We start from the raw sequence: 56231 nt of genomic DNA, 5'->3' as shown, positions 1-56231 counted from the left end.
GCCGCGAGAAGGGCATCATCTTCCACGTCGACGCCACCCAGGCGCCGGGCAAGGTCAAGATCGACCTGAACACCCTGAAAGTGGACCTGATGAGCCTGTCCGCGCACAAGGCCTACGGCCCGAAGGGCATCGGCGCGCTGTACGTGCGCCGCAAGCCGCGCGTGCGCCTTGAGGCGCAGATGCACGGCGGCGGCCACGAGCGCGGCTTCCGCTCCGGCACCCTGGCCACCCACCAGATCGTCGGCATGGGCGAAGCCTTCCGCATCGCCCGCGAGGAGATGGACAGCGAAAGCGAGCGCATCCGCATGCTGCGCGACCGCCTGTGGCACGGCATCCAGGACATGGAAGAGGTATACATCAACGGCGACGCCGACCAGCGCGTGCCGCACAACCTCAACGTCAGCTTCAATTTCGTCGAGGGCGAGAGCCTGATCATGGCCATCAAGGACCTGGCCGTGTCCAGCGGCTCCGCCTGCACCTCCGCCTCGCTGGAGCCGTCCTACGTGCTGCGCGCGCTGGGCCGCAACGACGAAATGGCCCACAGCTCGATCCGCTTCACGCTGGGCCGCTTCACCACCGAGGAAGAGATCGACTTCGCGATCGCCTTGCTGAAGTCCAAGATCGGCAAGCTGCGCGAGCTGTCCCCGCTGTGGGAGATGTACAAGGACGGCGTGGATCTGAACAGCGTTCAATGGGCGGCCCACTGAGCCGATAACAGATTACCGGCCGCGGAAACTTCTGAAGAAGCCGCGGCCCGCAGGAGAAAAGACATGGCATACAGCGAAAAAGTGTTGGACCACTACGAAAATCCGCGCAACGTCGGCTCGTTCGACAAGGGCGACGACAGCATCGGCACCGGCATGGTCGGCGCGCCTGCCTGTGGCGACGTGATGAAGCTGCAGATCAAGGTGGGCGCGGACGGCGTGATCGAAGACGCCAAGTTCAAGACCTACGGCTGCGGCTCCGCCATCGCCTCCTCGTCGCTGGTGACCGAGTGGGTGAAGGGCAAGTCGCTGGACGAGGCGCTGTCGATCAAGAACACCGCCATCGCCGAAGAACTGGCGCTGCCGCCGGTGAAAATCCACTGCTCCATCCTGGCCGAAGACGCGATCAAGGCCGCGGTGGAAGACTACAAGCAGAAACACGGCAAGTAAGCGGAGGCGACAGATGGCACTCACTCTTTCCGAACGCGCCGCCGAGCACGTCGGCGCCTTCCTCGCCAAGCGCGGCAAGGGCCTGGGCGTGCGTCTGGGCGTCAAGACCTCCGGCTGCTCCGGCATGGCCTACAAGCTGGAGTTCGTCGATGTCGAGAACGGCGAAGACGTCCGCTTCGAAAGCTACGGCGTGGCCATCTATACCGACGCCAAGAGCCTGGCCTACCTCGATGGCACCGAGCTGGACTATGTGAAGGAAGGTCTGAACGAGGGGTTCCGCTTCAACAACCCCAACGTCAAGAACGAGTGCGGCTGCGGCGAGAGCTTCAACGTCTGACCCGCCGCCGCCCCGGGGCGGAGCGTTGACGCGCAAGCGCTGATGCTCCGCCTTCGTTATTTCAGTCCCTATGCCTTGGTCCGGACGCATCGATGAACCACGATTTCAACCAGGATTTCTTCAGCCTGTTCGGCCTGCCGCGCCGCTTCGCGATTGATGCGGCCGGCCTGGACGCCGCCTGGCGCGCGGCCGCCGCCCAGGTCCATCCCGACCGCTACGCCGCCAGCTCCGACGCCGAAAAGCGCAGCGCGCTGATGCTGGCCACCCGGGTCAATGAAGCCTATCAGACGCTGAAGTCGCCGCTGAACCGCGCCCGCTACCTGCTGCAGCTGTCCGGCGTGGATACCCAGGAAGAGAACAATACCCGGATGCCGGGCGACTTCCTGATGGCGCAGATGGAATGGCGCGAGAGCATAGACGACGCCCGCGCCGACGTGGACGCGCTGGAGTCGCTGTCGCGCCGCCTGCGCGCCGAGGTCAAGGACCTGCAAGCCGAGCTGGAAGCCGCGCTCGACGCCCGCGCCGACTTGGACGCCGCCGCCGTCCTGGTGAGAAAATTGCGCTTCATGGAAAAGCTGGACCAGGAGATCGGCGACGCCATCGGAAACCTGCTGGACTGAGTCCCGCGCGCCGCCGCTCCCGAGCAACGACATAAAGATCAAGACATGGCTCTACTGCAAATCGCCGAACCCGGCCTTTCCGCCGCCCCCCACCAGCACCGCCTGGCCGTGGGCATAGACCTGGGCACCACCAACTCGCTGGTGGCCACCGTCAGGAGCGGCTCCGCCGCCGTGCTGCCGGACGAAACCGGCCGCAGCCTGCTGCCCTCGGTGGTGCGCTACGGCGACGAGGGCGTGCTGGCGGTCGGCTACGACGCGCAGAAGGAACAAAACCGCGATCCGCACAACACCATCGTCTCGGTGAAGCGTTTCATGGGCCGCGGCGTCAGCGACATCAAGGACGCCGGCAGCCTGCCCTACCGCTTCGTCGACGCGCCGGGCATGGTGCAGCTGGTCACCCGCGCCGGCGTCAAAAGCCCGGTCGAGGTGTCGTCCGACATCCTCCGCGCGCTGAAAGACCGCGCCGAAGAGAGCCTGGGCGGCGAGCTGACCGGCGCGGTGATCACCGTTCCCGCCTACTTCGACGACGCCCAGCGCCAGGCCACCAAGGACGCCGCGCGCCTGGCCGGCCTCAATGTGCTGCGCCTGCTGAACGAACCCACCGCCGCCGCCATCGCCTACGGCCTGGACAACGGCAGCGAAGGCACATACGTCGTATACGATCTAGGGGGCGGCACGCTGGACGTGTCCATCCTCAGGCTGACCCGCGGCGTGTTCGAAGTGCTGGCCACCAGCGGCGACTCCGCGCTGGGCGGCGACGACTTCGACCACCGCGTGTTCTGCTGGCTGCTGGAGCAGGCCGGCGTGACCGCTCCGTCCGCTCACGACATGCGCCTGCTGCACACCCGCGCCCGCGAAGCCAAGGAAGCGCTGACCGACCACGCCAGCACCCGCGTCACCGCGATCCTGTCCGACGGCCAGTCGCTGGATCTGGAGCTGGACCAGGCCACGCTGCACGCCATCACCAAGACGCTGGTCGACAAGACCCTCACCCCGGTGCGCAAGGCGCTGCGCGACGCCAGAATCGCGCCCGAGGACATCCAGGGCGTGGTGATGGTGGGCGGCGCCACCCGCATGCCGCACGTGCAAAAAACCGTGGCCGACCACTTCGGCCGCGCGCCGCTGACCAACCTCGATCCCGACAAGGTGGTGGCGCTGGGCGCCGCCATCCAGGCCAATGTGCTGGCCGGCAACAAGCAGGACGACGAGTGGCTGCTGCTCGACGTGCTGCCGCTGTCGCTGGGCATCGAGACCATGGGCGGCCTGACCGAGAAGATCATCCCGCGCAACAGCACCATTCCGGTGGCGCGCGCGCAGGACTTCACCACCTTCAAGGATGGCCAGACCGCGATGTCCATCCACGTGCTGCAGGGCGAGCGCGAGCTGGTCTCCGATTGCCGCAGCCTGGCCAAGTTCACGCTGACCGGCATCCCGCCGATGGTGGCGGGCGCCGCGCGCATCCGCATCACCTTCCAGGTGGACGCCGACGGCCTGCTGTCGGTCACCGCGCGCGAGCAGACCTCGGGCGTGGAGTCCAGCATCGAGGTCAAGCCGTCCTACGGCCTGTCCGACGACGAGATCAGCCGCATGCTGACCGACTCCATGGCCAACGTGCAGGAAGACATCGAGGCGCGCAAGCTGCGCGAGGCCATCGTCGACGCCGAAAGCCTGCGCGACGCCACCGTCAACGCGCTGGCGCTGGACGGCGACCTGCTGGACGACGCCGAGCGCGCCGAAGTGGAAGCCGCCGCCGCCGCGGTGGGCGCCGCCATCGCCGAGGGCGCCACCCGCCGCATCAACGAGGCCAGCGCCGCGCTGAACCACGCCACCGAAACCTTCGCCTCCCGCCGCATGGACCGCAATATCCAGCGCGCGCTGAAGGGCCACAAGATTACCGATCTGTAAGGATACGCCATGCCGCGCATCATCGTTTTGCCCCATCCGGACCTGTGTCCGGAAGGCGCCGTGATAGACAACGTAGAAACCGGCCAGAGCATCTGCGACGCCCTGCTCGCCCACGACATCGAAATCGAGCATGCCTGTGAGATGTCCTGCGCCTGCACCACCTGCCACTGCATCGTCCGCGAAGGCGGCAACTCGCTGAACGAGGCCGACGAACTGGAAGAAGACCTGCTGGACAAGGCCTGGGGCCTGGAGGCGCAATCGCGCCTGTCCTGCCAGGCCATCGTCGCCGACGAGGATCTGGTGATCGAAATCCCGAAGTACACGATCAACCACGCCCGCGAACACCATTAAGGAGCAGGCCCTGAAATCCCAGCGGCAGCGTTGCGCCGCCTTGCCGTACTATGTGTACTGTCTGCGGCGGCGCCCCTCCCCGCTGCCGCTGCGCTGGATTTCATGAGCTACTCCCGCTCAGGAGACATCTATGAAATGGACCGACGTTAACGACATCGCCATCGAACTGGCGGACGCCCATCCGGACGTGGACCCGAAGACCGTGCGCTTCGTCGACCTGCACAACTGGGTGGTGGGCCTGCCCGGCTTCGACGACGACCACGCCCGCGGCGGCGAGCGCGTGCTGGAAGCGATCCAGCAGGCGTGGATAGACGAAGCGGAGTGATCGCTTCACGACAAAGGCCCCGGAATACGGGGCCTTTTCCATGCCGCGCTGCCGGCGCGTGAAAATCGCGCCCGGCCGGTTTATCATCGATAGACGCGCGCCGGCCTTCGCCGGCGCCCCGCTACGGAGCCGCCATGTTCACCCTGATCATCGGCAACAAGAACTACTCCCCCTGGTCGCTGCGCCCCTGGCTGCTGCTCAAGATGCTGGACGAGCCGTTCAAGGAACAGCAGATCGACCTCTACCTGTCCGACAGCAAGGCCCGCATCCTGGCCGCCAATCCGGCCGGCAAGGTGCCGGTGCTGGTGGACGACAAGCTCAGGGTGTGGGATTCGCTGGCCATCAGCGAATACCTGGCCGAATGCTTCCCCGCCGCGGGGCTGTGGCCCACCGACGGCGCGCTGCGCGCCGTCGCCCGCTCCATCGTCGCCGAAGTCCACTCCGGCTTCGCCGCGCTCAGGGAAAACCTGCCGATGGACATCACGCTGCGCCAGGTGGATTACGAGAGCTCGCCGGCGGTGGAATCCGACATCGCCCGCGTGATTTCGCTGTGGGAAGAACAGCGCGAACGGCACGTCGCCGACGGCGAGTTCCTGTTCGGCGGATTCACCATCGCCGACGCCTGCTTCGCGCCGATCTGCACCTGCTTCCAGACCTACAACGTCAGGCTGCCGGAGCGCTCTCAAGCCTATGTCCGCCATATCCTGTCCCTGCCCGCCATGCAGGAATGGTATTCGGCGGCGGCGGCGGAAAGAAAACGCCCGTTCTGAGTCAGAGAATGTCGCAAAACGGGTGGATCAACGCGCCATAAGTCATTAGAATGGCGCGTTTTTTACATTTTCATTACGTCAAGGATTTCACATGAGCACCCCGTTCATCATTGGCGTTGCCGGCGGCAGCGGCAGCGGAAAAACCACGGTAACCAACAAGGTGCTGGAGACCATTGGTTCCGAGATGGCGGCAGTGATCATCCAGGACTACTACTATCGCGACCAGAGCCACCTGACTTTCGAACAGCGCCTGGGCACCAACTACGACCATCCGCAAGCGTTCGACTGGCCGCTGCTGATCTCCCACATCGACGATCTGCGCAACGGCCGCTCCATCGAGATGCCGGTGTACGATTTCTCCAATCACACCCGCTCCGACAAGACCGTCACCGTGCAGCCGGCGCCGGTGATCGTGATCGAAGGCCTGTTCCCGCTGTACGACGCCGCGCTGCGCGAGATGATGTCGCTGAAGATCTTCGTCGACACCGATTCCGACGTCCGCTTCATCCGCCGCCTCAAGCGCGACATCGCCGAGCGCGGCCGCACCATGGAAAACGTGATCGAGCAATACCTGTCCACCGTGCGCCCGATGCACAACCAGTTCATCGAGCCGACCAAGCGCTTCGCCGACGTGATCCTGCCGCACGGCGCCAACGATCCGGCGGTGGACATCATCACCACCAAGGTCGCCAGCCTGATGGTGTGACGGCGCAAGACGCCGAATACGCGAAAGCCGCCCCTGGGCGGCTTTTTGCTTGTCCGCTTGACGCCGCCGGCCGCGCGGACAGACAATCGCCGCTCGCGCCATCCCGGCGCGCGCAATCAAGGAAACACGATGCACACCATCAAACCGCGCAATCCGCTGGCTTGCGCAGCCATCCTGAAAAAGGGAGGCGCCCACGGCCGCAGCCGATCCGGCCTGCGCCAATCTCAGAAACACTCGCTCTGGGCGGAACTGGAAGACTGGCGCGAAGAGCGCGACCGGCAGCCGATGGCCGCCAACCGCGGCCAGGACGCCGACGAGGCGTTTTTCTCCGCCGAGCTTCCAAAAGCAACAGGCCATCATCCGATGGCCTGTTGCTTTTGGGCGCTTGTCCGCTAACAATTCCGCACACTCCGTTTACACAACGCCACAAGCCCTGCCCGTAAAATAACGGGCATCTCAATCGGGAATGTCGCCATGAAATGGATCGCCTCCGCCCTGCTGCTGCTGTCGCTCGCCGGCTGCGGCAGCATGGGCCTGAAGAAGCCTGAAGTCAGCCTCAGCAATATCGAGCCAGGCAGCAGCACGCTGTTCGAGCAGAACTTCGCGGTGACGCTGCGCGTCGCCAACCCCAACCCCATCCCGCTGAACGCCAGCGGCGTCGACTTCGAGCTGATGCTGGGCGGAGAAAAACTGGGCGGCGGCAGCAGCAGCCAGCCGCTGTCCATCCCCTCGCGCGGCGAAGGCACGGTCACGCTGCAAGTGCACACCTCGCTCGCCGCCTGGATACGGCAGCTGGCCAACTGGCAGCAACTGCCCGGCGGCAAGCTGAACTACGAGCTGCGCGGCCAGCTGCACGGTCTGGGCGGCTTCAAGGACCTGCCCTTCGACAACAAGGGCGAGTGGCAGCTGCCCAAGCGCTGATCACTGCTGCTCCACCGCCAGGCAATTGTTGCCGTCGAAGCTGACGCTCAGTACTTCCTTGGTCTTCTTGTCGACGACGAAATTGGTGGTGCACTCGCGATGGACGGTGCCGCCGCCGGTCACGCCGTTGCTGACCCAGCGTCCCGGGGTTTCCACCACCCGGGACTGCCCGTCCTTGTCGGTCATCGTCAGCTTGGTGCCCGGCTCGTAGCGGGTGTTCTCCTGCAACGGCTGCTGCTCGGTGCTTTCCTTAACATAGGTGTACAGGCTGTTGCCGTTGGGCATCTGCATGGTCTTGGTCGGCGCGCCCCACTGCGCCAGCAGCTCGTTGACGTCGCGGCCCTGCCAGCGGTACACCTTCTGCGCATAGCCCTGCTGGGTGGGGAACATCGAGCAGCCGGCCAAGCTCAGCGCCAGCAATGGCAAGCATAACTTCTTCATCATTAGTCTTTTCCGATTGATAACGTTGCGACATTCTCGCGTCTGGGCAATAAAAACGCCAGCCCGCGGGCTGGCGTCGGCGCCGGGAAACGGCCGCGGTTTACAATTTGAAGCGGCTGAACGCCTGCCGCATGCCGCGCGCCACCCCGTCCAGCGTGCTCAGCGTCCGCTGCGCGCTTTGCAGCGCGGCGTCGGAATCCAAGATCTTGTTGTTGATCGATTCGGTGCTCTGCGCCATCGCCGTGGTGGCATTGTGCTGCTCGCCGGTGGACAAGGCCACGTCGCCTATCTTCTCCACCACCAGCTTCATCGCGCGGGTGATGTCCACCAGCCGCTCGCGCGCCAGCTCGGTCTGCGCCGCGCTGCCGTCCACCGCGCCGATGGTGCTGTCCATATTGCCCACGGCCTTGCCGGTCTCCGCCAGGATGTTCTGCACCATGTCGCCGATCTCCACGGTGGCGCTGCCGGTGCGCTCGGCCAGCTTGCGAACTTCGTCGGCCACCACGGCGAAGCCGCGGCCCTGCTCCCCTGCGCGCGCCGCTTCGATCGCCGCGTTCAGCGCCAGCAGATTGGTCTGGTCGGCGATGTCGCGGATCACGCCGGTGATCTTGGAAATTTCCTGCGAGCGCTGCTGCAGCGAGGCCAGCAGCGCCGACAACTCGCCCACCGACTGGCTGGTGCGCGCCATTTCGCCGCTGATGCGCTGCAGCTCCTCGGCGCTGGCCTGGGCATTGGCGCCGGTGTCGCGCGCCAGCTCGTCGGTTTCGCGGGTGGCGTCGGCGATGTGGGAGATGCTCACCGTCACCTGCTCGATCGCCGCGGCGTTGGAGCTGGAGATGTCGGCCAGCATGTGGGAATCCTCGGCCAGCCGCGCCACGTCGGCGCCGACCGCGATCACGCCTTGCGCCAGCTGCTCGGCCTCGGATCGCAGCTCGCGGAACATGCCGTTCAGGCGGCCGACGAACTGGTTGAACGCCTCGGCCATCTGCGCCACCTCATCGCTGCCCTCGGCCTCAATGCGGCGGGTCAGATCGCCTTCGCCCTGCGAGATCTCGCGCAGCGCATCGCGCACCTGGAACAGGCCCTTGAGCAGGCGGCGCAGATAGGCGCCGGCCAGCAGTTGGGTGACGGCCAGCACCGCCAGCAGCGACAACGCCATCGACACCATCATCCGCCGCAGCGGCGCGTCCAGCAGCTCGCGGTCCACCACCACGCCCAGCACCCAGTCGCTGCCCTCCACCGAGCTCAGCCGCAGCATGCGGTTCGCGCCATCCAGCTCCACCGTCGCCAGCTCAGGCTTGTCCAGCAGACCGGCAATGCGGGCCGCGTCCATGCCCGGCATCAGCTCGGACAAGGGCTTGAGCGCGGTATCGGCCTTGGGATAGGCGATCAGCTTGCCGTCCTTGCCCATCAGGAACACAAAGCCGTTGCCCGGCAAGGATACCGATAGCACCGATTTCACCAGCTGGCCGATGGCGATGTCGCCGCCGACCACCTTGTTGCCGGCCGGCAGCGCCTGGGCCAGCGTGATCACCAGGTCCTTGATCGACGCGCTGGCCGGCTGGTACGGCGCGGTGACGATCACGCCGCCCTGGCCCTTGGCCGTCTTGAACCAGGCGCGGGAGGCCGGATCGTATTCAGGATTGGGCTTCTGCTTGCCCGGGATGGAATAGACCATGCCCTTGCTGTCGCCGTCGCCGACGAAGATCTGGGCATAGCCGCCGGCTTCGGCCAGCTGCTGCAGATACAGGGTGGGGTCGGCTTCGCCGCCGTGGCGGACGGCGCTGGCGATGATCTGCTTGCGCTGCTCCAGCCAGGATGAGACGAAACGCTGCTGGCCGGTGATGGCCAGGTCCAGCTGGGCGGACACGCCGGATGACAGGTTGTCGCGGAATTGAAAATAGGCGCTGACAGCGGTGCTCAGCGTGGCCACCAGCATGGCCAGCGCCAGCAGCAGGGCAATCTTGCTTCGTATGGATTTCATGGCAATCGACTTGTAGCTTCTCTCTCGTTGCCAATCCTCCGGACAGCAAAAAGGGCGTCGATGACGCCCTTTGTGTTCCGCCGACTCGCGTCGGCGCATGCCGTTCATCACGGCTTGTAAGGATTGGCGCGTATTCAGACCGGGTGGATTGTAAACAACGTTTACAAGCACGGGGATGAAGCGCCAATCGATTATGCAAATGGTTTTGATTTTGCTGAAAAAAACCATCCAAACCATGGCTTTTTCGCCACACCGGCAAGCCGGCGCGGCGAAAAGCTTACAGCTTGAAGCGGCCGAACGCGCCCTGCATATTGTGGGCCAGCTGCTTCAGCGACTCCAGTGTCTGCATCGCGCCCTGCAGCGCGGCGTCGGAGTCCAGGATCTGGTTGTTGATGGACTCGGTGCTCTGCGCCATCGCGGTGGTGGCGTTGTGCTGCTCGCTGGTGGACAGCGCCACGTCGCCGATCTTGTCGATCACCTGCTGCATCGCGTCGCTGATGGCTATCAATCGGCCGCGCGCCTGGCTGGTCAGCTCCACGCTGGTATCCACCGCGCCAACGGTGCGCTGCATATTGCCCACCGCCTTGCCGGTCTCGCTCAGGATGTTTTCCACCATCTCGCTGATTTCCACCGTCGCCTTACCGGTGCGCTCGGCCAGCTTGCGCACTTCGTCGGCCACCACGGCAAAGCCGCGGCCCTGCTCGCCGGCGCGAGCGGCTTCGATCGCCGCGTTCAGCGCCAACAGATTGGTCTGGTCGGCGATGTCGCTGATCACATTGGTGATCTTGGAGATTTCCTGCGAACGCTGCTCCAGCGAAGCCAGCAGCGCCGACAGCTCGCTCACCGACTGGCTGGTCTGCTCCATCTCGTTGCTGATGCGCTGCATGTCGCCGGCGCTCTCGCGGGAGTGCTCGCCGGTATTGCGCGCCAGCGAATCGGTTTCGCGGGTGGCGTCGGCGATGTGCGAGATGCTGACGGTCACTTCCTCGATCGCCGCGGCGTTGGAGCTGGAGATGTCCGCCAGGCGGTGTGAATCGGCAGCCACCTGCTTCACCGCGCCGCCCACCTCGATCACGCCGTGCGCCAATTCATCGGCCTCGCCGCGCAGCTCGCGGAACATGCCGTTCAGGCGGCCGACGAACTGGTTGAACGCCTCCGCGGTCTGCGCCACTTCGTCTTCGCCGTGGATCTCGATGCGGCGAGTCAGATCGCCCTCGCCTTGCGAGATTTCATGCATCGCGTCGCGCACCTGGATCAGGCCGCGCAGCAAACGGGTCAGATAGCCGGAGCTCAAGGCCACCAGCACCAGCAGCACGATCACCACGCCGCCGGAGATCAGCCAGATCAGCTGGGTCACCGGCGCCAGCACCGCTTCCTCGTCGGCGGCCACGCCCATCACCCAGTCGGTGTTCGCCACCGGCTTCAGCGTCACCAGGAAGGTGCGGCCGTCGATGTCCAGCGGGGCCACGTCGCCGCTGCCCACCAATTGCTGGAAGCGGCTGTCGTCCAGGCCCGGAATCAGCTCGTTGATCGGGCGCAGTTCCTGGCCCGGCTTGGGATAGGCGATCACTTTGCCCTGGCGGGTCAGCAGGAAGGCATGGCCGTCGCCGGCCAGCTTGATGTCCAGCACCGACTTCACCAGCTTGTCGATCAGGATGTCGCCGCCGACCACGACCTCCTGGCCCTGGGCCTTGTCGGCGATGGTAATCACCAGCTTGTCCTTGGTCTCAGGCTCGGAATCCTTGTACGGATCGGTGACGATGATGCCGCCCTGCGCCTTGGCCTGCTGATACCACGGACGCTGCGCCGGCTGGTAGTCGGCGCTCGGCTTGGGACGGCCCGGCACCGAGTAGAACATCTCGCCGCTGTCGCCATGGCCGGCATAAATGATATTGAAGCCGCCGCCCTTGGCGATCTGCTGCAGGTAGTAGCTGGCCTGCGGGTCGCCGGCGCGGGACAGGCTGGCGGTGATCAGGTTCTTGCGCACGGTCAGCCACTCCGATACCAGCCCGCCCTGCAGCTGCAGAACCTGGGTGACCTCGCGCTTGGCTTCGTCGTAGGCGTGATTGCGAATGTTCAGGCAGGCGATGACTGTCACGCTGATCGTGGCGACCAGAATGGACACCGCCGTCAACAAGATGAGCTTGTGTCGGATGGAGCGCATGAAATGATAAGCCGATGCTGATAAAAGCTTTATTATCCGTCATATCAGCTGGCACGCATTGTTAAAAATCACATACCATTTAAATACTTACAGCAAATTTAAATCAAACAACGCTTAATCCTGCCTCTTCCTGCCCGCCGCGCCATGCCGCCGTCTGCCGCAGCAACAGCGCGTGGATGAATTGCCGCAAGGGGTCGGCGTCGCAGCGCGGATGCCAGACATGCTCGACGGCGATCTCCAGCGCCGCGTCGGCCACCGGCCGCAGCGTCAGCCCGCCCGCCTCCGCCCGCAGCACCCGGCCGATCAATTCCGGCAGCACCGCCACCGCCGGCAAGCGCTCCAGCAACAAGGGAATCGCCAGCAGGCTGGCGGTGGAGGCGATCACCCGCCGCGCCTGGCCATGCGCGGCCAAGTAGTCATCGACCAGGCTGGCGCTGTTGCCGATATAGGATGTGTACAGGTGCGGCGGCTGCGCCAGCGCGGCCGCGTCCAGCGCGTCCGGCAATGCCAGCCTGCCGGCGTGGTAAGCGCAGACGAAGCGGCTGCGGAACAGGGCTTGCCGCGACAGCCGCGCGGCGCGCGCCGGGAAATGGCCGATGGCGCCGTCTATCCGCCGCGCTTCCAGCGCCGCCTCGGCCTCGCCGGCCGCCATCGCCGCCACCTCCAGCCGCAGGCCGGGCGCCTGGCTCTGCAAAGCCGCGATCAATTCCGGCAACAAAGCCGCCTCCAACAGATCGGGCATCGCCAACCGGTAAACGCCGTCCAGCGCGGCCGGATCGAAAGCCGGCGGCGCCAGCAGCCGCTGCGCCTCCGCCAGCCATGCCTCCAGCGCCGGCAGCAGCGCCTCGGCGTAAGGCGTGGCCGCCAGACCTCGGCCGTCGCGGCACAGCAAGGGGTCGCCGCACTGTTCGCGCAGCTTCTTCAGGATGTGGCTGACCGCCGGCTGGCCCAGGCACAGCAAGTCGGCGCTGCGGCTGACGCTGCGGGTGCTGAGCAGCGCGTGCAAGGCCACCAGGCTGTTCAGATCCAGCCGCCGCAGCTTCAGCGCGTCAATATCATTCACAGTAATATATCCAATGAAAAACATCGATTTTATTAAATCATAAGCGCTTTCTACACTGGCGGCATCCCCACCCTCGGATGCCGCGCATGCACGCTTTTTCCCATCAACCCCACTGGAGCCGGCTGGCGGCGATCGCGCTGATCGCCTGGCTGGAATTCCTGCAGAACGGTCTGCTCAATTTCGCCTCGTCGCAGGTGATGGGCGGCGTCGGCGCCGGACCCGAGGAGTTCAGCCAGGCGGCGATGGCCTACGCGCTCAGCGCGGTGGTGGCGCTGTTCAACCATCAATGGTGCGTCGAGCGCTTCGGCTCGCGCCGCCATCTGCAAGGCTCCATCCTGCTGTTCGCGCTGGGCGCGCTGATCGCGGGCAGCGCCTCGTCGCCAGCCGGCTTCATCGCCGGCCGCGCGGTGCAGGGGCTAGGCGGCGCCGCCTTCTTCACCGCCGCCCGTCTCGAAGTCGCGCAACTGCCGCCCGCCAAGCGCGGGCTGGGCCTGGTCGCCTTCGGCCAGGCGCTGCTCTTGGGCAGCGCGCTGGGGCCGCTGCTGGGCGGCGTCTTGCTGCAGGCCTATGGCTGGCGCGCCCTGTGCTGGGGCATCCTGCCCTTGCTGCTGCCCGCCTGGTGGGCGGCCGGCCAATTGCCGCGGCGGCCGCCGGCGCATCGCCCCGCGCATTACCCAACCTGGACCTTCATGCTGCAGCTGGCCGCCGCCTTCCTGCTGCAATGGCTGATCCAGCAGACGCCGTACCAGCTGTTCGCCCATCCCCGATGGCTGGCCAGCCTCGCCGCGGCGGCCGTCGCCGCCGTCCTGCTGTTCCGCGCCACGCACCGCCGCCAAGCGTCCGACCGCCGCCTCTGGCGGCCGCTGCGCCGCCCCGGCTACCGGCTGGGACTCGTCGGCTATAGCTGCTGCTACCTGCTGGTATCGGCCAACAGCTACATCCTGCCGATGCTGTCGGTACAGGCGCTGGGCTTCGGCCTGCCCACCAGCGGCATGCTGCTGTCGGTCAGCTATCTGGCCGGCATCGCCTTCGCGCTGCTGTACGCCAAGCTGCTGCTGAAGGGCAAGGCGCCCGGCCTGACGGAGACCATGGCCTATGGCTGCCTGCTGCTGGCCGGCTACGGCTGGCTCATGAGCGGCCTGAACGGCGAGGCGACGCTGGGCCGCGTCGCCGCCATCCTGCTGCTCAACGGCGGCTTCATGTCGCTGTTCATCATGGCGGTGGCGCAAAGCGCCTTTCGCGACATCGCCCCGGCGGCGTTCGGCCGCGCCTACCAGACCAAGAACATCGTGCGCCAGGTATCGGTCTCGGCCGGCGTGGCCTTGGCCAGCGTATTCATGCAGGCGCGCAACGCGCTGCATTACAGCCGTTTATCCGAGCGTTTTTCCTGGAATTCGCCACAGTTTCTCGACTCATTGCATCAATTACGACAATTCATGCCCGATTTGAGCGATACTCAACGCCTCGGAGTGCTGGCCGGCGAACTCGCCCGGCAAGCCACGCTGGTTTCCTGCCTGGACTTCTTTCGCCTGGAAAGCTGGATAGGCCTGGCGCTGGCGGCCTGCCTGCTCGCGGCCAGAAAGACCGGCTGAGCCGGCGCTCCGTGGCATCTCAGTTTCAGCGGGAAGAATCAAATCATGCGCAAAAGCGTCCAATCGGAGACCTTCAACAAGATCGTCGAAGCAAGCCTGCAACTGTTCAATCAGGAAGGCGAGCGCGTCATCACCACCAACCACATCGCCGAGCGGATGAACATCAGCACCGGCAAGCTCTACTATCACTTCCGCAACAAGGAAGAGATCATCAACGAGCTGTACCAGCGCTACGTGAAGGGCATGGCCGATCAGTTGTCCGCCGCGCTCAGCCACAGCAACTCGATCGAGGCGATGGTGATGGCGATGGAAAAGACGCTGCGCCACATCTGGAGCTTCCGCTTCCTGCCCAAGAGCCTGCCCAGCCTGTTCTGCGTCAACCCGCAGCTGGAGGAAGAGCACCAGCAGCTGTCGCGCGGCCAGCTCAACGGCAAGCTGGGCCAGCTGTTCACCCGCCTGCGCGAGCAAGGCATGATTCTGGTCGACGACCAGCAGCTCGCCCATCTGGTGCAGCACTTCCAGATGGTGCAGACCGGCTGGGTCAGCACCATCAAGCAAAACGCCAACGCGGCGGAACTGGACAAGCTGATCCAGAACGGCTGCCGCAGCCTGATGTATCTGCTGACGCCCTATGTCAGCCCGCGCTTCCAGTCGCCGTTCGAACGCGCCTGCGCGCGCTTCGCCTGACGCCGACGCGGTCCGGCACCTCGCCGAACCGCCGCCATGAAACAAAACACCCCGCGAGCGATCGCGGGGTGTTTTCGTTCAGACCGGGGAACCGGACTTAGATCATGCCCTTGCTTTTCAGCAGGTCGAACATGGTCTTGCCGATTTCGGCCGGGCTGCGGGTGTAGGCGATGCCGGCCTTCTCGAAGGCCTTGAACTTCTCTTCCGCCGTGCCCTTGCCGCCGGAGATGATGGCGCCGGCGTGGCCCATGCGCTTGCCCTTCGGCGCGGTGACGCCGGCGATGTAGCCGACTACCGGCTTGGTCACGTAGGACTTGGCGAATTCGGCCGCTTCTTCTTCGGCGGAACCGCCGATTTCGCCGATCATCACGATGGCGTCGGTGTCCGGATCGTCCTGGAACAGCTTCAGCGCGTCGATGTGGCTGGTGCCCGGGATCGGGTCGCCGCCGATGCCGATGCAGGTGGACTGGCCCAGACCCAGCGCGGTGGTTTGCGCCACGGCTTCATAGGTCAGGGTGCCGGAGCGCGACACGATGCCGATGCGGCCCGGGTTGTGGATGTGCCACGGCATGATGCCGATCTTGCACTCGCCCGGGGTGATGATGCCGGGGCAGTTCGGGCCGATCAGGCGAATGCCGGCTTCGTCGACGGCCTTCTTCACGTACAGCATGTCCAGGGTGGGCACGCCTTCGGTGATGCAGACGATCAGCTTCACGCCGCTGTCGATGGCTTCCAGAATGGAATCCTTGGCGAAGGCTGCGGGCACGTAGATCACCGAGGCGTCGGCCTGGGTCTGACGCACGGCGTCCTTCATGGTGTTGAACACCGGCAGGCCCAGATGCTCCGCGCCGCCCTTGCCCGGGGTCACGCCGCCCACGACCTTGGTGCCGACCTTCAGCGCCTGCTCGGCGTGGAAGGTGCCGTTCTTGCCGGTGAAGCCTTGCACCAGCACTTTGGTGTCTTTGTTTACCAATACGCTCATTTTGTATTCCTCAGCTCAGTGCGGGTCTCAGGCCACGGCCTTGACGGCGGCGACGATCTTCTCGGCAGCGTCGTTCAGACCCTGGGCGGAAGTCAGTTTCAGACCGGATTCGTCCAGGATCTTGGCGCCCAGTTCGGCGTTGTTGCCTTCCAGACGGACCACGACCGGCACGGTCACGTTCACTTCCTTCACGGCGGCGATGATGGCTTCGGCGATCATGTCGCAGCGGACGATGCCGCCGAAGATGTTGATCAGCACGCCTTGCACCGAGGTGTCGGCCAGGATCAGCTTGAACGCTTCGATCACGCGCTCTTTGGTCGCGCCGCCACCCACATCCAGGAAGTTGGCCGGTTGGCCGCCCTTCAGCTTGATGATGTCCATGGTGGCCATCGCCAGGCCGGCGCCGTTCACCATGCAGCCGATATTGCCTTCCAGGGCCACGTAGTTCAGGTCGAACTCGGAAGCCTTCACTTCGCGCTCGTTCTCCTGGCTCTTGTCGCGCTGGGCCAGCAGTTCCGGGTGGCGGTACAGGGCGTTGGAGTCCAGGTTGATCTTGCCGTCCACGCAGGCCAGCTCGCCGTTTTCGCGCAGCGCCAGCGGGTTCACTTCGAACAGGGCGAAGTCATTCTCGACGAAAGCCTGGTAGGAGCCCAGCATCAGCTTGCTGAACGCGGCGATCTGCGCGCCGGACAGGCCCAGCGCGAAAGCGGCGTCGCGCGCCTGGAACGGCTGCATGCCGACCAGCGGGTCCACTTCGATCTTGATGATCTTTTCCGGGGTCTCTTCAGCCACCTTCTCGATTTCCACGCCGCCTTCGGTGGAAACCATGAATACGACGCGCTGGCTGCCGCGGTCCACCACGGCGCCCAGGTACAGTTCGCGCTGCACCGGGTACATGTCTTCGCAAACCAGCACGCTGTTCACCGGCTGGCCGGCTGCGTCGGTCTGGTAGGTCACCAGGTTGGTGCCGATCAGGGTCTTGGCGACTTCGGCGGCTTCTTCGCGGCTCTTCACCACTTTCACGCCACCGGCCTTGCCGCGGCCGCCGGCGTGCACCTGGGCCTTGACGACGGCGAATTTGCCGCCCAGCTTGTCGTAAGCGGCAGCCGCTTCTTCCGGCGACTTGGCCAGAATGCCTTGTTGCACCGGCAGGCCGTAACGGCTCAGCAGCTCTTTCGCTTGGTATTCATGCAGGTTCATCTATGGTTTCCTTTCGGGGAAATGATGGCGGGCATGCGCCTCTGCCTCTATTCCTTGATAGCTTGCCAAACCTTGTTGGCGGAGCCGGCGCGCGCCCCCCGGCGCGCGTGTTCCGGCCCTGTACCGGTCGGGTCGTGCGCATTGTACACGACCCGTGTCCACTCAACCGTGCAACGCGCGCTTGTCGGCGGCGAGGGCGGCTTCGTGTATCACTTCCGACAACGACGGGTGGGCGTGGACAATGCGCGCCAGGTCTTCGCTGGCGGCCTTGAACTCCATCGACACCACGCCCTCGCTGACCAGTTCGGACACCATCGGGCCGATCATGTGCAGGCCCAGGATGCGGTCGGTCTTGGCGTCGGCCAGGATCTTCACCGTGCCCTGCGCCATGCCCAGACCCAGCGCGCGGCCGTTGGCGCCGAAACCCGAGGTGCCCTTCTTGTACTCGACGCCCTCGGCCTTCAGCTGCTCTTCGGTCTTGCCGACCCAGGCGATCTCCGGAGAAGTGTAGATCACCCACGGAATCACGCCGAAATCGACGTGCGGCTTCTGGCCGGCGATGCGCTCAGCCACGGCCACGCCCTCTTCCGACGCCTTGTGCGCCAGCATCGGGCCGCGCACCACGTCGCCGATCGCCCAGACGTTAGGCAGATTGGTGTGGCAATGGTCGTCCACGGCGACGAAGCCGCGCTCATCCAGCTGCAGGCCGACGGTCTCGGCGCCCAGGCCCTGGGTGTTCGGCACGCGGCCGATCGACACGATCAGCTTGTCGAACTCGGCCTTCACCGCTTCGCCGTTCAATTCGTAATTGACGGTGACGCTCTTCTTGCCGGCCTTCACTTCGCCGATCTTCACGCCCAGCTTGATGTCCAGGCCGGTGTCCTTGGTCAGCGTCTTGAACGCTTCCTTGGCGATCTGCTGGTCGGCGGCCGCCAGGAAGGTCGGCATCGCCTCCAGGATGGTGACTTCAGAGCCCAGGCGCTTCCACACCGAACCCATTTCCAGACCGATCACGCCGGCGCCGATCACGCCCAGGCGCTTCGGCACCGCGGACAGCGCCAGCGCGCCCTCGTTGTCCAGCACCAGCTGGTTGTCGGTGGCCAGGCCCGGCAGCGCGCGCGGGCTGGAGCCGGTGGCGACGATCACGTGGACGGCTTCCAGGGTGTCCACCACCTTGCCGCCGTCAGTGACTTCGATCAGCCACTTGTCGCCCTGGCGGCCCTTGAAGGCGGCCAGGCCGTGGATGTTGGCGACCTTGTTCTTCTTGAACAGGAAGCCGATGCCGGCCGCGTTCTTGTTGATGATGTCGGTCTTGCGGCCCAGCATCTGGCCGACGTCCATCTTGGCGCCGGACACGCTGATGCCGTGCTTGGCGAAGTCGTGCTGCACCGCGTGGAAGTTTTCCGACGATTGCAACAGCGCCTTGGACGGGATGCAGCCGACGTTCAGGCAGGTGCCGCCCAGCGACGGCTTGCCTTCCGGATTCTTGAACGCGTCGACGCAAGCCGCGCTGAAACCCAGCTGGGCCGCGCGAATGGCGGCCACATAGCCGCCGGGACCGCCGCCGATCACTACAACATCAAACTGTTGGCTCATGGATTTTCCCTTGGGGTCAGGCCTTGCCCACTTTGAACAGCAAGGCCCCGAAAGCGATCATGAACAGCGCGATGACGATCTTGCCGAACAACACGTAGCGGTCTTCGCGCATCCCCTGCTGGCGTTTCTTCCAGGTGAGGAACAACAAGGCCACCCCGGCCAATACCGAGGCGAACGCGTAAACCCAATCCGGCAGATTCATTCTGGCTCCGTTCATGCAGATTCAAACAGGCCGGCTTGCGCCGGCCCGGTGCTTCATCACAGGTCGAGCAGCAGACGCGCCGGATCCTCGATGGCGTCCTTGATCGCCACCAGGCTCAGCACCGCTTCGCGACCGTCGATGATGCGGTGGTCGTAGGATTGGGCAAGATACATCATCGGACGCACCACCACTTGACCGTTCTCAACCACGGCGCGCTCCTTGGTGGCGTGCATGCCCAGGATCGCGGATTGCGGCGGGTTGATGATCGGAGTGGACATCATCGAGCCGAAGGTGCCGCCGTTGGAGATGGTGTAGGTGCCGCCGGTCAGTTCTTCCACGGTCAGCTTGCCTTCCTGGGCGCGCTTGCCGAATTCGGCGATCTGCTTCTCGATGTCGGCCAGCGACAGCTGGTCGGCGTTGCGGATCACCGGCACCACCAGGCCGCGCGGGCTGCCCACGGCCACGCCGATATCGAAGTAGCCGTGGTAGACGATGTCGTTGCCGTCCACGGACGCGTTGACGATCGGGTATTTCTTCAGCGCGGCGACCACGGCCTTGACGAAGAAGCCCATGAAGCCCAGCTTGATGCCGTGCTCTTTCTCAAACTTGTCCTTGTACTTGGCGCGCAGGTCCATCACCGGCTTCATGTTCACTTCATTGAAGGTGGTGAGGATGGCGTTGGTCTGCTGCGACATGATCAGACGCTCGGCCACGCGCTGGCGCAGACGGGACATCGGCACGCGCTGCTCGGCGCGGCCGGACAGGATGCCGGCGACGTTGACGGCGGCCGGGGTGGCGGACAGCGCGGCGCCGGAACCGATCACCGGGCCGGCCTGGGCCGGAGCGGCTTGCTTGGCGGCCTGCACGTCTTCCTTCAGCACGCGGCCATCGCGGCCGGAGCCGGCCACCTTGGACAGGTCCACGCCGGTTTCCGCGGCCAGCTTGGCGGCGGACGGCATCGCGGCGGCGCCGGCGGCCGGAGCGGCCTGCACCGGAGCGGCGGCGGCGGGCGCCGGGGCGGCTGCGGGCGCCGGGGCGGCTGCGGCCGCCGGAGCGGCGTCGCCTGCCTTGGCGGCGGTATCGATCTTGGCGATCAGCTGGCCGGAGGTCACGGTGGCGCCATCCTGCTCGATGATTTCCACCACCACGCCGGCTTGCGGCGCCGGCAGTTCCAGCACCACCTTGTCGGTTTCCAGGTCGATCAGGTTTTCGTCGCGTTTGACGAACTCGCCAACCTTCTTGTGCCAGCTCATCAGCGTGGCTTCGGATACGGATTCGGGCAGTTGCGGGACTTTGACTTCAATCAGCATGTTCTTCTCCATAGCGGGGCGGCCGCGATGCCGCCCCTTCTTTCTCGTTGGCTCAGCGGGCGACCGACATCGCTTCTTCGACGAAGGCCTTCAGTTGGGCGACGTGCTTGCTCATATAACCGACCGCCGGCGAAGCCGACGACGGACGACCGGCGAACGACAGCTGCTGCTTGGCGTTCAACAGGCCTTCCAGGCGGTGGCGGATCTGGTACCAGGCGCCCTGGTTGCGCGGCTCTTCCTGCACCCACATCACTTCCTTGGCCTGGGTGAAGCGCGCCAGCTCGGCGGCCACCTGCTCGGTCGGGAACGGGTACAGCTGCTCGATGCGCACGATGGCGATGTCGTCGTCCAGGCCGCGCTCCTTGCGGGCGGCGGCGAGGTCGTAATACACCTGGCCGGCGCACAGCAGCACGCGCTTGACCTTCTTCGGATCCTTGACCACGACGTCGCCGATCACCGGGCGGAAGCTGCCGGTGGTCAGGTCTTCGATCGGGCTCATCGAATCCTTGAAGCGCAGCAGGCGCTTGGACAGGAAGATCACCAGCGGCTTGCGGTACGGGCGCAGCACCTGGCGGCGCAGCATGTGGAACATCTGGCCGGCTTCAGACGGCATCACCACCTGCATATTGTGCTCGGCGCACAGCTGCAGCCAGCGCTCCAGGCGGGCGGAGGAGTGCTCCGGGCCCTGGCCGTCGTAGCCGTGCGGCAGGATGGTGGTCAGGCCGCACAGACGGCCCCACTTGGTCTCGCCGGAAGAGATGAACTGGTCGATGGCCACCTGGGCGCCGTTGGCGAAGTCGCCGAACTGGGCTTCCCAGATCACCAGCTGGTCCGGAGCGGAACAGGCGTAGCCGTATTCGTAGGCCAGCACCGCCTCCTCGTTCAGGATGGAGTCGATCACCAGGAAGTCGGCCTGGTTGTCGGACATATTGCGCAGCGGCACATAGCTGCCCTGGTCCCAGCTCTCGCGGTTCTGGTCATGCAGCACCGAGTGGCGATGGGAGAAGGTGCCGCGGCCGGAGTCTTCGCCCGACAGGCGCACGCCGAAGCCGTTGGTCACCAGCGACGCGTAGGCCAGCGTCTCGGCCATGCCCCAGTCGACGTTCTGTTCGCCGGCGGCCATCGCCTTGCGCGCTGCCAGCACTTTCTGCACGGTCGGGTGCAGCTTGAAGCCTTCCGGCAGCGTGGTGAACTTGTCGGTCAGGCGCTGGATGTCGGCCTGCGGCAGAGAAGTGTCGGTCGGGTGCGCCCAGTGGGTGCCCAGATACTGGCTGAAGTCCAGCGCGTGCTCGCGGCGGTAGTTGGTCAACGCGGTCTGTTCTACGTGCTCGCCCTTGTCCAGCGCGTCGCGGTAGGCCTGGATCTGCGCGTCGGCTTCCTCGGCTTTCAGCACGCCTTCCTGCACCAGGCGCTCGGCGTACATCGCGCGCACGCCCTGGTGCTTGGCGATTTTCTTGTACATCATCGGCTGGGTCAGGAAGGGATCGTCGCCCTCGTTGTGGCCGAGCTTGCGGTAGCACACCAGGTCGATCACCACATCCTTCTTGAAGGTCATGCGGTAATCCAGCGCGGCCTGCATCACGAAGCAGACGGCTTCCGGGTCATCGCCGTTCACGTGCAGGATCGGCGCTTCGATCATCTTGGCCACGTCGGTGCAGTACATCGTCGAGCGGATGTCGCGGGTGTCCGACGTGGTGAAGCCCACCTGGTTGTTGATGACGATGTGGATGGTGCCGCCGGTGCCGTAGCCGCGGGTCTGCGACAGGTTGAAGGTGCCCTGGTTGACGCCCAGGCCGCCGAAGGCCGAGTCGCCGTGGATCAGCACCGGAACCGCGGTCTTGCGCTCGGCGTCCTTGCGGCGATCCTGGCGCGCGCGCACCGAACCTTCCACCACCGGGTTGACGATTTCCAGGTGCGACGGGTTGAACGCGAGCGACACGTGCATCGGGCCGCTGGCGGTCGGAATGTCGGACGAGAAGCCCATGTGGTACTTCACGTCGCCGGAAGCCATCTGCTGGGCGGCCTTGCCTTCGAATTCGGCGAACAGGTCGCGCGGCAGCTTGCCCAGGGTGTTGACCAGCACGTTCAGGCGGCCGCGGTGGGCCATGCCGATGATCAGTTCCTGCACGCCCTGCTCAGTGGCGTTCTGGATCAGGTGGTCCAGCGCCGCGATGGCGGACTCGCCGCCTTCCAGCGAGAAGCGCTTCTGGCCAACGTACTTGGTGTGCAGGTAGCGCTCCAGCGTTTCGGCGGCGGTGATCTGCTTCAGGATGCGCTGCTTCTTGCCCGCGTCGTAGCGCGGGGTGGACAGCGCGTCCTCGAAGCGTTTCTGCACCCAGTGCTTTTCATCGGACTGGGTGATGTGCATGAATTCGACGCCGATATTGCCGCAGTAGGTCTGCTTCAGGCGGGCGATGATGTCGGATAGCGGCAGCTTCTGCGGGCCGGCCAGCGAGCCGACGTTGAACTGCACCGCCATGTCGGCGTCGTTCAGACCATGGGTAGCCGGGTCCAGTTCGCGCACGATGGCTTGATCCATGCGGCGCAGCGGGTCCAGATTGGCCTGGCGCGCGCCCAGCACGCGGTAGGCGGAAATCAGCTTCAGCACGCCCACCTGCTTCTGCATCGCCTCCCAATCGGTGGCGGCGGCGCCGCGCTGGCCGATCACCGGCTTTTTCGCCAGCTGGATGAACGACTCCTGGATCGGCAGGTGCGGCACGTCGCGCTCGGCGGCGCCCGGCGACTGCGCCAGCTTGTCGAAGTAGTCGCGCCACTCGTTCGGCACGGAGTTGGCGTCAACGAGGTACTGTTCGTACAGCTCCTCGATGAACGGGGCATTCCCACCGAACAGATAGGAATGGCTGTACATGGATTGCATCATGGTCTGGCTACCCTTTGTCTTGTCTTAACGACGTTGCTGCATTATTCAAAGCGCTTGGGCAAGGCGTCCTTGCCCCAGCGCTCTGTAAAAAAGGGCTGGCTGAAGCCCCCGCTTCAACCAACCCTGTCTTTCACATCAGCGCTTGGCGACTTCCACGAAGTCGCGGCGCGCGGCGCCGGTGTACAGCTGGCGCGGACGGCCGATCTTCATGCCCGGATCGCCGATCATCTCGTTCCAGTGCGCGATCCAGCCCACGGTGCGGGCCAGCGCGAAGATCGGGGTGAACATGGAAACCGGGATGCCGATCGCGGACAGCACGATGCCGGAGTAGAAGTCCACGTTCGGGTACAGCTTGCGCTCGATGAAGTACGGGTCGGACAGCGCGATCTTTTCCAGCTCCATCGACAGCTTGAACTTCGGATCGTTGTGCAGGCCCAGCTCGTTCAGCACTTCGTCGCAGGTCTGCTTCATGATGGCGGCGCGCGGGTCCATGTTCTTGTACACGCGGTGGCCGAAGCCCATCAGCTTGTAGCGCTTGTCCTTCACGCCCTGCATGAAGTCGGCGACATTGTCCACCGAGCCGATCTCGTCCAGCATCTTCAGCACGGCTTCGTTGGCGCCGCCGTGGGACGGGCCCCACAGGCAGGCGATACCGGCGGCGATACATGCGAACGGGTTGGCACCGGAAGAGCCGGCCAGACGCACGGTGGAGGTGGAGGCGTTCTGCTCGTGATCGGCGTGCAGGGTGAAGATGCGGTCCAGCGCGCGCGCCAGAACCGGGTTCACCTTGTACTCTTCGCACGGGGTGGAGAACATCATGTGCAGGAAGTTTTCCGCGTAGGTCAGGCCATTCTTCGGATACGAGAACGGCAGGCCCTTGTTGTAGCGGTAGGCTTGCGCGGCGATGGTCGGCAGCTTGGCCACCAGGCGGTGCGCGGAAATGCGGCGATGCTCCGGATTGGAGATGTCCAGCGAGTCATGGTAGAACGCGGACAGCGCGCCCACCACGCCGACCATCACGGCCATCGGGTGCGCGTCGCGGCGGAAGCCCTTGAACAGGCTCATCAGCTGGTCATGCAGCATGTTGTGGCGCATGATGCCGCGTTCGAAATCCTTGCGCTGCGCCGCGGTCGGCAGTTCGCCGTTCAGCAGCAGGTAGCACACTTCCAGATAGTCGCTCTTCTCGGCCAGTTGCTCGATCGGGTAGCCACGGTAATACAGGTGGCCCAGATCGCCGTCGATGAAGGTGATCTTGGATTCGCAGCTGGCGGTGGCCAGGAAACCCGGGTCGAAGGTGAACATGCCGGTTTTGCCAAAGGCGCGGATGTCGACAACATCCGGACCCAGCGAGCCCCCCAGGACCGGCAGGTCCAGGGTTTCCTTGCCCTCGTTGTAGCTGAGCGTGACTTTGCGATTAGTTTCCACAGCAATACTCCCAGTCATTATTTCATTGTTGTAATGGTTTGGGGTCGGCCATCACAGCGATCGCAGGATCGCCACGATGTCCATCAATTCCGGATCGTCGAGATCGGCCTTGCCGTTGACGACATCCAGAAAATCAGTGTCCGGCAGATCCAGCAGCTGCCGGTACGCGTCGATCTGGGCGGGCGCCAGTTGGTCGAACGGGCCGGCGAAGAACTTCTCCAGCACCAGGTCCAGTTCCAACAAGCCCCGCCTAGACCGCCAGCGGATCCGTTTCAGTTCGATCGGATCGTAAGTCGTCATACCGCACGCTTGACCATCAGGTCCTTGATCTTGCCGATCGCGCGGGTCGGGTTCAGGCCCTTCGGACACACGTCGACGCAGTTCATGATGCTATGGCAGCGGAACAGGCGGTACGGGTCTTCCAGGTTGTCCAGACGCTCGTTGGTGGCCTCGTCGCGGGTATCCGCGATGAAGCGGTAGGCGGCCAACAGGCCGGCCGGGCCGACGAACTTGTCCGGATTCCACCAGAACGACGGGCAGGACGTGGAGCAGCACGCGCACAGGATGCACTCGTACAGGCCGTCCAGCTCCTTGCGGTCTTCCGGCGACTGGCGGCGCTCGCGTTCCGGCGGCGGCGTGTCGTTGATCACGTACGGCTTGATCGAGTGGTACTGCTTGAAGAACTGCGCCATGTCCACGATCAGGTCGCGAACCACCGGCAGGCCCGGCAGCGGACGCAGCTCGATCGGCTGCTTCAGCGTGCGGAAGTCAGTCAGGCAGGCCAGGCCGTTCTTGCCGTTGATGTTCATCGCGTCCGAACCGCACACGCCTTCGCGACAGGAGCGGCGGAAGGACAACGTGTCGTCCTTGGTCTTCAGCTTGACCAGCGCGTCCAGCAGCTTGTGCTCGGTGGCGTCCATGTCCACGCTGATGTCCTGCATGTACGGCTTGGCATCCTTGTCCGGATCGTAGCGGTAGATGCGGAATTTGACGTTTTCGGTAGTCATCTCTGTTCAACCCTTAGTAGGAGCGGGCCTTCAACTTGATCGTGTCCACGGTCAGCGGCTTCATGTTCACCGGCTTGTACTGCAGGCGGTTGCCTTCGCGGAACCACAGCGTGTGCTTCAGCCAGTTCACGTCGTCGCGGCCGTTCGGCGTTTCCGGGGTGTCCGGCGCGTCGTCGCGCACGTGGGCGCCGCGGCTTTCGGTGCGGGCGTTGGCCGAAACCATGGTGGCCTTGGCCACTTCGATCAGGTTTTCCAGCTCCAGCGCTTCGATGCGGGCGGTGTTGAACACCTTGGACTTGTCGCCGATCTCGGTCTTGGCCACCATGTCGGCCACTTCCAGGATCTTCTCCACGCCCTCGGCCAGCATGTCCTTGAAGCGGAACACGCCGCAGTGGGCCTGCATCACGCGTTGCATCTCGGCGCGGGCGTCATGCACCTGCACCCCGTTGGTCTGGTTGTCCAGACGGGCGACGCGGGCGACCGAGCGCTCGACATCCGCCGTCGCCAGCTGCGGCAGGTCTTCCGGCTGCTGCTTGATGAATTCGATGATCGAGTTGGCCGAGCTCTTGCCGAAGACCAGCAGGTCCAGCAGCGAGTTGGTGCCCAGGCGGTTGGCGCCGTGCACCGACGCGCACGCCACTTCGCCGGCGGCGTAGAAGCCGTGCACCGGCTGGCCGTCGATCACCACTTCGCCGTGGTAATTGGTGGGGATGCCGCCCATCTGGTAGTGGCAGGTCGGCACCACCGGGATCGGGGCCTTGATCGGGTCCACGCCGGCGAACTTGATCGAGATCTCGCGGATGCCCGGCAGCTTGGACATGATCACCTCGGGGTCGAGGTGGGTGATGTCCAGCAGCACGTGGTCCTTGTTCGGACCGCAGCCGCGGCCTTCGTTGATCTCGGACACCATCGCGCGCGACACCACGTCGCGGGAGGCCAGGTCCTTGGCGTTCGGCGCGTAGCGCTCCATGAAGCGCTCGCCGGAGCTGTTGCGCAAAATGCCGCCTTCGCCGCGCACGCCTTCGGTGATCAGCACGCCCGCGCCGGCCACGCCGGTCGGGTGGAACTGCCAGAACTCCATGTCTTCCAGCGGGATGCCGGCGCGGGCGGCCATGCCCAAGCCGTCGCCGGTATTGATGAAGGCGTTGGTGGACGAGGCGAAGATGCGGCCGGCGCCGCCGGTGGCGAACAGGGTGGCCTTGGCCTGGAACACCACGATTTCCGAAGTTTCCATTTCCATGGCGACAACGCCCTGCACACGGCCTTCGGCGTCGCGGATCAGGTCCAGCGCCATCCACTCGACGAAGAAGTGGGTATTGGCGCGCACATTGCGCTGGTACAGCGCGTGCAGCATCGCGTGGCCGGTGCGGTCGGCGGCGGCGCAAGCGCGGCGGACCGGCTTGCCTTCGCCGAAGTCGGACATGTGGCCGCCAAACGGACGCTGGTAGATGGTGCCGTCCGGATTGCGGTCGAACGGCATGCCGAAGTGCTCAAGCTCGACCACCACTTTCGGGGCTTCGCGGCACATGAATTCGATCGCGTCCTGGTCGCCCAGCCAGTCCGAACCCTTGACGGTGTCGTACATGTGCCAGTGCCAGTTGTCCGGCTCGGAATTGCCGAGCGAAGCGGACACGCCGCCCTGGGCGGCTACGGTATGGGAACGGGTCGGGAACACCTTGGACAGCACGGCGGTCTTCAGACCAGCTTCCGACAGTTGCAGCGCGGCTCGCATGCCGGCGCCGCCGGCGCCCACGACTACCGCATCAAAATGACGAACAGCTACGCCCATTACAGCCCCCAGACCACTTTAACGGAATAGATGAAACAGGAAACCAGCCAGACGATGGTGAACACGTGCAGCGCCAGGCGGATACCCACCGGCTTCACGTAGTCCATCCACACGTCGCGGATGCCCACCCATACGTGCAGGAACAGCGCCAACAAGGTCACCTGGGTGAACAGCTGGACCCAGGCGTGGCTGAACAGAGACTTCCAGCCTTCGTAGCCGGACGGCAGCGCCAGCATGAACAACGCCAGGGCCACGGTGTAGAGCACCATCACCACGGCGGTGACGCGCTGCATGATCCAATCGCGCAGGCCATAGCCGGCGCCGACGACGTGACGGTTTACCATAGAGCGATACCTCCCAGGACCACGGTCAGCACCAGGCTGACGACCAGCACGGTCTTGGCGGTGGCGCGGGCGGTCTCGAGTTCGAGACCTTTGTGAATGTCGAGAAACAGGAAACGGATGCCTGCACAGAAGTGATGCAGGTAGGCCCAGATCAGGCCCAGCAAGACCAGCTTCATCAGCGGGTGGGACACTACCGCCTTGTAGGTGTCGAACGATTCGGCGGAGCTCAGCGAACCGTGCAGCAGATAGATCAACAGCGGGAGGGAAAAGAACAACGCCACACCACTGACCCGGTGCAGGATGGAGACGAAACCCGGAACGGGCAGTCTGATCCTGGCCAAGTCCAGATGCTTCGGTCTTTGCTTCTGCATAAGGCTTTCCTTGGATGTTTTGTGACCAAGTGGTTTACATGACGCCCGCCCACCGCGAGCGAAGCGCCTGGCGGACCCGTCCTTTTTCCTGGGAGCGGTATCCGCCTTTACCTGGCATATTGCGCAATTCATTCGCAATATGCGCCGGGGATTCTAACAAATGTTGGTCTATCCCGCTGGCCGCTGACCTCTTAATCTACGTCAAGGACAACGGCGTTCAGTTGTGTTTCACTGTATAAGCCAGCTGGTGCGTCAGGCAGTAGCGCTGCCGCCACTCCAGCGGGCGGTCGTTCATGTCCGCCGACAGCCGCAGCAGGCACAGGGCCGGCACGTCGGCCACCATACCGGTCACGCCCAGCAGCCCCGCCTCCTCGCGCGGCAGCATCTCGGCGCGGAACTGCTCGCACACCACCTTCACCCGCACGCCGAAGCGCTGCTGCAGCGTGGCGTACACGCCGGCCGAATTGCGCAGCCAGCGCGCGTCCATGCCGTCGAACCACTCCGCCGGCAGCAGCGCGTCGTCCAGCGCCACCGGCGCGCCATGCCAACGCCACAGCTGGCGAATTCTCAATAAAGGCGCAAGACGCCGCAATTGCAAAGCCTCGGCGATGTCCTCGCTGGCATTCAGCCGGGACATGCCGAGAAATTCCCTGACCAGTTCGTCCGGCCGCTCGGAAAACAGGCCCGGCGTCAGCAGCGAGGCCTCGCCCCAATCGCCCGGCACCGGCGCCATGTAGGTGCCCCTGCCCTGCTGGCGGTACAGCAAGCCCGCGTCCACCAGCTCCGACAGCGCCTTCCTCACCGTGCCCTGGCTCGCGCCAAGCTCGTCGGCCAGCTCCCATTCGCTGGGCAGCGCGTCGTGCGCCTGCCATTCGCCGCCGCTCATGCGCTGCATCAGCAGCTGTTTGACCTGAGCATAAAGCGGCTGTCTTTTCAGCGTATTGGCTGTCATGGTCTGTGTTTTAACACCAAACAATTCCAGCGTAAAGATAAGTCTTATATAAGACATAAGACTCAAACGATTGTTTAACGACATATTCTTGACAGATAACCCAAATCGATAAACAGCCGTGATACACTCCAGGCCACATCTATACTGCAGAGCACCATCTGCAGCTCATTATCGGATACATCAAAGGAGAGTCCGCCAATGAAAGCCCCCGTTCGCGTTGCCGTTACCGGCGCTGCCGGCCAGATCGGCTACAGCCTGCTGTTCCGCATTGCCAGTGGAGAAATGCTGGGCAAGGATCAACCGGTCATTCTTCACCTGCTGGACCTGCCGCAGGCTCAAACCGCGCTGAAGGGCGTGATGATGGAGCTGGAAGACTGCGCCTTCCCGCTGCTGGCCGGCATGGTAGCCACCGACGACCCGAACGTGGCCTTCAAGGATGTGAAGGTCGCCCTGCTGGTCGGTGCCCGCCCGCGCAGCAAGGGCATGGAGCGCAAGGACCTGCTGGAAGCCAACGGCGCCATCTTCACCGTTCAGGGCAAGGCGCTGAACGACCACGCCGCCCGCGACGTCAAGGTGCTGGTGGTGGGCAACCCGGCCAACACCAACGCCTGGATCGCGATGAAGTCGGCTCCGGATCTGGATCCGAAAAACTTCACCGCCATGTTGCGTCTTGACCACAATCGCGCGCTGTCGCAAATCGCCGCCAAGACCGGCAAGCCGGTGGCCTCGATCGAGAAGCTGGCCGTATGGGGCAACCACTCGCCGACCATGTACGCCGACTACCGCTTCGCCACCATCGACGGCCAATCGGTTAAAACCCTGATCAACGACGACGTGTGGAACCGCGACGTGTTCCTGCCCACCGTGGGCAAGCGCGGCGCCGCCATCATCGAAGCGCGCGGCCTGTCCTCCGCCGCCTCCGCCGCCAACGCCGCCATCGACCACATCCACGACTGGGTGCTGGGCAGCAACGGCAAGTGGGTGACCATGGGCATTCCGTCCGACGGTTCCTACGGCATCCCGGAAGGCGTGATGTACGGCGTACCGGTTGTATGCGAAAATGGCGAATACAAACGTGTAGAAGGCCTGGAGATCGACGCGTTCAGCCGCGAGCGGATGGACCTGACCCTGGCCGAGCTGGAAGAAGAGCGCGCAGCCATCGCTCACCTGTTTGGCTGATTTTCCGGCCTGACCGAAGAGAAGCGCACCAAACGGTGCGCTTTTTGTCTTTGGTCAAACCGCGAAAATACATTTGAATTTACTAATACAGACTGCCATTTGGAGCGAAAGCATGATCGAAGTTGAAGTTTTGAACCAAATCGCGGCCAAAATCGAAGACCTGGCCGCCCGTGCCGCCGATATTCGGGGGTATCTTTGACTACGACGGTAAAAAAGACCGTCTGGAAGAAGTAAGCCGCCTGACCGAAGACCCGGATATCTGGAACGACCCCAAAAAGGCGCAGGATCTGGGCCGCGAGCGCAAACAGCTGGAAGACGTGGTGCTGGTGCTGGACAGCATCAACGCCACCATCGGCGACAGCCGCGAACTGTTCGACATGGGCAAGAGCGAGGAAGACGACGACACCATCCTCGCGGTGCAGGCCGATCTGGAAGAAGTGGAAGAAAAAGTGGCGAAGATGGAATTCCGCCGCATGTTCCACGACCCGATGGACCCCACCAACTGCTTCATCGACATCCAGGCCGGCGCCGGCGGCACCGAAGCCCAGGACTGGGCCGGCATGCTGCTGCGCATGTACACCCGCTACGCCGAACGCAAGGGCTTCAAGGTGGACGTGCTGGAACTGTCCGAAGGCGAAGTGGCCGGCGTCACCAGCGCCACGCTGAAGATCGAGGGCGAATACGCCTACGGCCTGCTGCGCACCGAAGTGGGCGTGCACCGCCTGGTGCGCGTGTCGCCGTTCGACTCCAACGCCCGCCGCCACACCTCGTTCTCGTCCGTCTTCGTCTACCCCGAGGTGGACGACAGCTTCGAGATCGACATCAACCCGGCGGACGTGCGCACCGACACCTACCGCGCCTCCGGCGCCGGCGGTCAGCACATCAACAAGACCGACTCCGCCGTGCGTCTGACCCACATCCCGACCAACATCGTGGTGCAGTGCCAGAACGACCGTTCCCAGCACCGCAACCGCGACGAGGCCTGGCAGATGCTGCGCGCCAAGCTGTACGAGCTGGAGCTGAAGAAGCGCAACGAGGCCAAGCAGGCGCTGGAAGACACCAAGACCGACGTGGGCTGGGGCCACCAGATCCGCTCCTACGTGTTCGACCAGTCCCGCATCAAGGATTTGCGCACCAGCTACGAAGTGGGCAACATCAAGGGCGTCATGGACGGCGACCTGGACGGCTTCATCGAAGCCAGCCTCAAGCACGGCGTCTAAGCCATATCGGGCCGGCCCCTTCGCGGGGCCGGCCTTCGCGTTGTACTTTTAGTTAATTGCCGAAGGAACCCTACCCGGCACGGAGTCATCATGTCTGATCACGAACAAGCACAGGCGCAAAGCCAAGACGAAAACCAGATCATGGCGGAACGCCGCCTGAAACTGAAAGCGATCCGCGAAAAAGGCATCGCCTACCCCAACGACTTCAAACGCAGCCACTTCGCCAAACCGCTGCAGGACGACCACGCCGCCAAAGAAGCGGAAGCGCTGGAAGCCGAGAAAATCGAAGTCGCCGTCGCCGGCCGCATGATGCTTAAACGTGTGATGGGCAAAGCCAGCTTCGCCACCCTGCAGGACAGCAGCGGCCGCATCCAAGCCTTCATCTCCCGCGACAACGTGGGCGAAGACGTCTACGCCGACTTCAAGCGCTGGGACCTGGGCGACATCATCGCCGTCAAGGGCGTGCTGTTCAAGACCAAGACCGGCGAACTGACGGTGCAGGCGACCGAAGTGCGCATGCTGTCGAAGAACATCCGTCCCCTGCCGGAAAAATTCCACGGCATCGCCGACCAGGAAACCAAGTACCGCCAGCGCTACGCCGACCTCATCATGAGCGAGGAAAGCCGCGACACCTTCATCAAGCGCTCCAAGATCGTGCAGAAAGTGCGCGACGTGATGGTGGGCGAAGGCTACCTGGAAGTGGAAACCCCGATGATGCACCCGATTCCGGGCGGCGCGTCGGCCAAGCCGTTCGTCACCCACCACAACGCCCTGGACATGCCGCTCTACCTGCGCATCGCCCCGGAGCTGTACCTGAAGCGTCTGGTGGTGGGCGGCCTGGAACGCGTGTTCGAGATCAACCGCAACTTCCGCAACGAGGGGATGAGCACGCGCCACAACCCCGAGTTCACCATGATCGAGTTCTACGAAGCGTATAGCGACTACCAGCGCATGATGGAGATGACCGAAACCATCATCCGCGAGTGCGCGCTGGTTTCCTGCGGCGCCACCACCGTGACCTACCAAGGCAAGGAAGTGGACCTGGGCAAGCCGTTCGACCGCTTCACCATCGTGGAAGCGATCAAGCACTACAACCCGCAATACACCGACGCGCAACTGTCCGACTCCGCCTGGGTGGCCAGCGAAATCAAGCGCCTGGGCGGCAAGCTGCCCCCGGCCCCGGGCCTGGGCAGCCTGCAACTGGCGCTGTTCGAAGAATGCGCCGAGTCCCTGCTGTGGAACCCGACCTTCATCATCGACTACCCGGTGGAAGTGTCCCCGCTGGCGCGCGGCTCCGACACCCAGCCGGGCCTGACCGAGCGTTTCGAGCTGTTCATCGTCGGCCGCGAGCACGCCAACGGCTACTCCGAGTTGAACGATCCGGAAGACCAGGCCGCGCGCTTCCAGGCACAGGTTGCACAGAAGGACGCCGGCGACGACGAGGCGATGCACTACGACGCCGACTACATCCGCGCGATGGAATACGGCCTGCCGCCGACCGGCGGTTGCGGCATCGGCATCGACCGCCTGGTGATGCTGCTGACCGATGCGCCGTCTATCCGCGACGTCATTCTCTTCCCGCACATGCGCCCCGAATAAGCGTTTGGCAGAAGTGAAATGTAAAGAAGCCGCTCACCGAAAGGTGGGCGGCTTTTTCTTGTCAGGCGCCGTGCGGAAGGCGCAGCTTGCAAAGCCGTGCAATCGTCGCCATGGCTGACGGCGCCCGCATTCAGCTTGAACGGCGAGTGGTGTAACGCCAGATGAAGCAGCCCTCGTGATCGGCAAACAATTGCACGGTCTGGGCATCGGATGTGCGCAAGCGTGTCCGCAATTTATCCGGAGGAAGCGTGGCCAGAGCGGGAGCCTCGACAGGCAGCGTCAACGCGCGGACCACGGTTTCGCCGCTGAGCTCGTCTAATTTGCAGCGTATGCCGGCCTCGGCGGCTTCGCGCGCGGCGGCCAGCTCCTCCACCTGAGCGCGGATGGCGGCTTGCGCGTCCTGAAGCGACTTCAAGCCGGCATTGAGCTGGCTGAATTGCTTGAGCTTGGGCGCAAGTTGTTCCGACATGCGTTTCCAGCCGGCTTGCTGTTCCGCGGACAGTTGCAGCTCGCCTTTTTTCAGGCGGGCCGCCAAGCCGACATAACGCTTGAACTCCTCGGTTTCCATCAGCGCCGCCCGCGCTTTTTGTATCGCGTCCACCTTTTGCAGGCAGTCTTGCTGTTGCTGCTGCAAGGCTTCCAGCTTACGGACGAAACCGGATAAATCCGGCAGCAGCATGGAAATCGCCGTTTCCTGGTTGCCGCGCGCGCCAGCCTTGCCGATATGGAGTTGTTTGGCCGCGATGGCGCAAGCTATTCCCTGTCCGATATCCACATCCTCCGCAAGGATGATGCAGCCAGTCGCCTCGGCAATGCTCACTTTTTGGGCGATCACCAATGCATTTTCGGCGCGATTGAGCGTCACCTCGCCCTGCTCGGCTCGCACCTGGGCATTGGATACCAGGCCCTCCACACTGATAGGCCCCGCATCATTCAGCAAGGCGCCGCCCACTAGGTTCTGTTTCAGCACGATGCGCCCCCCGGTGGAACGAACCGTGCCGTACACATTGTTGAACATGGTCAGGTTTTTGCCGGTGACAATGCGACGCTCCTGCACTTCGCCGTGCTCTTCATATTCGTCGCCCTGCAAGGCCAAATCGCCGGTGGTGCGAACGCTGACGCCGTCCCGGTTGACGATTTTATCGACAACCGATATCTGGTTGGTGGCGCTGTCTATATTCAGGAAACCGTCGCAGACCGCGACGATGCATTCGTTGCCATCCTCGTCCAGCCTCACTTCGGTGCCGCTGCCGCCCAGCGTGCTCAATTCAAAGTCCCGGGCTTCGGCCGCGCTGATCAGGCCGCCATCGATGGCGCGTCCAGGCCGGCCGGGAATGCACGGCGTTTTCATCAACAGCACGGTATTCGCTTTGATCTGCGGATAGCGGTTCTGGAACTGCGCCAGATCGACGCGCCCGTCGGAGAGCCTGCGCGGATTGTCGTTGCGATGCATCGCCGCTGTCTGCTCTTTCACCCCGGCATCCACCCCGGGGATCGGGGGGCGCGCGCTGGCAATGCGGTAGCGGCCGGTCTTGCGCTGGGCGAGGATGTCGCCGATTTCCGCCTCGTTCAGCCCGAAGCGCACGCCTTGCTGCCATAGATAGGCAACCAGTTCGTCAAAGTCCAATTGAGCGGGAGCGGTGCAAACCTCTTCGCGGCTGCCGACGACGATATCCTGGCCGGCCGCATCCTTGCCATAGATCGGCACGTTAACGCTCTGCGTCAGGTAAATCGGCTCAAACAAATACTCCGCGCCCCCCTCCACCTCGGTGACGCCACGGTAGAGCGAGCGCCTTTCTTCCGGAAAAGGCACAATGGATTCCGCGATGCGTTGAAGCGGAGTGGAGGCGATGTTGGCCGGCTCAAATTCGTACACATAATGGCAGAGCTGCGTGTAATTGAGCCCGGAGAGATAAAAGCCGGCCGCAAACAGCTGGTCTATCGCTTGGCGGCAGCGTCCCTCTGTGGCCAAGATGCCCGGCGCGACGAAAAGTCCATCGGCCCGAACCTGAAAAAAGTCGGACAACGTCAGCGGCTGGCTGGAATCGGATGCTTGGCCAGTTCCGGAAGGCGGGGTTTTCTGGGGATCTGTCTGGCTTGCCATAATCTCGCCTGCCTAAGCTATTCGCGGAGTTTCCATCGCGGCTCCGGCTTGCGCGCAACCGGCGGCGACCGCCTGTTTGCTTGATATTTCAAACCGTCCCTGCACTAGAAAAGTAGCAAATTCCCGCCCGTTTTGCTGGCTCTGCGGCCGCTGCGCGCCAAGGCGCGGATGCCGCCTTCGCAGCCGATTCCGCCAAGACCGTCCTTCATCATCGCCCCCCGGTGAGGGCCTCCCCGCTGGCGCGCGGCTCCGACACCCAGCCGGGCCTGACCGAGTGTTTCCAGCTGTTCATCGTCGGCCGCGAGCACGCCAACGGCTACTCCGAGCTGAACGATCCGGAAGACCAGGCCGCGCGCTTCCAGACGCAAGTCGCCCAGAAGGACGCCGGCGACGACGAGGCGATGCACTACGACGCCGACTACATCCGCGCGATGGAATACGGCCTGCCGCCGACTGGTGGTTGCGGCATCGGCATCGACCGTTTGGTGATGCTGTTGACGGATGCGCCGTCTATCCGGGATGTGATCTTGCCCCCGCATATGCCTCCGGAGTAAGCTTTAGCAAGCTTACATTGGGCTAAAAAAAAAGCCGCTCACTGCAAGGTGGGCGGCTTTTTATGTAAATAGAAGCCGAAATAGTCCAACTTAAATCAACTGTCCTCTGCAAAACCAGAACGGTTCGTATGTAGTTTTTTTAATAGCCCCGAAGATTGATTAGGCTCAAAAGGAAAATCACATGGCGGTTGGGCAGTGCATATGGGGCGTTTGCTTTATCGCTCTAGATAGCAATGGGCAGAAATTTTTTGGTTTCTCGGAATTTATCGCGGGACTGGCCCTCGTGGTTTTAGTTTGGACAACTGCTGATGTCCGCTACCGGTTTCGAATCAGAACAGCCCCCATTCCACTACAAGGTTTGACATTCTCAGTAGTCGCTGCTCTCGGAATACTGACCTTGCTTACAGACCTCTGGCGTGCAGAACAGTGGCTAGTACCCAAAGGTAACCTCCTGACCCCTTCGTCGTGGCAAGCAATCTTGGGTGGGCTGTTCCTACTAACCTTCCTAACCTGGGTGTGGTTTGCGTTCATTCGACCACCTACATACGGTCCACGCAACGCTGAGCGCTTCGCACTAGCCCTATACCGATTCATTCTCAAGGGATCTTCAGCAGAGCTACCAGTCATCGCAGACGAACTTGCACATTCAGTTAGAGCACTCGTCCGCTACGCCCCCGACAAGGGCCTTCTGCAGAATGATTTACTTCGGCAAAAGGACGAAAAGGAAGCGCTCCGCAAGGTGGAGGGGTACGCCAATGACCTGCTTCTGCTTATCGCAGATAAGAGGCTGTGTCGTGCAATCGTCGAGTCATCGCCGGGTACCGTGCTGGCTGTATTCCAAGCAATGGCAGATACGAACAAGTATGGTATCCAAATAGGGACTTTCGCCAAGAATATCGTCAATGAGGCGCTGGCAAACAAAGACTCTTTCCTCTATCACGAATCCGATGGCTACAAATCAGGCCTGATCGGCCATCACAAGCCTCTTAGCCAGGCAATATTCGCTAACTATAAAATGGTCGAAACAATTGGGACTCTGCTTGACGCCAACATATACGGAAAGAGTAAATGGGATGCCGAACAGTGGGAGGCTTACTGCAAGGTGGTATTGATAACCTTCGGTAGCTACATCAAAGAAGGGTATGAAGGCCATTCATTTGTACTGTATCGTGCCAAGAGCCACATCGAAAATGCAGCCTCCGATCTTTACACATTAAACGAGCTCACCAACATTTGGGATTCCGATTCGTTTCACCGCCTTCGTGTCGTTGTCGAATTCATCAAAAACGCAGTCAAGATTCTAGACGAGAATGGGGTTCCCGACCACATTCGTATTCGTGTGAGGGAGAAGCACGGCCATCCCCGTGAAACTTTTTACGATCACATAGCCAGCATGATCTTTGAGGTTATCTGCCACGCTTCAGCAGTCAGATCACCGCGCGGGGAATGTTGGACAATTCAGCACAACTCGTTATGGGGGGAGCTGTTCAACTTCAATCAGCTGGATGGCCCTGCCGGCAAGGTGGTGAAGTTCAAAGTACGGCGACTACTGTACGATGAAATAACCGACATGAAGCGCCTCCCTAATTTCAAAGGTGCAAAGATTCTCGGCTTCTGCCTGAACGTGATGGGGCTCACTATCAGACGAGGTAACAACAACAAGGACTGCCTTTCGCTTCAAAAGGCCATACTAGCATGGACGAAAAAGAATTTTGTCTGGCTGTACGAGTACAACCCACGCGTTGCCGAGGCATGCTTGGTTGAGGGTATAACATTTGATATGGAAAACCAACGATTAATATACACGTCTCCAGCGGAAGGGCTCAAACGCAAACCAAGCTACATCTACTTCGAACTTGACCCAGCACCTCTAGACACCAATGCTAAAACCTTGAACTAACCATCGTCCGTAGGTTCGGCCGAGCCACGTGATGCCCAACGTTTACCGCGCAATATGAATTGGTTTTGTGTCCGCTCCGCGGAAAAATGTTTAAGTGCCGGTTCCGCCCGGCAGGACGGGTCCATTTCTTTTGCTTCGCCAAAAGAAATGGACGAAAGAAAAGGTGCCCCAACAGCACTGCGAAACCCCGCCTCCGAAGCCTTTTCCAAAGCAGCTTGCACTGATGAGATAGGGGCAAGTCGGTTCGGTTCAAGTTACCGACTGACCGCACCCATGCGCTATTCATTGCTCGCAAAACGCGAATACGTTTGCGACGCGCCCCAATCCCTTCAAGCCTGCCGCCAGGTGGCAGGCCTGAGGTTTTAAGCGGCTGCATGTTTGAGTCCCGCGACGGTAGCGCGGGACGAGTACAGCCGCGCCTCGGGCCTGACGGGAACCGGCGGGTAGCCGCAGACTAAGCTTGCAGGGTGGCCGGGATACCGAGTGAGGTCATAAAGCAGGCAAACATCCCCTCCCTGCCACCGGGCAACCCGGCAATCCCAATCATCATCCGCTCAGCGGATTCCAAAGAACACATAACGGGTAAACCGTCCTACTACTTGCTCGCTTTGTCCAACAAGCCGCCAAACATCTCCGGGTCCACCAAGTCTCTCAACGCCACGCCCAGTGCGTCGGCCAATGCCCCCATGTTGTCGATGGAGACATTGCGCTCGCCGCGCTCAATCTCCGAAACATAGGTTCTGCTCATCCCCGCCTGCAAGGCCAACGCCTCCTGCGACACATCATGCAGGCGTCTGGCAATCCGCAGGTTGCGGGCGAAAACCGCACGGGCGGTTAAGGGTTTCGTTGTGTTTTCCATACCCCGATAGCATCAGCGCTTGCTAGCGCTCAAGCCACGCGGTATGATTTGCAAAATGTTAACTATAAGTGACTTTTTGATTGTTATTGATATCTTCATGACACTCATTATGTGCTATGAGCTGCTTTGACGGCCACACATGGAGGTGCTTATGCAGAAAATTCCCATTCCGTGATCTACGGCGCTTTGCCGCTGCCGCTCTGCCTTGACCACATCCAGAGCGTTGTCCACCCGACCACGACAACACGCAATCAAAATGAGGGTTTTGCCATGCCTAGCATCACCCGCAGTTCATCGCATCTCGCGTTTTCCCTGAACAACCATCATCCCACCCGCAGCCGTTGGCTGCTGCACAATCAAGTCCCCACCCATCCGCCCAGCCTGCTAGCCATGACCCGGCTGCACGAAGCCTTTGCCGCCTTGCAGGAACAGTTGGCCAGCAAGGATCAAGCCCAGATACGGGAGCCGGCCGCGCGCGTGGCACATTTGTGCCAGGACATCGAACAGGCGGTGGTGGAATCCATCTGCCACCTCGTCCACGGCCAGTTGGGTTTGCAGTCAGTCATCGAACTGCTCGCTTGCCTGGGAGACGATGTCCGCCTGCCTTCAAGCCGCATCACCGAGTTGCTGACACCGCTGGACAAACGCATGGGGGAGTCGCTGTCGCTGCTCACCCGCGTTTTGTAAGCCCCGCTCCATAAAAAACTACAGCCTGTCTGCTTCCCAGCGGCAGGCTGTTTTTGATTTCGTGGAATGCCAAGGCGGTGCAATGCCCGGCAGGAAGATGGCAGCATCCAATCGCTTCAGCCGGGTATTGCACCCTACGGCTGCTGCCAGCTATACGATCATTAAAACGATTACGACGCGCCCTTTTCCCCTTCGGCGCGCGCCGGTAAAAAAGCGTTGGGCGAGGCTTTAAGACGCCGGTTGTTCGACGCCGCGCGACGGTAGCGCGCGGCGAGTTCCGGCGGCTCCTCGCCCGACGCTTTTTTACCGGGATTTCGCGTGCAGAGGGGCGGCCTGGGATCGCCAAGGGGCTGGCCGCCCAGCCCCTGGCCCGTCCGCCGGGTGGAACCGGCACTCAATCATCGTCCGCGCAGCGGACTCCATACAAACCGCTGTTGCTTTGATTGGACCTCGACTGCGGCGCAATGCCCGGCTGGAAGATGGCCGCATCCAATCGTTTCAAGCCGGGTATTGCACCCTACGCTTCTGCACCTACCCCTGCGCGGTGGGGCGGATGATGATTTCACCCACGTCGACATCCGCCGGCTGCTCGATGGCAAACGCAATCGCCCGCGCCACCGCTTCCGGCGGCATCGCGAATGCCTCCATGCTGGCGGTGATCTGCGCTTTGACGGCCTGGTTGGTCATGGACTCTGCGAAATTGGTCCGCGTGAAACCCGGTGAAATCACCGTCACCCGCAGCTTGTCGCCCGCCTCCTGCCTCAAGCCTTCGGAGATCGCGCGCACGGCGGCCTTGCTTGCCGCATACACCGCCATATTCGGCAGGATGCGATGCGCAGCGGTGGAGGCGGTGTTGATGAAGTGGCCGAAGCCTTGCGCGCGAAACACCGGCAGCGCCGCATGAATGCCGTACAGCACGCCTTTGATGTTCACGTCCACCATGTCATCCCAATCGTCGATGCGCAATTCATCCAGCGGAGAGATGGGACCGACGCCGGCATTGTTGATCAATACATCCAGCTTGCCGTAGCGCGCGCATGCCAGTTGCACCAGCTGGGACAGGTCCTGCCGCCGCCTGACGTCCGCACATGCCCATGCGCAGCGCCCGCCCGCTTGCTCGATCCGCTCGGCCAGCTGGCGGAGGCGATATTCGCCGCGCGCGCCCAGCACCACTTTCGCTCCGCGCTCCGCCAACAACAACGCAGTTGCCGCGCCGATTCCGCTGCTCGCGCCGGTAATCACCATGACCTTGTCTTTGATGGCCGACATGATGCTCTCCTTGTCTCGTATCCAGAAGCATGCATGTTCGCCTGCCCATCCCGTTCAATCTATAATCAATTCAGCTAAATTATTTATTGATCGTACAAATTCATATGGACCCGCTCTCCGATGTCTTCCACCTGCTAAAAGTTGAAAGCGTGCTGTCGGCGCGGTTCGAGGCGCATGGCGCGTGGTCGCTGCGGTTTTCCGCTTATCAGCACATGAAATTCGGCGGCGTGCTGGCTGGCGCTTTCTGGCTGTGGTTCGAGGACGGCGCTCCGCCGCTCAGGCTGAACCAGGGCGATTTCTACCTGCTGACCCAAGGGCAGGCCTATTGCACCGGCAGCGATCCCTCGCTCGCGCCTGCCGATGGCCGCGCGGTGCTCGCTGCGAATCGTTGCGAGGACGGCATCGTGCGCTATGGCCAGGGCGGCGAAAGGGTCAGCGCGGCGGGTGGCCGTTTCGTTTTCGACTCGCACGCCAGCTGTCTCCTGCTGCAATCGCTGCCGCCGCTGATCCATATTCCGGCCGCGTCGGAAACCGCGCCGGCGCTGCACGCCACCTTGGATCTGCTGCGCTTGGAAACGGAAACCTCCCGCCCCGGCGCATCGGTTGCCGCGTCCAGCCTGGCCAATCTGGTGCTGGTGCAAGTGCTGCGCGCGCACCTGGCATCCGGCGCGCATGCGCCCGGCTGGCTGGGCGCGCTGGCCGATCCCAGGATAGGCAAGGCGCTGGGCCTGATGCATGCGGACGTGGCCCGGCACTGGAAAGTGGATGAACTCGCCGCGGCGGTGGCGATGTCGCGCACAGCGTTTTCCGAGCGTTTTCGCACTCGGGTAGGCATGACGCCCATCGACTACCTGACCCATTGGCGCATGGCCAAAGCCAAGGCCGCGCTGGAGGCGGGGCAAAGCATCGCAGCCGTCGCCGAGAGCACAGGCTATGGCTCGGAAGCCGCGTTCCATTCCGCATTCAAGCGGATTGTCGGGCAAAGCCCGGGACGCTATCGACGCCAGCCAAGCGCAGGGCCGGCCGGTAAATAGCCGATCTCATTTTACAAATGAACGGCGCCATTCCCGGCTGAACATGACCTGATCGGAATGTGGCTGGCGAGGCGTCCGCCAGCCAGAGCCATGTCCATGCGCCGGTACGGGCATCCCAGCCATCCCAGTCAACATGCTTCACACATGCATTCCAGGTGGATATAGTCTGCCGTATCACATCCCCTGCCACCATCGTTGGCTGCGGCATCAAACCAGCTCAATCCACACGGAGATGAATGTGACATCCAAATACACCGGGCAGTGCCTATGCGGTGAAATCCATTACTCAGTCGATGTCGAGCCCCTGTTTGCCGGCAACTGCCACTGCAAGGACTGCCAGCGCAGCTCGGGCAGCGCCTATATTCCAGCCATGCTGTTCCCGGAAAAAGAAGTGACGGTATCTGGAACAGCAAAGTATTTCGAGACCACGGCGGACAGCGGCAATACGCACGGCAGAGGCTTCTGTCCCAACTGCGGCTCCCAGCTGTTCGCCAAGTTCGGCGGTTTTCCCGGCATGCTGGGCATCAAGGCGGGCACGCTGAACGAAGCCTCGCTTTACGCCCCCAAGCTGGATTTCCACGTGGCCAGCGCCGCGGCTTGGGACTTCATGAATCCCCAGCTCCCCAAAAAACAAGGCGCGGCGCAAGGCTAGAGGCTTAGCTTATTTTTCCTATGGCTGGTTTGCATCCGCATCGCCAGCCATAGTCTGTTCACGCCTCCTGAATCCATGCATTCTGAAATGGGAACAGAAAGCGCCTATATCCGCTCAGTTCCTTCTCATTTCTGACATCGCCTTGGCTAATTCACATACCCATAGTTCAGCAAAATATACTACGCCATTAGATATTATCCGCAATGAACTACACGGAATAGAATTTCTACCTGTTTTCAATTCGCTTTAACAACAATCCTTTTCATGCTTGTCTAAATGATTAGCCTATCCTGTTGCAAAATCAGCAATCTGTTCACCCGCTCTAGCCACTTGCGCCCGCATTTAATGACAAATAAATACATGAATGGTAAATAGTCATCCTGGAAAGGCTGTCCCATCCCGTATCACTAACCCATTAAGGAATGCGCGATGAAAAAACTGCTGTATGCAATTGCCGCCTGCTGGATACTGTTTTCCTTGTCCGCCGAGGCGAAATCCATCACCTCCGGCCAAACCCTGGCTCTCAATCAAAGGGTTTACTCCGACAACGGGCAATATTTCCTCACCCTTCAATCTGACGGCAATCTGGTGTTCTACGGCCCCAGCGGCCCCTTATGGGCCTCCAATACCGTCGGCAGCGGCGCTATTCAGGGCATGATGCAGCCCAATGGCGTTTTCGTGCTCTATCGCCCCGGCAGCGCCGTGGTATGGCAGCTCAATACCGGCTGGGCTGGCTCCTTCCTCAATGTGCAGGACGACGGCAATCTGGTGTTCTATCGCTTCAAGCCGGTTTGGGACAGCCACACCAGCGATCCGGCCACCATGCAGAACCTGCCGTCGGTCATGTTCTGGCCGCCGGCGCACATCGCCCCCGGCAACAGCTACACGCTCGGCCAATACTTCCTGGTCTTCCAGACCGACGGCAATCTGGTGCTGTACAAGAACGGCAGCCAGGCGATCTGGTCCAGCGGCACCACCGGTTCCGGCGCCACCGATGTCTGGATGCAAACGGACGGCAACTTCGTGATCTACAACAATGGCCGCCCGGTATGGCAATCCAATACCGCCGGCACACCCAACCCGTTCCTGGCCTTGCAGGCCGATGGCAATCTGGTGGTCTACGGCCAGATTCCGGTATGGGACCGGCTCCACGGCCCGCTGCGGTAATACCGCTGACGCCATGGCAAGCATTCAGAGCCGCTGCCAGAGCGCTTCCAAGCACGATGGATGCGGCGGCCTCTGCGCGATAAGAATCAACAGCCAGGCGATGCGGCCTGGCTGTTTTGTTGCGAGCCGCCATCGATGCGCGTCTCAGCCTGCACGGTCAATCTCAGCCCGTTTTTGCCGGCCGGCGCCGGCCACAGCAGCGGCAATGGCTCGCGCCTGAGCCCTGCAGGCTATCTGCTCAATTCGCAACGCCTCCTTTGGATAGCGGCGGAGGCCATCAACGGCCCTTCCATCCGCTTTCTCAATCAGGTCCTGCGCAACAGACTCGCCATGCCTTGCATTGCCGACGCAAGCCAAAACACTCTCCTTTAGTACAGCGCCAAAAAATCCAAACGTCCTAAATTGACTTGACAGGCTTAAATCTCACCGACTTCAAACAAAAGACCGCTTCTTGCATCTTGGGCTCATCTCCACAGTCGCTCCATCACACCATCAGGGAGTACCAATATGGCAAACCATCACATGCTGAAATCCATCGCCGCGCTAATTTCACGCACAGTCTTGCTAGGCGCATTGACCATCGCCCTGGCTCCTGCGGCAGGAGCCGCGCCGTTAGCTGCAAAAAATAAAATCAAAAGACTAGACACAAACTGGACGCAATATGATGGACAACTGGTCACCGGCTCCGATTTTGGACGACAGTACATCATGCTCAATGGCTTGCTGGTCTGGATTCCTGACCCATCGACCCTGTACTCCGTATTTGGCTCGACACCCGCCACGTTGAATGACTATCTCGTCAAAAACGCTCCCTTAGGCGTTCCCCTCACCAGCGGCGCTTTGCTCGTCAGCGATGGCGTCAATATCTATTTGTTGAGCAATGGCACCAAGCAGCATGTCCCTTCTCCGGAGGTGCTTGCGCAATTTCACTTTGCGCCGGCAGTTCAAATTCCCGCACGCGTCCTGGCCCAAATTCCTAATGGCCCCGATGTAAACTAAAGCGTCTCATCCCATATGGGCATGGGGAGGCCAAACGCTCGCCATTCCCAGCCGCGCGCAATCGATCCCTTGCCATAAAACGGCAGCCAGCCCGCTCTTCTACGGTCTGGCTGTTTTTCTCGGGCAAAGCTTTCCAGGCGTCAGTGGAAAGCCAATCAGCAAGACGTCCTTATCCGCCGCCGGGCCCTGCTCTCACAATGCCGCGGCAAAAGACAAGCCCTCCTGATCACGGAGGGCCTGGTTTGGATTTCAGCCTGCTTGCGCAAGCCTGAACGCACGACTTATCACGGCATCACGATGCCCTGGGCAGCTCGAAACCGGCGTGCCACTTGCCTTCGGAGTCTTGCCACGACACCAGGTAGACATTGCCCTGCGCGTCGGTGCCGACTACCTGCAGAAAATGGCTGTTGCCATTGCCGGTCGCCAGTTGCGAGAAACTTCCGTTGTAGCCGGACGGTTGCGGCAGCGTCAGGCCGCCATGCCAGTTTCCGCCGCTGTCCTGCCACGAAACCAGGTAGGCCACGCCATTGCTGCCGATGCCGAACACTTGCAGGTAGTTGCTGTTGCTGTTGCCGATGCCGGTGACCAGCTTGGCGAAAGTGCCGTTGTAGCCGCTGGGTTTGGGCAGCGCGAAGCCGGGATGCCAGTTGCCGCCGTTGTCCTGCCAAGCAACCAGGTAGGCGTTGCCGTCGGTGCCGATGCCCAGCACTTGCAGGAAATTGCTGTTGCCGACGCCGGTGGCCAGTTGCGTGAAGGTACCACTGTAGCCGCTGGGCTTGGGCAGCGCGAAGCCCGGGCTCCACTGGCCCTGGGCGTTTTGCCAAGTCACCAGGTAAGCGTTGCCGTCATTGCCCACTCCCACCACTTGCAGGAAATGGTCGTTGCCGTTGCCGGTCGCCAGTTGCTGGAAACCGCCCGCGTAACCGCTGGGATTCGGCAGCGGCATGCCGGCATGCCAGTTGCCGCCATTGTCCTGCCAAGCCACCAGATACGGCGAGGATTCCACTCTGGCGCCGATCACCTGCAAGTAATTGCTGTTGCCTATCCCGGTCACCAGGGGGCCGCCGCTGTAGCCGCTCGGCTTGGGAAGCGGCATGCCGCCGTGCCATTTTCCGCTGCCGTCCTGCCACGAAACCAGGTAGGGATTGCCATCCTCGCCCGCGCCCAGCACCTGCAGATAATTGCTGTTGCCAACGCCGGTGATCAGCTGGAAGAAGTGCCCTTTAGGATAATCGGACGGAACCGGCAGCGCGAAGCCCGCGTGCCAGTTGCCGCCGGAATCTTGCCAGTCGGTCAGATAAGCGGTGTCCGTGATGTTGGCGAGTCCCAATACCTGAAGATAATTGCTGTTGCCGTTTCCAATAGCCAAACCATGAAATTGCGATGACATATTATTCACTCCTTGAGTTAAAACATGCATGCGACCTGGCAGCTCAGGGCTCGACGGCCATGACCGAGCTCCGCCACTCTAGACCGGAAAACAGTTTTCCAACCTATGCTTTAGAACTGAAAGGAATGGAGAGGCCATAGATATGCGGTTTCCACGTATCGTCTGCAGGCATGCCGCCTAGCCGCGCCGCAGATCAGCCACATGGATTGCCTTATCGACGGCCAGCCATGGCCGGTGCCCGGCTTCGGTGAGAATCAACCACTAGGCCCGCCTCCCGGCAGTCCCATGTCTTGCGCGACGGCGCCCATGCGGCATGGCGCACCTTCAGGCCGATTCAGCGTTCCCGCTGATACGCCTGCATCACCTCCAGGCTATGCGCCAACGACTGCGCCTGATTCCAGCAACCCATGTTTTTCGCGCTTTCTATCGCGCCGCGCGCTTCCGCCATCAGGTCGAAACGCTCGGGAAGCGGGTCGCCATAGCGGACGTTGAGTATCCGGATATCCATCGCCAAGTTCAGGCTGCGGCTCTCCTCCCGGTTGATCCGGCCCGCCTTCAGCAGCGCGCTGACCGCCGCTCTGCCTTCATCCGTGGTGAGGCTCCCCAAATCCAGCCTGTCAGGCGCCGGCGGCGGCGCTTCCACGCCCGCATCCGGCTTCCGCCGTCCGGCAAAAAAAGCGCGAAGGCGCTCAAGAATGGGCGCGTGATCAACCGGCTCATGCGACGGATGGATGGACAGAATGGACATGGCGGCGCTCCAAAGCGAGTCAACCAGGCGGAGCTTGCCGCTTTCATGCGGCAAGGGAATTCACGCCAGGCAATGCTTATATCATGACAAGCCCAGCATAGGCGCGGCCATACTCATCTTCAATTGGTTAATATACCTATTAGAAAATCAAATAAATATCAACCCTCTATCCCTATCGACGCTCCTAATTCAGCCCAATCCTGCCCCGCAGTTGGAACAGAACTTCGCCGCGGCGGCAGCCTCCTGCCCGCATGATCCGCAACGACGCGGAACCAACCCAGCGCCGCAATGCTGGCAGAACCGGGCGCCAGGGTCATTTCCTTGCCGGCAGCCAGGACAGCTGAGCAACTGCGGCTGCGCGGGCCGTTGAGTCGAGCGCTCGCCATGGTGTTCATGGCGTTCTTCGCGATGGTGATGGCGTCCAAACAATTTTCCGAAATGGCTCATTGCCCGTCTCTCTTTCATGTGGGTAGCGCCATGAAAATGCCTGTAGCCGCTAGAGGGTCAAGAGACAAGCCGCTTCGCGCGCCCCTTTTCTCCACGCCAAGCAATGCCAAGCCTCATCGTCGGGCCATGCGATCGTCGAATAAAGCGCGACACCGCCATAGACAGTGGCCGGAACCAGTCCCTCGCGTCCCGCCTTCCCACTCGCAGTTTTCCTGGCGAACAACTAGCGCGAACTATTCATTTTGGATGAGAGCTGGCATGCTATCCCTAGCCTCCGGCGGCACCGCCCCCTTGGCAGAAATGAATACAACACGGATTGAGCAAACATGATCATCAGACCCGTCGACCAGAACGACTACGACGCTTGGCGGCCACTATGGGATGGCTATAACGCGTTTTACGGACGCGCCGGAAAAACGGCGCTGCCGGAAGAGATCACCCGGCAAACCTGGGCGCGCTTTCTTGATGGCGGGGAGCCGGTTGACGCGCTGGTAGCGGAGCTTGATGGAACAATCGTCGGCCTGGCCCACACCGTCATCCACCGCAGCACCACCCGCCTGGCGGATGTGTGCTACCTGCAGGATTTGTTCACCGCGCCGGAAGCCAGAGGGCAAGGCGTGGCGCGGGCCTTGATCGACGCAGTCAAGCACCGGGCCGCAGCCGCCGGCTGCAACCGCCTCTACTGGCAAACGCACCAGACCAATCAAACCGCCCGCGCGCTGTACGACCAGGTGGCCGAGCATCAGGGCTTCATCGTTTACGGCAGCGACGTGCCGGCCTGACAATCCGGCCTGGGCGCCCGAAGCGGCGCTCATGTCCCGCGCCGTTCCGCCTGTCGGGTTTCGGTCCCCCCACGCTTCGCAATCGGTTTCGATTCCGCGCGCCAATAAATGCCATTGTCAAATTGATCCGCTATAAGCACTGACGCGCCCCGGCTCCACGCCGACTGGCGTCAATTTTACAATGGGATAATCCACATGAAGCCATCGTTTGCCAAATGGCCGGCGCTGATCGCGCTGCCGCTGCTGCTGTCCGCCCAGGCCCATGCCGCCACCGAAACCATCGTGCTGCTCCGCCATGGCGAGAAACCCGCCCAGGGGCTGGGACAAATCACCTGCCAGGGGCTGAATCGCGCGCTGGCGCTGCCGCAGGTGCTGACCAGCGCCTTCGGCGCGCCGGATGCGATCTTCGCGCCCGATCCCGCCACCCAGGTATCGGATTCGGGCAACAGCTATTACTACGTGCGCCCGCTGGCCACGATAGAGCCCACCGCCATCCGCCTGGGCATGCCGGTCAACACCGGCTACGGCTTCACCCAGACATCGGACCTGGCCGCCAAGCTGCTGAGCTCGGACTACGCCGGGGCCACCATATTCGTTGCCTGGGAACACAAGAAGATCGTCACGCTGGCCAAGCAGATCTTCTCCAACCTCAAGCAATCGGCCAACATCCCATCCTGGTCCGACTCCGACTACGACAGCCTCTACGTCATCACCATCAACGGTTCCGGCAGCCATCGCGTCGCCTCGTTCGCCATTCGGACGCAGGGCCTCAACGGACAAAGCACGGTTTGCCCCGGACCCAATTAAAGCGGCGGGTAAAACCCTGTAGCCGCGCGGCGCCGGTTTGCCCCATAGCTTGCGCGGGCAGTGCCGGCGCCTCCTGTCCGCGCAGGCGGAACCCCATGCCCCCACTCTCAATCGCCGTCCGCGGGATGAATCCCCCATCCCGCGACAGCCGCCTGCTCCGCCTCGCGCCTTCTCAAACCGCCCCCTCGCCAACTGTATTGTTCAGGCTGTTTTTTTGATTTCGTGCCGATCACGCGCTAAATGCGCAGCCCGCTCCCAAACGAAATTGCGATCCACTTTCATTCAGAATAAAAATCATCCTAATTGTCTGATGATTTATTTGATATAAATTAATGGCCACCTCGCGGGCCAATCGAACCAAAACCTGATTTACTGTAAAGCCTAATTATTCGCGACTAATTTATTAACTCTATTTCAGGTGAACGCAGAAAAATACGCACTAATACTCAAATCTCTGCCAGCCTATTGACGAAGGTAATCGCCATGACTGTCTCCAGGAAAATTTTGTTATTGATTCTGCTGTCCATTCTGGCTCAAATCGGCATCAGCTCGTATAGCCTGTATACCCAATCCAGGCTAGCCGCCACCGCTACCAACTTCGCCCAAAACGACTATCCCAGCCTAATCACGCTGGATCAGTTCAGCAATGCGGTCGCATCGCTGCGGCTGGCCGGCCTGCAGGAATTGACCGCCACCAGCGCCGCCGACCGTTCTGCCGCCCAGGGCAAGGTGGCAGACGCATACCAGAGCGCGAAAGCCTCATTGACCCAATATCAAAAAATAATCAACGACGACGAGGACCGCGGACATTTCAATGACGATGGCCGCTTGCTGGACCAATATTACGCCGCCTTGCAGCCGATGCTGGCGGCGGCGGAAAACAATAAGCTGGAGGAGGCGCTCAAAATCCGCTCCAGCATGGTGACGCCTGTCGGCAATGCGCTCACAAAGGCGATAAAGGCTCATATCGATTACAACAAGCGTCATGTCGATCAGGAGGTGGCTGGCTCCCAGGCGCTGATCGATGCCACCCACACCATCACGCTGGCCACCACCGCGGCGCTGACCTTGCTGCTCGCCATTCTTGGCCTGCGCACTTATTCGTCCATCACCCGGCCTCTGCAGGACCTGAACCACACGATGAACGCAATAGGCGAGCGCCTGGATTTCACCCTGCAGGTCAAAGTGCACAATCCGAAAGACGAAATTGGCAGCACCGCGACCGCCTTCAATCAGTTGGTGCAGCGCATCCGGCACAGCCTGAACGACATTTCGCGCAACTGCGACAAGGTGGCCAGCTACGCCACCGACCTTGGACGCTCCGCCAGCTATGTGCAAACCGCGGCGGAACAACAGAATCAGGCCTCGGCGTCCATCGCCGCCACCATGGAGCAGCTGACCGTCAGCATCAACCATGTGGGCGACCGGGCGGAACAGAGCAACCAGCAAAGCGAAGAGGCCAGCCGCCACGCCGGCACCGGCCATCAGGTGATCTCCAAAACGGCGGAAGAGATCCGCTCCATCTCCGATACCGTCGGCCACGCCAACACCAGCCTCACCGAGCTGGAAACGCAGAATGACCGCATCGCCAACTCGGTCAGCAGCATCAAGGACATCGCCGACCAGACCAATCTGCTGGCGCTGAACGCCGCCATCGAGGCGGCGCGGGCGGGCGAAACCGGCCGCGGCTTCGCCGTAGTGGCGGACGAGGTGAGGAAGCTGGCCGAACGCACCGCCACTCTCACCAGCGAAATTGACCAAGTCATCCGCGGCGTCACCAGCACCTCTCGCCAGACCACCACCCGCATGAGCGAAACCCAGCAACTGGTGGCGTCCGGCGTGGTTCGCGCCGACGAGGCGATGGCGGCCATCAGCGAGATCGGCAAGTCGTCCGGCTCCGCCATGCAGATGGTGGGCGAGATCGCCGACGCCATCCGCGAGCAGGCCAACGCCTGCAACAGCATCGCCAACCAAGTGGAAAAGATCGCGCAAATGGCCACGCAATCCAGCGCGGCCGCGCAACAAACCTCCAGCACCGCCCAACAGCTGGACGAGGCGGTGCTGGAGATGAACGCAGCCGTCCGCCGCTACCGGCTGTGAAGCGGCGTCCTGGCGACTAGCCCCGCTGAATCGACACCCCGCCGTCCGCCAGCATCGCGCTGCCGGTGACGAAGCTGGCGGCGTCGGATGCCAGGAACAGCGCGGCGCGGGCGATTTCCTCCGGCCGCGCCAGCCGCTTCAAGGCATGCAGCCCCTCAACGAAGCCGCGCGCCTCCGGCGTGGGCGCGGCGGCGCGGCCCATCTCGGTATCGGTGCCGCCCGGCAACAGCGCATTGGCGCGGATGCCGCGCGCGCCGTACTCGGCGGCGATCACCTGGGTCAGGCCGATCAGCCCGGCCTTGCCGGCGGCATAGGCGCCCATGCCGGGAAAGCCGGCGGTATGCCCGACAAAGGTGGACGTGAAGATGAGGGAGCCGCCGCCCCGCGCCAGCATCGCCGGAATCTGGCGGCGCGCGGCCAGAAAGGCGCTGGTCAGATTGGTGTCCAGCGCGAAACGCCAAGCCTCGGGCGTGATTTCGTGGACCGGCGCGGCCTCGCCCACCGCGCCGACGTTGTTGAAGGCGATGTCCAGGCCACCAAAGCGCCGGACCGCCTCCTCCACCGCCTGCCGCGCGGTGGACTCCTCGCGCGCGTCGCCGGCCACCACGGCGATCTCCCCGCCCTCCCGCCGAATGGACGCCGCCAGCCGCTCCAGCTCATGCGCCCGCCGCGCCACCGCCACCACCCGCGCGCCTTCGCGCGCGAACAGGCAGGCCGCCTCATAACCGATGCCGGCGCTGGCGCCGGTCACAATCGCCACTTTTCCCGCAAGCTGTTCCATTTTTCCTCCGCGTTTTTCAGAACACGCGCCAAGTCTGGAACAGCGCCGCCACAGCGGCGACCCGATTCTTGCCAACCCGCCCGGCAACCCTGAGCGCCGCAGTGTTGCGTCTTTCCCTCAGCAGAAACCACTACCACCGCATAATCCAATTGCATCGAAAAACAACTGGTCTAAATTACTAACCGCCACCTGCAAGGGGAACACCCGCGCCCCTGTTCCTGGCCGCACCGGCGCCTGCAGACGCCGGGCGCACCATAAGCGGGCGGCCAACCCACGCCGCCGCCCATGCCGTGATGGGCTGACGCGTTCCTTTGCGCGCCGACTTCATAGGGGATGTCTCCATCCATCTCTTGAGCGCGAAAGGACAATCATGTCAGCTCATATCCTGATACGGGACGGTTCGCCGCACTGGTGGCTCAGCACCGACATCTGGGCCGTGCCCGGCAACGATCCCAACGGCGCGCCCGGCACGCCGGTTTCCGGCCAGAAAGCCTATGTCTGGGCCCATGTGGACAATATCGGCGACGCGGACGCGCAGAACGTCCGCGTCGATTTCTATTGGGCCAATCCGGCCGGGCAAATGACGGCCGGCGCGGTCACCTATATCGGCTCCGGCTACGCCGACCTGCCGGCGGACCCGAAGGAAGCGATGGGCCAGGACGTGCTGTGCCTGGTGCCCTGGGCAGTGCAGATCGTCAACGACGGCCACGAATGCCTGCTGGCCGTCGCGCATGGCCCGGGCGACAGCAATCCGATTCCCGACCCGCTGCCGGCCTCCTACAGCTTCGACCCGCCGGCCCACGACCAGATCGCCCAGCGCAATCTGACGGTGCTGGACGCCAGCAAGATGGCGTCGATGCTGCGCATCGCCGTCAATGGCCTGCCGCGGCAGGAGCGGCGGGTGAGGCTGACCGCCGAGTTCGGCGGCGAGCTGGACGAACGCCAGCTGCAGCGGCTGGGACTCGCCCGGCTGCAACTGCGGCCCGCGCCCAAGCCCGAAGTGCAGGTCCGGCTGAGCCTGGAGCCGCGCTGCGGCGGCCAGAGCGACGGCGAGAAAGCGCCCAGCCTGGCCGTGAGCGTGCCGCGCGGCGAAACGGTGCCGGTATACCTCGATATCCAGGCCGGCCAGCTGCATCCCGACCACTACCAGCTGCTGCACATCGTCGAGCACGACGACGCCGGCAAGCCATTGGGCGGCGTCAGCTACGTGGTGATCCCGCAAGGCAAGGAGAACAGACTATGAACACGCCGCTCCAGGTGCTCACGCGCCCGTTCGCGATCGAGCCGGTGACCAGCATCATGCTGCCCGACGGGATATTCGACAACGCGATCTACCAGCTGCGCATCGCCGCGCATTTCACCAATACCTCGGCCAGTCCGCTGAGCAATGTCACCGTCTATCTGGAAAGCGTCGGCGATCCCGGCATCGCGCCCACCGCGCACACCTTCGCCTTCCCCACCATCCCCGCGGGCGGCACCGTGCTGCTGGCCTGGGACGCGGACTTCCAGCACGCGACGCCGGGCAAGCCGCTGGTGAGCTTCGTCGCGCGCGCCGACGGCTTCGCCGCCCAGCGCTCCATCCAGCAGATCTTCGTATCGCAGACCCGCTTCGACAGCGCCACCAACACCTATACCTGCACCGTGGAAGAAGGCACGCTGACCATCTCCAACATCCAAGGCCACGCGCCGGGCAAGACCTGGGGCGAACCGACGGACAACGGCAAGGAGTGCCGCTGCCCGCCCCGTTTCGGCCCGATGGTGCCCACCGGCCTGACCATGGCCTGGAAGCCGAACCCGGCCTACGCCGGCACCCACGCCGAGCTGCCCTTCTCCGATCCCTGGTGGAAGGTGCTAGCCATCATCGTCGCCGTGATCGCCGCGCTGGTGGCCGTGATCGCGGCGGCGGTCGGCGGGGGCAAGGCCAATTTCAGCGTCGGCGGCTCGGTGGAAGAGACCGACCCCAGCGTCCACTGCTGCTCGTTGAAGGGCGCGGGGTCCGGCGCGCCGGAATTCACCGTCGCCGGCGTGGCCTCGGCCATCGCCTCCGGGGCGATCGCGGTGGCCTGCTCGGACGAGGCCGATCCGTTCTGGCGCGGCCAGGCGGCCACCCCGCCGGCGGCCGGCGAGACCACGGTGGCCGAGCGGGTGGTGGCCAAATGGAAGATGCTGGAAGCGCCGGTGGCGGGCAAAGCCTACAAAACCGATGTTTCCTGGACCTATGAGCGCTTCACCACCGGCAAGACCTATCACTACTCGGTGGCAGAAACCCAGGTCAACGTGCATGCCGCCGGCCCGGTGAAAGTGGAAACGCCCGACGTGGTCCACGCGTTCGCCCCCCTGTGGGTGAGGGCTAGCTTCCAGCGCCAGAACGGCACGCTGTTCAAGGGCAGCGACCTGTACTCCTTCGCCCTGTTCGAAGCTCCGCAGGGGCTGTACTTCGTCGCGCCGCTGACCGACGACGGCCTGGGCTTCGATCCGGCCGCCAACGATGGCACCTACGCCGGCAGCCTGGACCTGGAGCGCGCCTACCGGCTGTTGCTGCAGCAACACCAGGACGTGCGCGGCATCTGGCGGGTGTTCGTATTCGCCCAGGACGTGAATCTGACCAAGCCCGGCACCCCGCCGCACATCGCCGCCCAACACATCGGCGGCTTCTTCGTGGCCAGCGCGATCGAGATCACCTTCGACGACAGCCTGCCCTGCCCGCTCAAGGCCCAGTCGACCATCACCGTGGTCTGAAACCTGCGCCGCCTAGCCGGAAACCTTGGGCCGCATGAAAAACCGCCGCATCCCGCGGCGGTTTTCTTGCCCGCGTCGATCAGGCTAGGCCTGCTGCCACAAGGTAATGGCCGCGTCCGGCGTCCAGCCGGGATTCGACACATGGGCCTGCAGGCAGCGGTAACGCTTTCCCTGATAGCCGGCGCCGTCTCCCACCAAGTATTGGATGCCGTTCTGCCATTCCGGATAATCCGGCTCGCCATCGCCGTCGGTGCGCACCCGCACGCCGTTGCCCGGCAGGGATTCCCGGCCGGCGTCGTCCAGCGCGGTCGCATGGTACAGATAATCGCCGCCTGGGCGCAGGCCGACGTCGCGGAAATCGGCAGAGGTGGTCAGACCCACTTGCAGCCCGTCGCGGTACACCCGGTATTCCACGATCGGAAAATCGCCGCCGGCCGGCGCGTCCCAGGCCAGAGCGGCGAAATCCCGCCCGATCTCGCCGGCGCGCAGATTGCCGGGCGCCGGCGGACGATCGCCCCCGGCTCCGCCCTCCAGCAGCGGCGCGTAGTCGCGGATGAAGCTCCAGTCGTAACCGCGGCCGGCCACGTCGCGGCCATCGTCCCAGTTCACCGACCAGGTCATCAGGCCGCGGATGGGGTTGCCCGCTTCTTCCAGCCGGCGGAAGGCGTTGAACACCGCGTCCGGGTCGCGGACGAAGCCCGTGGCGGCGGCATCGGCGTTGGCCGGCAGGCCGATGGCGAACTTGTCGGCCGGGATGCGCAGATAGCCGCGCGTGCCGTGGATCAGGCTGTCGGTCAGGTAATAGAGGAAGTCCTCTTTTCTGGCCTCGTCGTCCTGCGACAGCCAGGCGTTCAACTCGTCCACCCACACGCCGTCGCCGCCCTGGTTGTAGTACTGCGGCGCGATGAAGTCGTAATAGCCGTCCAGCGCCGCGATATAGGCCGCGTAGTGTCCGTCCGGCTTCAAATACGGAAACTCCGGCGCCATGCTGATGATGAAATGCCCGCCCTGGGCCAGGTAGTAGTCCTTCACCATCTTCAGCGCGGCCGGAATCACCGTCTGGTTGTCGCCCGCCGCGATCGCGCTCTGCTCCAGATCGATGTCCAGCCCATCGAAGCCGTAAAGCTCAACCAGGCGGACGATCTCGCCCGCCAGCGCATCTTCCTGGCCTGCCTTGAGTTCGATGTGCGCGTCGGCTCCGCCCAGCGAGACCAACACCGCCCGCCCCTGCTCGTTCAGCGCGTCCACCTGGGCGCGGAAAGCCTCGTCGCTCAGGTTCCAGGGCTTGAAGGTGGGAATGCCGGCGCCTTTCATGAAGGCCGCCGCCACCACGGCATAGTCCTCCGGCACGTCAGTCAGCGCGATGTCGGCCGACGTGCCGCGCTGATAGCCGTTGCCGGCGGACGATGGCCAGTTGTGCCAGAAGCCCATGATGAAGCGGTCGGGGAGCGGCGGCATGGCCGCGGTGTCGGCAGGCCGCGCGCCGCGGTCCGGTTTGGCGAATGGGTTCATGCATGCCCCTTGCTGAAGATGAATGAACGGCGCCGGCTCAGCGCCGATGCCCCGGCCATGGTAGGCCGCCCCTCCCCTCAGGGCTGCTGGCCCTTCAGCCAGCCTCAGCCGGTGGCCGGCAACACCGGCCATCTGTCGACGATGCGGCCGCCCTCGTACACGGCGATATCGCCGAACTGCTGCAGCACCGCCTCGCTCTGGCGCGGGCGGAAGAACACCGTGTCGTCCACCGCCAGCGCCTGCAAGCCGGAGCCGACCAGCAGTTGCTGATTGGATGAATGCCCGTACAAGCCGCTGCTTTCCAACCCCGGTGGCGATACTGGGTCGGCCTGCCAGTTGCCGCCGTAAATGAAATAGCCGCGCCGCGCGTTCACGTCCCAGCCGCCCGCCAGCCCGCCCAGCCACTCCACGCCGTAAGGCAGTTCGAAGCGCGGCAAAGCCTTCAGCACCGGCGTGGCGATGAAGCAGGCCGGCTGCAGCTCATCCAGCAGCGGCAGATCGAAGTCGCTGGGCTTGACCATGGCCGAACCCACCGCCACCTCGTTTTCCGGGCCGTCGCCGGGATAGAGCCGGTAAGTGGGCGAGCCGGCGGCGTTGAAGCATGGCTCGGCGATTCTTCCCGC

Annotated in this window: 54 protein-coding genes and 1 pseudogene (2 of these 55 cut by a window edge); 29 read left to right on the top strand and 26 right to left on the bottom strand. The window is 63.0% G+C overall.

Annotated features, from left to right (window positions below):
* From ACX17K_RS19835 to ACX17K_RS19785, 11 genes are all read left to right on the top strand, one after another.
* A protein-coding gene (locus ACX17K_RS19835) for an IscS subfamily cysteine desulfurase (RefSeq protein ID WP_343481294.1) crosses the window boundary here: on the top strand, positions 1–707 show its 3' portion. Its footprint begins 511 nt before the window's first position; 707 of the gene's 1218 nt are visible here — the last part of the coding sequence; the start codon falls outside the window, past its left edge; the stop codon is at positions 705–707.
* Between the two features lie 63 nt (positions 708–770).
* On the top strand, positions 771–1154 hold the full coding sequence (gene iscU / locus ACX17K_RS19830) for a Fe-S cluster assembly scaffold IscU (RefSeq protein ID WP_043628269.1): 384 nt from the start codon (positions 771–773) through the stop codon (positions 1152–1154).
* Between the two features lie 13 nt (positions 1155–1167).
* Entirely contained in the window at positions 1168–1491 is a 324-nt protein-coding gene (iscA, locus tag ACX17K_RS19825) for an iron-sulfur cluster assembly protein IscA (protein WP_021478298.1), read from the top strand.
* A 92-nt stretch (positions 1492–1583) separates the two neighbouring features.
* Positions 1584–2111: a Fe-S protein assembly co-chaperone HscB gene (gene hscB, locus ACX17K_RS19820; RefSeq protein ID WP_343481293.1), complete on the top strand. Its 528-nt coding sequence runs from the start codon at positions 1584–1586 to the stop codon at positions 2109–2111.
* 45 nt (positions 2112–2156) lie between these two features.
* Positions 2157–4016 carry a Fe-S protein assembly chaperone HscA gene (hscA, locus tag ACX17K_RS19815; RefSeq protein ID WP_493776112.1) on the top strand — a complete coding sequence of 620 codons (1860 nt, stop codon included), beginning with the start codon at positions 2157–2159 and terminating at the stop codon, positions 4014–4016.
* A gap of 9 nt (positions 4017–4025) precedes the next feature.
* On the top strand, positions 4026–4367 hold the full coding sequence (fdx, locus tag ACX17K_RS19810) for an ISC system 2Fe-2S type ferredoxin (RefSeq protein ID WP_021478295.1): 342 nt from the start codon (positions 4026–4028) through the stop codon (positions 4365–4367).
* 130 nt (positions 4368–4497) lie between these two features.
* On the top strand, positions 4498–4692 hold the full coding sequence (iscX, locus tag ACX17K_RS19805) for a Fe-S cluster assembly protein IscX (RefSeq protein ID WP_493776111.1): 195 nt from the start codon (positions 4498–4500) through the stop codon (positions 4690–4692).
* Positions 4693–4826: 134 nt separating this feature from the next.
* Positions 4827–5462, top strand: a complete 636-nt coding sequence (locus ACX17K_RS19800) for a glutathione S-transferase family protein (RefSeq protein ID WP_343481291.1) — start codon at positions 4827–4829, stop codon at positions 5460–5462.
* Between the two features lie 91 nt (positions 5463–5553).
* On the top strand, positions 5554–6168 hold the full coding sequence (udk, locus tag ACX17K_RS19795) for a uridine kinase (RefSeq protein WP_021478292.1): 615 nt from the start codon (positions 5554–5556) through the stop codon (positions 6166–6168).
* A gap of 129 nt (positions 6169–6297) precedes the next feature.
* The gene (locus tag ACX17K_RS19790) at positions 6298–6564 is read left to right on the top strand and encodes a hypothetical protein (protein ID WP_493776110.1); all 267 of its coding nucleotides are present in this window, start codon (positions 6298–6300) and stop codon (positions 6562–6564) included.
* A gap of 78 nt (positions 6565–6642) precedes the next feature.
* Positions 6643–7089: an LEA/WHy family protein gene (locus tag ACX17K_RS19785; protein ID WP_343481289.1), complete on the top strand. Its 447-nt coding sequence runs from the start codon at positions 6643–6645 to the stop codon at positions 7087–7089.
* On the opposite strand, the gene ACX17K_RS19780 is transcribed toward ACX17K_RS19785, so the two are convergent.
* The 4 genes from ACX17K_RS19780 to ACX17K_RS19765 all read right to left on the bottom strand — a co-directional run bounded on the left by ACX17K_RS19780 (position 7090) and on the right by ACX17K_RS19765 (position 12741).
* Positions 7090–7533 (bottom strand): hypothetical protein, encoded by a 444-nt coding sequence (locus ACX17K_RS19780; protein WP_493776109.1) that lies wholly within the window; start codon positions 7531–7533, stop codon positions 7090–7092.
* A gap of 97 nt (positions 7534–7630) precedes the next feature.
* Complete coding sequence (locus tag ACX17K_RS19775; RefSeq protein WP_493776108.1) at positions 7631–9514, bottom strand: methyl-accepting chemotaxis protein; 1884 nt, start codon at positions 9512–9514, stop codon at positions 7631–7633.
* Positions 9515–9791: 277 nt separating this feature from the next.
* A complete protein-coding gene (locus ACX17K_RS19770; RefSeq protein WP_493776107.1) occupies positions 9792–11678 on the bottom strand; it encodes a methyl-accepting chemotaxis protein in 1887 nt (628 codons plus the stop codon).
* A 103-nt stretch (positions 11679–11781) separates the two neighbouring features.
* Positions 11782–12741, bottom strand: coding sequence for a LysR family transcriptional regulator (locus ACX17K_RS19765; RefSeq protein ID WP_493776106.1), 960 nt, complete (start codon positions 12739–12741; stop codon positions 11782–11784).
* 86 nt (positions 12742–12827) lie between these two features.
* On the opposite strand from ACX17K_RS19765, the gene ACX17K_RS19760 reads away from it, so the two are divergent.
* Both ACX17K_RS19760 and ACX17K_RS19755 read left to right on the top strand, forming a co-directional pair.
* Positions 12828–14333: an MFS transporter gene (locus tag ACX17K_RS19760; protein ID WP_493776105.1), complete on the top strand. Its 1506-nt coding sequence runs from the start codon at positions 12828–12830 to the stop codon at positions 14331–14333.
* A gap of 45 nt (positions 14334–14378) precedes the next feature.
* Complete coding sequence (locus ACX17K_RS19755) at positions 14379–15020, top strand: TetR/AcrR family transcriptional regulator (protein WP_493776104.1); 642 nt, start codon at positions 14379–14381, stop codon at positions 15018–15020.
* Between the two features lie 97 nt (positions 15021–15117).
* Here ACX17K_RS19755 and sucD read toward each other — a convergent pair whose 3' ends face one another.
* From sucD to ACX17K_RS19690, 13 genes are all read right to left on the bottom strand, one after another.
* The gene (gene sucD / locus ACX17K_RS19750) at positions 15118–16002 is read right to left on the bottom strand and encodes a succinate--CoA ligase subunit alpha (RefSeq protein WP_046155351.1); all 885 of its coding nucleotides are present in this window, start codon (positions 16000–16002) and stop codon (positions 15118–15120) included.
* A 27-nt stretch (positions 16003–16029) separates the two neighbouring features.
* Positions 16030–17202 carry an ADP-forming succinate--CoA ligase subunit beta gene (gene sucC / locus ACX17K_RS19745; RefSeq protein WP_021478969.1) on the bottom strand — a complete coding sequence of 391 codons (1173 nt, stop codon included), beginning with the start codon at positions 17200–17202 and terminating at the stop codon, positions 16030–16032.
* 162 nt (positions 17203–17364) lie between these two features.
* Positions 17365–18798 carry a dihydrolipoyl dehydrogenase gene (lpdA, locus tag ACX17K_RS19740; protein WP_493776103.1) on the bottom strand — a complete coding sequence of 478 codons (1434 nt, stop codon included), beginning with the start codon at positions 18796–18798 and terminating at the stop codon, positions 17365–17367.
* 16 nt (positions 18799–18814) lie between these two features.
* Entirely contained in the window at positions 18815–19000 is a 186-nt protein-coding gene (locus ACX17K_RS19735) for a hypothetical protein (protein WP_021478971.1), read from the bottom strand.
* Between the two features lie 56 nt (positions 19001–19056).
* A complete protein-coding gene (odhB, locus tag ACX17K_RS19730) occupies positions 19057–20310 on the bottom strand; it encodes a 2-oxoglutarate dehydrogenase complex dihydrolipoyllysine-residue succinyltransferase (RefSeq protein WP_493776102.1) in 1254 nt (417 codons plus the stop codon).
* 52 nt (positions 20311–20362) lie between these two features.
* On the bottom strand, positions 20363–23191 hold the full coding sequence (locus tag ACX17K_RS19725) for a 2-oxoglutarate dehydrogenase E1 component (protein ID WP_493776101.1): 2829 nt from the start codon (positions 23189–23191) through the stop codon (positions 20363–20365).
* A 135-nt stretch (positions 23192–23326) separates the two neighbouring features.
* Positions 23327–24634 carry a citrate synthase gene (gene gltA / locus ACX17K_RS19720; protein ID WP_493776100.1) on the bottom strand — a complete coding sequence of 436 codons (1308 nt, stop codon included), beginning with the start codon at positions 24632–24634 and terminating at the stop codon, positions 23327–23329.
* 33 nt (positions 24635–24667) lie between these two features.
* Positions 24668–24916, bottom strand: a complete 249-nt coding sequence (locus tag ACX17K_RS19715) for an FAD assembly factor SdhE (protein WP_231153160.1) — start codon at positions 24914–24916, stop codon at positions 24668–24670.
* Positions 24913–25623 carry a succinate dehydrogenase iron-sulfur subunit gene (locus ACX17K_RS19710; RefSeq protein WP_021478551.1) on the bottom strand — a complete coding sequence of 237 codons (711 nt, stop codon included), beginning with the start codon at positions 25621–25623 and terminating at the stop codon, positions 24913–24915. Before ACX17K_RS19710 ends, ACX17K_RS19715 begins: the two co-directional genes overlap by 4 nt.
* A gap of 13 nt (positions 25624–25636) precedes the next feature.
* Positions 25637–27412: a succinate dehydrogenase flavoprotein subunit gene (gene sdhA, locus ACX17K_RS19705; RefSeq protein ID WP_493776099.1), complete on the bottom strand. Its 1776-nt coding sequence runs from the start codon at positions 27410–27412 to the stop codon at positions 25637–25639.
* On the bottom strand, positions 27412–27756 hold the full coding sequence (sdhD, locus tag ACX17K_RS19700) for a succinate dehydrogenase, hydrophobic membrane anchor protein (RefSeq protein ID WP_046155357.1): 345 nt from the start codon (positions 27754–27756) through the stop codon (positions 27412–27414). The genes sdhA and sdhD overlap by 1 nt, the downstream gene beginning before the upstream one ends.
* A complete protein-coding gene (sdhC, locus tag ACX17K_RS19695) occupies positions 27750–28127 on the bottom strand; it encodes a succinate dehydrogenase, cytochrome b556 subunit (RefSeq protein WP_021478554.1) in 378 nt (125 codons plus the stop codon). The genes sdhD and sdhC overlap by 7 nt, the downstream gene beginning before the upstream one ends.
* Positions 28128–28344: 217 nt before the next feature.
* The gene (locus tag ACX17K_RS19690; protein WP_493776098.1) at positions 28345–29079 is read right to left on the bottom strand and encodes a GntR family transcriptional regulator; all 735 of its coding nucleotides are present in this window, start codon (positions 29077–29079) and stop codon (positions 28345–28347) included.
* Positions 29080–29277: 198 nt separating this feature from the next.
* Between ACX17K_RS19690 and ACX17K_RS19685 the strand changes: the two genes are divergently transcribed.
* The 3 genes from ACX17K_RS19685 (at position 29278) to lysS (ending at position 33077) form a co-directional block, all read left to right on the top strand.
* Complete coding sequence (locus ACX17K_RS19685; protein WP_021478556.1) at positions 29278–30258, top strand: malate dehydrogenase; 981 nt, start codon at positions 29278–29280, stop codon at positions 30256–30258.
* Positions 30259–30370: 112 nt separating this feature from the next.
* Positions 30371–31478, top strand: a protein-coding gene (prfB, locus tag ACX17K_RS19680; protein ID WP_104946273.1) for a peptide chain release factor 2 whose coding sequence is annotated in 2 segments (ribosomal slippage) — positions 30371–30454 and positions 30456–31478 — 1107 coding nt in all. Because the reading frame shifts where the segments join, the coding sequence is not laid out codon by codon here.
* A 90-nt stretch (positions 31479–31568) separates the two neighbouring features.
* Positions 31569–33077 carry a lysine--tRNA ligase gene (gene lysS / locus ACX17K_RS19675; protein WP_493776097.1) on the top strand — a complete coding sequence of 503 codons (1509 nt, stop codon included), beginning with the start codon at positions 31569–31571 and terminating at the stop codon, positions 33075–33077.
* Between the two features lie 130 nt (positions 33078–33207).
* Here lysS and ACX17K_RS19670 read toward each other — a convergent pair whose 3' ends face one another.
* The gene (locus ACX17K_RS19670; RefSeq protein ID WP_493776096.1) at positions 33208–34890 is read right to left on the bottom strand and encodes a flagellar assembly protein A; all 1683 of its coding nucleotides are present in this window, start codon (positions 34888–34890) and stop codon (positions 33208–33210) included.
* Between the two features lie 509 nt (positions 34891–35399).
* Between ACX17K_RS19670 and ACX17K_RS19665 the strand changes: the two are divergent.
* Together ACX17K_RS19665 and ACX17K_RS19660 are read left to right on the top strand one after the other, a co-directional pair.
* Positions 35400–35735, top strand: a pseudogene (locus tag ACX17K_RS19665) (amino acid--tRNA ligase-related protein); the annotation flags it as partial.
* 181 nt (positions 35736–35916) lie between these two features.
* A complete protein-coding gene (locus ACX17K_RS19660) occupies positions 35917–37635 on the top strand; it encodes a hypothetical protein (protein WP_493776095.1) in 1719 nt (572 codons plus the stop codon).
* 595 nt (positions 37636–38230) lie between these two features.
* On the opposite strand, the gene ACX17K_RS19655 is transcribed toward ACX17K_RS19660, so the two are convergent.
* A complete protein-coding gene (locus ACX17K_RS19655; protein ID WP_046155361.1) occupies positions 38231–38494 on the bottom strand; it encodes a helix-turn-helix domain-containing protein in 264 nt (87 codons plus the stop codon).
* Positions 38495–38764: 270 nt separating this feature from the next.
* On the opposite strand from ACX17K_RS19655, the gene ACX17K_RS19650 reads away from it, so the two are divergent.
* Positions 38765–39181 carry a DUF1484 domain-containing protein gene (locus ACX17K_RS19650; RefSeq protein ID WP_493776094.1) on the top strand — a complete coding sequence of 139 codons (417 nt, stop codon included), beginning with the start codon at positions 38765–38767 and terminating at the stop codon, positions 39179–39181.
* A 531-nt stretch (positions 39182–39712) separates the two neighbouring features.
* On the opposite strand, the gene ACX17K_RS19645 is transcribed toward ACX17K_RS19650, so the two are convergent.
* Entirely contained in the window at positions 39713–40450 is a 738-nt protein-coding gene (locus tag ACX17K_RS19645) for an SDR family oxidoreductase (protein ID WP_493776093.1), read from the bottom strand.
* Positions 40451–40554: 104 nt separating this feature from the next.
* Here ACX17K_RS19645 and ACX17K_RS19640 point away from each other — a divergent pair, with 104 nt between their 5' ends.
* The 5 genes from ACX17K_RS19640 to ACX17K_RS19620 all read left to right on the top strand — a co-directional run bounded on the left by ACX17K_RS19640 (position 40555) and on the right by ACX17K_RS19620 (position 44302).
* Complete coding sequence (locus ACX17K_RS19640; protein WP_493776092.1) at positions 40555–41484, top strand: AraC family transcriptional regulator; 930 nt, start codon at positions 40555–40557, stop codon at positions 41482–41484.
* A gap of 238 nt (positions 41485–41722) precedes the next feature.
* A complete protein-coding gene (locus ACX17K_RS19635; RefSeq protein ID WP_493776091.1) occupies positions 41723–42136 on the top strand; it encodes a GFA family protein in 414 nt (137 codons plus the stop codon).
* A 429-nt stretch (positions 42137–42565) separates the two neighbouring features.
* Positions 42566–43303, top strand: coding sequence for a hypothetical protein (locus tag ACX17K_RS19630; protein ID WP_493776090.1), 738 nt, complete (start codon positions 42566–42568; stop codon positions 43301–43303).
* Between the two features lie 60 nt (positions 43304–43363).
* Positions 43364–43675: a hypothetical protein gene (locus ACX17K_RS19625; RefSeq protein ID WP_493776089.1), complete on the top strand. Its 312-nt coding sequence runs from the start codon at positions 43364–43366 to the stop codon at positions 43673–43675.
* Between the two features lie 150 nt (positions 43676–43825).
* On the top strand, positions 43826–44302 hold the full coding sequence (locus ACX17K_RS19620; protein WP_493776088.1) for a hypothetical protein: 477 nt from the start codon (positions 43826–43828) through the stop codon (positions 44300–44302).
* A gap of 292 nt (positions 44303–44594) precedes the next feature.
* On the opposite strand, the gene ACX17K_RS19615 is transcribed toward ACX17K_RS19620, so the two are convergent.
* From ACX17K_RS19615 to ACX17K_RS19605, 3 genes are all read right to left on the bottom strand, one after another.
* Positions 44595–45692: a CV39L family lectin gene (locus tag ACX17K_RS19615; RefSeq protein ID WP_493776087.1), complete on the bottom strand. Its 1098-nt coding sequence runs from the start codon at positions 45690–45692 to the stop codon at positions 44595–44597.
* 334 nt (positions 45693–46026) lie between these two features.
* Positions 46027–46440, bottom strand: a complete 414-nt coding sequence (locus tag ACX17K_RS19610; protein ID WP_493776086.1) for a hypothetical protein — start codon at positions 46438–46440, stop codon at positions 46027–46029.
* 189 nt (positions 46441–46629) lie between these two features.
* A complete protein-coding gene (locus ACX17K_RS19605; protein WP_493776085.1) occupies positions 46630–46887 on the bottom strand; it encodes a double zinc ribbon domain-containing protein in 258 nt (85 codons plus the stop codon).
* A gap of 326 nt (positions 46888–47213) precedes the next feature.
* On the opposite strand from ACX17K_RS19605, the gene ACX17K_RS19600 reads away from it, so the two are divergent.
* The 3 genes from ACX17K_RS19600 (at position 47214) to ACX17K_RS19590 (ending at position 50576) form a co-directional block, all read left to right on the top strand.
* Positions 47214–47669, top strand: coding sequence for a GNAT family N-acetyltransferase (locus ACX17K_RS19600; RefSeq protein WP_493776084.1), 456 nt, complete (start codon positions 47214–47216; stop codon positions 47667–47669).
* A gap of 195 nt (positions 47670–47864) precedes the next feature.
* Positions 47865–48476 (top strand): hypothetical protein, encoded by a 612-nt coding sequence (locus ACX17K_RS19595; RefSeq protein WP_493776083.1) that lies wholly within the window; start codon positions 47865–47867, stop codon positions 48474–48476.
* 483 nt (positions 48477–48959) lie between these two features.
* On the top strand, positions 48960–50576 hold the full coding sequence (locus ACX17K_RS19590; RefSeq protein WP_493776082.1) for a methyl-accepting chemotaxis protein: 1617 nt from the start codon (positions 48960–48962) through the stop codon (positions 50574–50576).
* 16 nt (positions 50577–50592) lie between these two features.
* Here the strand turns inward: ACX17K_RS19590 and ACX17K_RS19585 are convergent, their stop codons facing one another.
* Positions 50593–51357 carry an SDR family oxidoreductase gene (locus ACX17K_RS19585; protein WP_493776081.1) on the bottom strand — a complete coding sequence of 255 codons (765 nt, stop codon included), beginning with the start codon at positions 51355–51357 and terminating at the stop codon, positions 50593–50595.
* A gap of 370 nt (positions 51358–51727) precedes the next feature.
* On the opposite strand from ACX17K_RS19585, the gene ACX17K_RS19580 reads away from it, so the two are divergent.
* Together ACX17K_RS19580 and ACX17K_RS19575 are read left to right on the top strand one after the other, a co-directional pair.
* Positions 51728–52600, top strand: coding sequence for a hypothetical protein (locus tag ACX17K_RS19580; RefSeq protein ID WP_493776080.1), 873 nt, complete (start codon positions 51728–51730; stop codon positions 52598–52600).
* Complete coding sequence (locus tag ACX17K_RS19575; RefSeq protein WP_493776079.1) at positions 52597–54096, top strand: choice-of-anchor X domain-containing protein; 1500 nt, start codon at positions 52597–52599, stop codon at positions 54094–54096. Before ACX17K_RS19580 ends, ACX17K_RS19575 begins: the two co-directional genes overlap by 4 nt.
* 84 nt (positions 54097–54180) lie before the next feature.
* Here ACX17K_RS19575 and ACX17K_RS19570 read toward each other — a convergent pair whose 3' ends face one another.
* On the bottom strand, positions 54181–55608 hold the full coding sequence (locus ACX17K_RS19570) for a carbohydrate-binding protein (protein ID WP_493776078.1): 1428 nt from the start codon (positions 55606–55608) through the stop codon (positions 54181–54183).
* A 104-nt stretch (positions 55609–55712) separates the two neighbouring features.
* On the bottom strand, positions 55713–56231 hold the end of the coding sequence (locus ACX17K_RS19565) for a DSD1 family PLP-dependent enzyme (protein ID WP_493776077.1). Its footprint extends 759 nt past the window's final position; the window shows 519 of its 1278 coding nt (coding positions 760–1278); its start codon lies beyond the right edge, outside the window; its stop codon occupies positions 55713–55715.

It is taken from the genome of Chromobacterium sp. INPA-IVC (genome assembly GCF_059047085.1).
The sequence above is the reverse complement of the archived record's forward strand: the minus strand, read 5'-3'. Positions and strand labels throughout refer to the sequence as shown.

Bases quoted from the DNA above. Each gene is read 5' to 3' on its own strand.
- ACX17K_RS19610 (WP_493776086.1), bottom strand. From the start codon at position 46,440: ATGTCCATTCTGTCCATCCATCCGTCGCATGAGCCGGTTGATCACGCG.
- ACX17K_RS19590 (WP_493776082.1), top strand. From the start codon at position 48,960: ATGACTGTCTCCAGGAAAATTTTGTTATTGATTCTGCTGTCCATTCTG.
- iscX (WP_493776111.1), top strand. From the start codon at position 4,498: ATGAAATGGACCGACGTTAACGACATCGCCATCGAACTGGCGGACGCC.
- ACX17K_RS19570 (WP_493776078.1), bottom strand. From the start codon at position 55,608: ATGAACCCATTCGCCAAACCGGACCGCGGCGCGCGGCCTGCCGACACC.
- ACX17K_RS19600 (WP_493776084.1), top strand. From the start codon at position 47,214: ATGATCATCAGACCCGTCGACCAGAACGACTACGACGCTTGGCGGCCA.
- ACX17K_RS19605 (WP_493776085.1), bottom strand. From the start codon at position 46,887: ATGAGCCATTTCGGAAAATTGTTTGGACGCCATCACCATCGCGAAGAA.
- ACX17K_RS19660 (WP_493776095.1), top strand. From the start codon at position 35,917: ATGGCGGTTGGGCAGTGCATATGGGGCGTTTGCTTTATCGCTCTAGAT.
- ACX17K_RS19785 (WP_343481289.1), top strand. From the start codon at position 6,643: ATGAAATGGATCGCCTCCGCCCTGCTGCTGCTGTCGCTCGCCGGCTGC.
- ACX17K_RS19625 (WP_493776089.1), top strand. From the start codon at position 43,364: ATGCGGCGGCCTCTGCGCGATAAGAATCAACAGCCAGGCGATGCGGCC.
- ACX17K_RS19615 (WP_493776087.1), bottom strand. From the start codon at position 45,692: ATGTCATCGCAATTTCATGGTTTGGCTATTGGAAACGGCAACAGCAAT.
- ACX17K_RS19770 (WP_493776107.1), bottom strand. From the start codon at position 11,678: ATGCGCTCCATCCGACACAAGCTCATCTTGTTGACGGCGGTGTCCATT.
- ACX17K_RS19685 (WP_021478556.1), top strand. From the start codon at position 29,278: ATGAAAGCCCCCGTTCGCGTTGCCGTTACCGGCGCTGCCGGCCAGATC.
- hscB (WP_343481293.1), top strand. From the start codon at position 1,584: ATGAACCACGATTTCAACCAGGATTTCTTCAGCCTGTTCGGCCTGCCG.
- ACX17K_RS19645 (WP_493776093.1), bottom strand. From the start codon at position 40,450: ATGTCGGCCATCAAAGACAAGGTCATGGTGATTACCGGCGCGAGCAGC.
- gltA (WP_493776100.1), bottom strand. From the start codon at position 24,634: ATGACTGGGAGTATTGCTGTGGAAACTAATCGCAAAGTCACGCTCAGC.
- ACX17K_RS19585 (WP_493776081.1), bottom strand. From the start codon at position 51,357: ATGGAACAGCTTGCGGGAAAAGTGGCGATTGTGACCGGCGCCAGCGCC.
- iscU (WP_043628269.1), top strand. From the start codon at position 771: ATGGCATACAGCGAAAAAGTGTTGGACCACTACGAAAATCCGCGCAAC.
- ACX17K_RS19620 (WP_493776088.1), top strand. From the start codon at position 43,826: ATGCTGAAATCCATCGCCGCGCTAATTTCACGCACAGTCTTGCTAGGC.
- ACX17K_RS19650 (WP_493776094.1), top strand. From the start codon at position 38,765: ATGCCTAGCATCACCCGCAGTTCATCGCATCTCGCGTTTTCCCTGAAC.
- ACX17K_RS19640 (WP_493776092.1), top strand. From the start codon at position 40,555: ATGGACCCGCTCTCCGATGTCTTCCACCTGCTAAAAGTTGAAAGCGTG.
- sdhA (WP_493776099.1), bottom strand. From the start codon at position 27,412: ATGGGCGTAGCTGTTCGTCATTTTGATGCGGTAGTCGTGGGCGCCGGC.
- ACX17K_RS19725 (WP_493776101.1), bottom strand. From the start codon at position 23,191: ATGATGCAATCCATGTACAGCCATTCCTATCTGTTCGGTGGGAATGCC.
- sdhD (WP_046155357.1), bottom strand. From the start codon at position 27,756: ATGGTAAACCGTCACGTCGTCGGCGCCGGCTATGGCCTGCGCGATTGG.
- ACX17K_RS19595 (WP_493776083.1), top strand. From the start codon at position 47,865: ATGAAGCCATCGTTTGCCAAATGGCCGGCGCTGATCGCGCTGCCGCTG.
- ACX17K_RS19655 (WP_046155361.1), bottom strand. From the start codon at position 38,494: ATGGAAAACACAACGAAACCCTTAACCGCCCGTGCGGTTTTCGCCCGC.
- ACX17K_RS19715 (WP_231153160.1), bottom strand. From the start codon at position 24,916: ATGACGACTTACGATCCGATCGAACTGAAACGGATCCGCTGGCGGTCT.
- ACX17K_RS19575 (WP_493776079.1), top strand. From the start codon at position 52,597: ATGAACACGCCGCTCCAGGTGCTCACGCGCCCGTTCGCGATCGAGCCG.
- sucD (WP_046155351.1), bottom strand. From the start codon at position 16,002: ATGAGCGTATTGGTAAACAAAGACACCAAAGTGCTGGTGCAAGGCTTC.
- ACX17K_RS19630 (WP_493776090.1), top strand. From the start codon at position 42,566: ATGAAAAAACTGCTGTATGCAATTGCCGCCTGCTGGATACTGTTTTCC.
- ACX17K_RS19580 (WP_493776080.1), top strand. From the start codon at position 51,728: ATGTCAGCTCATATCCTGATACGGGACGGTTCGCCGCACTGGTGGCTC.
- iscA (WP_021478298.1), top strand. From the start codon at position 1,168: ATGGCACTCACTCTTTCCGAACGCGCCGCCGAGCACGTCGGCGCCTTC.
- lpdA (WP_493776103.1), bottom strand. From the start codon at position 18,798: ATGAGCCAACAGTTTGATGTTGTAGTGATCGGCGGCGGTCCCGGCGGC.
- ACX17K_RS19790 (WP_493776110.1), top strand. From the start codon at position 6,298: ATGCACACCATCAAACCGCGCAATCCGCTGGCTTGCGCAGCCATCCTG.
- ACX17K_RS19755 (WP_493776104.1), top strand. From the start codon at position 14,379: ATGCGCAAAAGCGTCCAATCGGAGACCTTCAACAAGATCGTCGAAGCA.
- ACX17K_RS19775 (WP_493776108.1), bottom strand. From the start codon at position 9,514: ATGAAATCCATACGAAGCAAGATTGCCCTGCTGCTGGCGCTGGCCATG.
- sdhC (WP_021478554.1), bottom strand. From the start codon at position 28,127: ATGCAGAAGCAAAGACCGAAGCATCTGGACTTGGCCAGGATCAGACTG.
- ACX17K_RS19710 (WP_021478551.1), bottom strand. From the start codon at position 25,623: ATGACTACCGAAAACGTCAAATTCCGCATCTACCGCTACGATCCGGAC.
- ACX17K_RS19800 (WP_343481291.1), top strand. From the start codon at position 4,827: ATGTTCACCCTGATCATCGGCAACAAGAACTACTCCCCCTGGTCGCTG.
- ACX17K_RS19735 (WP_021478971.1), bottom strand. From the start codon at position 19,000: ATGAATCTGCCGGATTGGGTTTACGCGTTCGCCTCGGTATTGGCCGGG.
- udk (WP_021478292.1), top strand. From the start codon at position 5,554: ATGAGCACCCCGTTCATCATTGGCGTTGCCGGCGGCAGCGGCAGCGGA.
- odhB (WP_493776102.1), bottom strand. From the start codon at position 20,310: ATGCTGATTGAAGTCAAAGTCCCGCAACTGCCCGAATCCGTATCCGAA.
- fdx (WP_021478295.1), top strand. From the start codon at position 4,026: ATGCCGCGCATCATCGTTTTGCCCCATCCGGACCTGTGTCCGGAAGGC.
- ACX17K_RS19780 (WP_493776109.1), bottom strand. From the start codon at position 7,533: ATGATGAAGAAGTTATGCTTGCCATTGCTGGCGCTGAGCTTGGCCGGC.
- sucC (WP_021478969.1), bottom strand. From the start codon at position 17,202: ATGAACCTGCATGAATACCAAGCGAAAGAGCTGCTGAGCCGTTACGGC.
- ACX17K_RS19760 (WP_493776105.1), top strand. From the start codon at position 12,828: ATGCACGCTTTTTCCCATCAACCCCACTGGAGCCGGCTGGCGGCGATC.
- hscA (WP_493776112.1), top strand. From the start codon at position 2,157: ATGGCTCTACTGCAAATCGCCGAACCCGGCCTTTCCGCCGCCCCCCAC.
- ACX17K_RS19690 (WP_493776098.1), bottom strand. From the start codon at position 29,079: ATGACAGCCAATACGCTGAAAAGACAGCCGCTTTATGCTCAGGTCAAA.
- lysS (WP_493776097.1), top strand. From the start codon at position 31,569: ATGTCTGATCACGAACAAGCACAGGCGCAAAGCCAAGACGAAAACCAG.